Origin of the sequence: Pseudomonas grimontii (genome assembly GCF_007858185.1) — a bacterium.
Classification (GTDB): domain Bacteria; phylum Pseudomonadota; class Gammaproteobacteria; order Pseudomonadales; family Pseudomonadaceae; genus Aquipseudomonas; species Aquipseudomonas grimontii.
Genome location: NZ_VFES01000011.1, coordinates 171,941 through 229,611 on the forward strand (window position 1 = coordinate 171,941; position 57,671 = coordinate 229,611).

48 protein-coding genes, 4 tRNA genes and 1 riboswitch (2 of these 53 running past the window's edge) are annotated in these 57,671 nt (G+C 60.4%); of the genes, 15 read left to right on the plus strand and 37 right to left on the minus strand.

All coding sequences use genetic code 11. The annotated features are described in order from the left end of the window. The 3 genes in view from plsX to FIV39_RS18390 are tightly spaced (at most 13 nt apart) and all read right to left on the minus strand, a layout consistent with a single transcriptional unit that may run on beyond the window. Positions 1-317: the beginning of a phosphate acyltransferase PlsX gene (gene plsX / locus FIV39_RS18380; RefSeq protein WP_090400420.1), read on the minus strand. Its footprint begins 694 nt before the window's first position; 317 of the gene's 1,011 nt are visible here — the first part of the coding sequence; its start codon is at positions 315-317; its stop codon lies off the left edge, out of view. 4 nt (positions 318-321) lie between these two features. Continuing rightward, positions 322-504, minus strand: a complete 183-nt coding sequence (gene rpmF / locus FIV39_RS18385) for a 50S ribosomal protein L32 (protein WP_008152339.1) — start codon at positions 502-504, stop codon at positions 322-324. Positions 505-517: 13 nt separating this feature from the next. Then, positions 518-1,048, minus strand: a complete 531-nt coding sequence (locus tag FIV39_RS18390) for a YceD family protein (protein WP_090400421.1) — start codon at positions 1,046-1,048, stop codon at positions 518-520. Between the two features lie 105 nt (positions 1,049-1,153). On the opposite strand from FIV39_RS18390, the gene FIV39_RS18395 reads away from it, so the two are divergent. Continuing rightward, entirely contained in the window at positions 1,154-1,732 is a 579-nt protein-coding gene (locus FIV39_RS18395) for a Maf family protein (protein ID WP_090400422.1), read from the plus strand. Positions 1,733-1,804: 72 nt separating this feature from the next. On the opposite strand, the gene FIV39_RS18400 is transcribed toward FIV39_RS18395, so the two are convergent. The 3 genes from FIV39_RS18400 to rluC are packed head-to-tail and all read right to left on the minus strand — an operon-like array spanning position 1,805 to position 4,418. Then, a complete protein-coding gene (locus tag FIV39_RS18400; RefSeq protein WP_090400423.1) occupies positions 1,805-2,788 on the minus strand; it encodes a S49 family peptidase in 984 nt (327 codons plus the stop codon). A 21-nt stretch (positions 2,789-2,809) separates the two neighbouring features. Next, positions 2,810-3,472, minus strand: coding sequence for an HAD-IA family hydrolase (locus FIV39_RS18405; RefSeq protein WP_090400424.1), 663 nt, complete (start codon positions 3,470-3,472; stop codon positions 2,810-2,812). Continuing rightward, on the minus strand, positions 3,459-4,418 hold the full coding sequence (gene rluC, locus FIV39_RS18410) for a 23S rRNA pseudouridine(955/2504/2580) synthase RluC (protein ID WP_090400425.1): 960 nt from the start codon (positions 4,416-4,418) through the stop codon (positions 3,459-3,461). The genes FIV39_RS18405 and rluC overlap by 14 nt, the downstream gene beginning before the upstream one ends. Positions 4,419-5,185: 767 nt before the next feature. Here rluC and rne point away from each other — a divergent pair. After that, on the plus strand, positions 5,186-8,398 hold the full coding sequence (rne, locus tag FIV39_RS18415; RefSeq protein ID WP_090400426.1) for a ribonuclease E: 3,213 nt from the start codon (positions 5,186-5,188) through the stop codon (positions 8,396-8,398). Positions 8,399-8,474: 76 nt separating this feature from the next. Here rne and FIV39_RS18420 read toward each other — a convergent pair whose 3' ends face one another. The 3 genes from FIV39_RS18420 to FIV39_RS18430 form a co-directional block, all read right to left on the minus strand. Further along, positions 8,475-9,068, minus strand: coding sequence for a nucleotidyltransferase family protein (locus tag FIV39_RS18420; RefSeq protein WP_090400427.1), 594 nt, complete (start codon positions 9,066-9,068; stop codon positions 8,475-8,477). Beyond that, entirely contained in the window at positions 9,068-10,054 is a 987-nt protein-coding gene (locus FIV39_RS18425) for an XdhC family protein (protein WP_090400428.1), read from the minus strand. The genes FIV39_RS18420 and FIV39_RS18425 overlap by 1 nt, the downstream gene beginning before the upstream one ends. A 171-nt stretch (positions 10,055-10,225) precedes the next feature. Next, positions 10,226-11,557, minus strand: a complete 1,332-nt coding sequence (locus FIV39_RS18430) for a dicarboxylate/amino acid:cation symporter (RefSeq protein ID WP_090400429.1) — start codon at positions 11,555-11,557, stop codon at positions 10,226-10,228. A 339-nt stretch (positions 11,558-11,896) separates the two neighbouring features. Between FIV39_RS18430 and FIV39_RS18435 the strand changes: the two genes are divergently transcribed. Then, complete coding sequence (locus FIV39_RS18435) at positions 11,897-12,895, plus strand: AraC family transcriptional regulator (RefSeq protein WP_090400430.1); 999 nt, start codon at positions 11,897-11,899, stop codon at positions 12,893-12,895. A gap of 138 nt (positions 12,896-13,033) precedes the next feature. Here FIV39_RS18435 and FIV39_RS18440 read toward each other — a convergent pair whose 3' ends face one another. From FIV39_RS18440 to FIV39_RS18450, 3 genes are read right to left on the minus strand one after another with little or no spacing between them, the layout of a single operon-like run. Next, positions 13,034-14,380, minus strand: coding sequence for an ATP-binding protein (locus tag FIV39_RS18440; RefSeq protein WP_090400431.1), 1,347 nt, complete (start codon positions 14,378-14,380; stop codon positions 13,034-13,036). Then, positions 14,377-15,054, minus strand: a complete 678-nt coding sequence (locus tag FIV39_RS18445) for a response regulator (RefSeq protein ID WP_017138377.1) — start codon at positions 15,052-15,054, stop codon at positions 14,377-14,379. Before FIV39_RS18445 ends, FIV39_RS18440 begins: the two co-directional genes overlap by 4 nt. An 18-nt stretch (positions 15,055-15,072) precedes the next feature. Next, the gene (locus FIV39_RS18450; RefSeq protein WP_090400432.1) at positions 15,073-15,381 is read right to left on the minus strand and encodes a hypothetical protein; all 309 of its coding nucleotides are present in this window, start codon (positions 15,379-15,381) and stop codon (positions 15,073-15,075) included. Between the two features lie 136 nt (positions 15,382-15,517). Between FIV39_RS18450 and FIV39_RS18455 the strand changes: the two genes are divergently transcribed. Further along, the gene (locus tag FIV39_RS18455; RefSeq protein ID WP_090400433.1) at positions 15,518-16,282 is read left to right on the plus strand and encodes a 4'-phosphopantetheinyl transferase family protein; all 765 of its coding nucleotides are present in this window, start codon (positions 15,518-15,520) and stop codon (positions 16,280-16,282) included. Positions 16,283-16,357: 75 nt separating this feature from the next. Here the strand turns inward: FIV39_RS18455 and FIV39_RS18460 are convergent, their stop codons facing one another. Continuing rightward, entirely contained in the window at positions 16,358-17,968 is a 1,611-nt protein-coding gene (locus FIV39_RS18460; RefSeq protein WP_090400434.1) for an ATP-binding protein, read from the minus strand. Beyond that, the gene (locus FIV39_RS18465; RefSeq protein ID WP_090400435.1) at positions 17,965-18,690 is read right to left on the minus strand and encodes a response regulator; all 726 of its coding nucleotides are present in this window, start codon (positions 18,688-18,690) and stop codon (positions 17,965-17,967) included. The genes FIV39_RS18460 and FIV39_RS18465 overlap by 4 nt, the downstream gene beginning before the upstream one ends. Positions 18,691-19,426: 736 nt before the next feature. Between FIV39_RS18465 and FIV39_RS18470 the strand changes: the two genes are divergently transcribed. Next, positions 19,427-22,321, plus strand: a complete 2,895-nt coding sequence (locus FIV39_RS18470; RefSeq protein WP_065947763.1) for a ribonucleoside-diphosphate reductase subunit alpha — start codon at positions 19,427-19,429, stop codon at positions 22,319-22,321. Positions 22,322-22,642: 321 nt separating this feature from the next. Here FIV39_RS18470 and flgE read toward each other — a convergent pair whose 3' ends face one another. The 6 genes from flgE to FIV39_RS18500 all read right to left on the minus strand — a co-directional run bounded on the left by flgE (position 22,643) and on the right by FIV39_RS18500 (position 27,638). Further along, complete coding sequence (flgE, locus tag FIV39_RS18475; RefSeq protein WP_090400436.1) at positions 22,643-23,956, minus strand: flagellar hook protein FlgE; 1,314 nt, start codon at positions 23,954-23,956, stop codon at positions 22,643-22,645. 31 nt (positions 23,957-23,987) lie between these two features. Next, positions 23,988-24,713: a flagellar hook assembly protein FlgD gene (gene flgD, locus FIV39_RS18480; protein WP_090400437.1), complete on the minus strand. Its 726-nt coding sequence runs from the start codon at positions 24,711-24,713 to the stop codon at positions 23,988-23,990. A gap of 16 nt (positions 24,714-24,729) precedes the next feature. Beyond that, positions 24,730-25,173, minus strand: a complete 444-nt coding sequence (gene flgC / locus FIV39_RS18485) for a flagellar basal body rod protein FlgC (protein WP_024076985.1) — start codon at positions 25,171-25,173, stop codon at positions 24,730-24,732. Positions 25,174-25,176: 3 nt separating this feature from the next. Further along, positions 25,177-25,584 carry a flagellar basal body rod protein FlgB gene (gene flgB / locus FIV39_RS18490; RefSeq protein WP_003175633.1) on the minus strand — a complete coding sequence of 136 codons (408 nt, stop codon included), beginning with the start codon at positions 25,582-25,584 and terminating at the stop codon, positions 25,177-25,179. A gap of 251 nt (positions 25,585-25,835) precedes the next feature. After that, positions 25,836-26,663, minus strand: a complete 828-nt coding sequence (gene cheR / locus FIV39_RS18495; RefSeq protein ID WP_090400438.1) for a protein-glutamate O-methyltransferase CheR — start codon at positions 26,661-26,663, stop codon at positions 25,836-25,838. Between the two features lie 42 nt (positions 26,664-26,705). Next, complete coding sequence (locus FIV39_RS18500) at positions 26,706-27,638, minus strand: chemotaxis protein CheV (RefSeq protein WP_032886773.1); 933 nt, start codon at positions 27,636-27,638, stop codon at positions 26,706-26,708. A 92-nt stretch (positions 27,639-27,730) separates the two neighbouring features. Here FIV39_RS18500 and flgA point away from each other — a divergent pair, with 92 nt between their 5' ends. The 4 genes from flgA (at position 27,731) to FIV39_RS18520 (ending at position 30,325) form a co-directional block, all read left to right on the plus strand. Next, a complete protein-coding gene (gene flgA / locus FIV39_RS18505; protein WP_090400439.1) occupies positions 27,731-28,495 on the plus strand; it encodes a flagellar basal body P-ring formation chaperone FlgA in 765 nt (254 codons plus the stop codon). A gap of 141 nt (positions 28,496-28,636) precedes the next feature. Beyond that, positions 28,637-28,960 (plus strand): flagellar biosynthesis anti-sigma factor FlgM, encoded by a 324-nt coding sequence (flgM, locus tag FIV39_RS18510; RefSeq protein ID WP_090400440.1) that lies wholly within the window; start codon positions 28,637-28,639, stop codon positions 28,958-28,960. Positions 28,961-29,008: 48 nt separating this feature from the next. After that, complete coding sequence (locus FIV39_RS18515) at positions 29,009-29,479, plus strand: flagella synthesis protein FlgN (RefSeq protein ID WP_027607781.1); 471 nt, start codon at positions 29,009-29,011, stop codon at positions 29,477-29,479. A gap of 96 nt (positions 29,480-29,575) precedes the next feature. Next, positions 29,576-30,325: a flagellar brake protein gene (locus FIV39_RS18520; protein ID WP_090400441.1), complete on the plus strand. Its 750-nt coding sequence runs from the start codon at positions 29,576-29,578 to the stop codon at positions 30,323-30,325. Positions 30,326-30,384: 59 nt separating this feature from the next. On the opposite strand, the gene FIV39_RS18525 is transcribed toward FIV39_RS18520, so the two are convergent. Continuing rightward, entirely contained in the window at positions 30,385-31,767 is a 1,383-nt protein-coding gene (locus tag FIV39_RS18525) for an MFS transporter (RefSeq protein ID WP_090400442.1), read from the minus strand. A gap of 287 nt (positions 31,768-32,054) precedes the next feature. Beyond that, positions 32,055-32,131 (minus strand) — tRNA-Arg (locus FIV39_RS18530). Positions 32,132-32,457: 326 nt separating this feature from the next. Here FIV39_RS18530 and FIV39_RS18540 point away from each other — a divergent pair. The 3 genes from FIV39_RS18540 (at position 32,458) to FIV39_RS18555 (ending at position 33,606) form a co-directional block, all read left to right on the plus strand. Continuing rightward, positions 32,458-32,688 (plus strand): hypothetical protein, encoded by a 231-nt coding sequence (locus tag FIV39_RS18540; RefSeq protein ID WP_090400443.1) that lies wholly within the window; start codon positions 32,458-32,460, stop codon positions 32,686-32,688. 11 nt (positions 32,689-32,699) lie between these two features. Beyond that, positions 32,700-32,879, plus strand: coding sequence for a PA3371 family protein (locus tag FIV39_RS18545; protein ID WP_090400444.1), 180 nt, complete (start codon positions 32,700-32,702; stop codon positions 32,877-32,879). Positions 32,880-33,279: 400 nt separating this feature from the next. Further along, a complete protein-coding gene (locus tag FIV39_RS18555) occupies positions 33,280-33,606 on the plus strand; it encodes an Arc family DNA-binding protein (protein ID WP_003193592.1) in 327 nt (108 codons plus the stop codon). Positions 33,607-33,797: 191 nt separating this feature from the next. Here the strand turns inward: FIV39_RS18555 and mgtE are convergent, their stop codons facing one another. From mgtE to ltaE, 8 genes are all read right to left on the minus strand, one after another. Continuing rightward, positions 33,798-35,240, minus strand: a complete 1,443-nt coding sequence (mgtE, locus tag FIV39_RS18560; protein WP_053140068.1) for a magnesium transporter — start codon at positions 35,238-35,240, stop codon at positions 33,798-33,800. A gap of 339 nt (positions 35,241-35,579) precedes the next feature. Next, positions 35,580-35,656, minus strand: a tRNA-Arg gene (locus tag FIV39_RS18565). Positions 35,657-35,728: 72 nt separating this feature from the next. Continuing rightward, positions 35,729-35,805, minus strand: a tRNA-Arg gene (locus FIV39_RS18570). Between the two features lie 108 nt (positions 35,806-35,913). Continuing rightward, positions 35,914-36,004 (minus strand) — tRNA-Ser (locus FIV39_RS18575). A 62-nt stretch (positions 36,005-36,066) separates the two neighbouring features. After that, complete coding sequence (gene csrA / locus FIV39_RS18580) at positions 36,067-36,255, minus strand: carbon storage regulator CsrA (protein WP_003175645.1); 189 nt, start codon at positions 36,253-36,255, stop codon at positions 36,067-36,069. A 175-nt stretch (positions 36,256-36,430) separates the two neighbouring features. Then, the gene (locus FIV39_RS18585) at positions 36,431-37,672 is read right to left on the minus strand and encodes an aspartate kinase (RefSeq protein WP_090400445.1); all 1,242 of its coding nucleotides are present in this window, start codon (positions 37,670-37,672) and stop codon (positions 36,431-36,433) included. 95 nt (positions 37,673-37,767) lie between these two features. Further along, the gene (alaS, locus tag FIV39_RS18590; protein ID WP_146371578.1) at positions 37,768-40,386 is read right to left on the minus strand and encodes an alanine--tRNA ligase; all 2,619 of its coding nucleotides are present in this window, start codon (positions 40,384-40,386) and stop codon (positions 37,768-37,770) included. Positions 40,387-40,531: 145 nt separating this feature from the next. Then, complete coding sequence (ltaE, locus tag FIV39_RS18595) at positions 40,532-41,536, minus strand: low-specificity L-threonine aldolase (RefSeq protein WP_090409780.1); 1,005 nt, start codon at positions 41,534-41,536, stop codon at positions 40,532-40,534. Positions 41,537-41,727: 191 nt separating this feature from the next. Continuing rightward, positions 41,728-41,897: riboswitch (FMN riboswitch) on the plus strand. A gap of 113 nt (positions 41,898-42,010) precedes the next feature. On the opposite strand from ltaE, the gene FIV39_RS18600 reads away from it, so the two are divergent. Beyond that, complete coding sequence (locus FIV39_RS18600; protein ID WP_090400447.1) at positions 42,011-42,517, plus strand: 6,7-dimethyl-8-ribityllumazine synthase; 507 nt, start codon at positions 42,011-42,013, stop codon at positions 42,515-42,517. A gap of 142 nt (positions 42,518-42,659) precedes the next feature. Further along, positions 42,660-44,153 carry a M91 family zinc metallopeptidase gene (locus FIV39_RS18605; RefSeq protein ID WP_090400448.1) on the plus strand — a complete coding sequence of 498 codons (1,494 nt, stop codon included), beginning with the start codon at positions 42,660-42,662 and terminating at the stop codon, positions 44,151-44,153. On the opposite strand, the gene astE is transcribed toward FIV39_RS18605, so the two are convergent. The 7 genes from astE to FIV39_RS18640 all read right to left on the minus strand — a co-directional run bounded on the left by astE (position 44,150) and on the right by FIV39_RS18640 (position 51,978). Then, positions 44,150-45,154 (minus strand): succinylglutamate desuccinylase, encoded by a 1,005-nt coding sequence (astE, locus tag FIV39_RS18610; protein ID WP_090400449.1) that lies wholly within the window; start codon positions 45,152-45,154, stop codon positions 44,150-44,152. The genes FIV39_RS18605 and astE overlap by 4 nt on opposite strands. Positions 45,155-45,165: 11 nt before the next feature. Continuing rightward, positions 45,166-45,456, minus strand: a complete 291-nt coding sequence (locus FIV39_RS18615; protein ID WP_090400450.1) for a topoisomerase II — start codon at positions 45,454-45,456, stop codon at positions 45,166-45,168. 38 nt (positions 45,457-45,494) lie between these two features. Next, positions 45,495-46,841, minus strand: a complete 1,347-nt coding sequence (gene astB, locus FIV39_RS18620; protein WP_090400451.1) for an N-succinylarginine dihydrolase — start codon at positions 46,839-46,841, stop codon at positions 45,495-45,497. Between the two features lie 156 nt (positions 46,842-46,997). Next, complete coding sequence (gene astD, locus FIV39_RS18625; RefSeq protein WP_167361140.1) at positions 46,998-48,467, minus strand: succinylglutamate-semialdehyde dehydrogenase; 1,470 nt, start codon at positions 48,465-48,467, stop codon at positions 46,998-47,000. Beyond that, on the minus strand, positions 48,464-49,489 hold the full coding sequence (gene astA, locus FIV39_RS18630) for an arginine N-succinyltransferase (RefSeq protein ID WP_027607767.1): 1,026 nt from the start codon (positions 49,487-49,489) through the stop codon (positions 48,464-48,466). The genes astD and astA overlap by 4 nt, the downstream gene beginning before the upstream one ends. A gap of 52 nt (positions 49,490-49,541) precedes the next feature. Then, a complete protein-coding gene (gene aruF, locus FIV39_RS18635) occupies positions 49,542-50,561 on the minus strand; it encodes an arginine/ornithine succinyltransferase subunit alpha (protein WP_090400453.1) in 1,020 nt (339 codons plus the stop codon). A 196-nt stretch (positions 50,562-50,757) separates the two neighbouring features. Further along, positions 50,758-51,978 carry an aspartate aminotransferase family protein gene (locus FIV39_RS18640; protein ID WP_090400454.1) on the minus strand — a complete coding sequence of 407 codons (1,221 nt, stop codon included), beginning with the start codon at positions 51,976-51,978 and terminating at the stop codon, positions 50,758-50,760. A gap of 303 nt (positions 51,979-52,281) precedes the next feature. Here FIV39_RS18640 and FIV39_RS18645 point away from each other — a divergent pair, with 303 nt between their 5' ends. Next, positions 52,282-57,671, plus strand: the 5' portion of a protein-coding gene (locus FIV39_RS18645) for a dermonecrotic toxin domain-containing protein (protein ID WP_090400455.1). The gene runs 535 nt beyond the window's last position; 5,390 of the gene's 5,925 nt are visible here — the first part of the coding sequence; the start codon lies at positions 52,282-52,284; its stop codon lies beyond the right edge, outside the window.

The window sequence follows — 57,671 nt, forward strand, 5'->3', positions numbered from 1 at the left end:
CCGGCACTGACACAGGCTTGCACCTTGCCATCACGCAGCAGCTCCAGGGCCACTCGCATCGAAGAGTCAGGCTTGCCGCGCAGGGCAGTGGCCGGCTTTTCATCCATCGCGATGGTTTCGCTGGCGGGCGTAACAGTCAGGCGCGCGCGATCCACCACCGGATGGCTGGCAATCAGTTCTTCAAGGAGGGAGGGTTGACCGACGAGGGTCAGGTGCAGCGAGGGCGTAGCAGACAGGCTGGCAATGCAGGCCTGAACAATGCTGCGGGGACCGAAGTCCCCGCCCATTGCGTCAATCGCGATGACTTGAGCAGACAAGTGATTACTCGTCAGCGCCCTTGTCGATCACTTTACGGCCACGGTATACGCCTTCTGGCGATACGTGGTGACGCAGGTGAATTTCACCGGTGGTTTTTTCTACAGACAGAGTGCTTGCCGTCAGGGCATCGTGCGAACGACGCATGTCACGGGCAGAGCGGGATTTTTTGTTCTGCTGAACAGCCATAATTGATTAACTCCTAAACGTTTGGGTCACGCTTTAACTGCGCCAATACACTGAACGGGTTGGACCGCGTTACCTCGTCCTCGCTCGGTTCGGACTCGTCATCGAGACCCGCCGGCTGCTGGCATTCTTCCGGATGATGAGCAGGCACAATGGGCAAGGCGAGCAGAAGCTCATCCTCGATCAGTGCATGCAGATCCAAAGGATCTTCGCCCAGTTCCAGCACGTCATAACCTTTCGGCAACGACTGGGTATTCGCACCCTCCTTTACCACAGCATAACTGCACTCGCTGTGAATCGGCAGGGTGACCAGCTCAAGACAACGCTGGCAAACCATTTTGACCTCGGTGTCGATAAAGCTGTGAATTACCACAGATTTACGTTCATCTCGTTCAAAAACGAATTTGGCCTGCACCGTACCGACAGTGTCGGAAAGCGGGTCGCAGAGTCTCTCCAAATCGGCCAGCAGCAACTCACCTTGAAGGGAAGTGCCACGATCAGCCAATTTGCGCGGGTCAACGTGAGGTGGAATCGGGTCATTCAACATAGGCGCAGCATTATAGGGATGCACCCAGCCATGTCAAAGGAAATTCAACCCTGTGCGTCGGCCGGTCGCCCCGCTAGAATCGGCGGCTGCCTTGAGGAGACGTAGATGCTGCCTTTATTACTCGCTTCCAGCTCGGTTTATCGCCGGGAATTGCTCAGCCGCCTGCACCTGCCGTTCATCTGCAGCTCGCCGGATATCGACGAAAGCCACGCTGCAAATGAGTCCGCCGTGGATCTGGTCAAACGCCTGGCCGAACAGAAAGCCCGCGCCCTCGCCGCCAGCCACCCTGGACACCTGATCATCGGCTCAGACCAGGTTGCCGCATTGGAAGGCCGCATCATCGGCAAGCCCCACACTTTCGAAAATGCGCGCGCGCAGTTATTGGCTGCCAGCGGCAAGCGTGTCAGCTTCCTCACCGGCCTGGCCCTGCTTAACAGCCAGACGGGGCACTGCCAGGTCGACTGCATACCCTTTACCGTGCACATGCGCGAGCTGGATGCAGCACGCATCGAGCGCTACCTGCGTATCGAGCAACCGTATGACTGCGCGGGAAGCTTCAAGGCTGAAGGGCTGGGCGTGAGCCTGTTCCAAAGCACCGAAGGGCCGGACGCGACCAGTCTTGTCGGCTTACCACTGATTCGGCTGGTGGACATGCTGCTCTGCGAAGGCGTGCAAATCCCTTAAGAACACTGCAAAACCAAATGTGGGAGGGGGCAAGCTCCCTCCCACATTGTGATCTACGACAGACTTGAAATCTCAGCGCAGCGTCGGGCCCTGGAACCCCATGTACAGCGCCAGCTTCTCCGCCACGCTGGCACCGAGTTTCTTGGAGAAACGATCAAACGGCGATTCCTCAACGGTGAAGTCCACCAGTTCTTTCTCGCCGATCACGTCCCGTGCCACCAGGCTGGCACTGCCCAAACCATCGATCAGCCCCAGCGGCAACGCTTGCTCGCCCGACCACACCAATCCGGAGAACAGCTCCGGATGCTCTTTATCCTTCAGTCGATCCCCACGCCCCTGCTTCACGCTGGCAATGAACTGGCGATGGGTCGTATCGAGCACCCCCTGCCAAAACTGGGTTTCATCGGCCTTTTGCGGCTGGAACGGATCAAGGAACGACTTGTGCTCGCCCGAGGTGTAGGTGCGACGTTCAACACCCAGCTTCTCCATGGTGCCAACAAACCCATAACCGGCCGCCGTCACACCGATGGAGCCCACCAGACTGGCCTTGTCGGCGTAGATCTGGTCAGCGGCACTGGCGATGTAATAGGCGCCCGAGGCACCCAAGTCGGAAATAACCGCGTACAGCTTGATATCCGGATGCAGGCCACGCAGACGGCGAATCTCGTCATATACATAGCCCGATTGCACCGGGCTGCCACCTGGGCTGTTGATGCGCAGGATCACGCCCTTGACCTTGGGGTCTTCAAACGCAGCTCGCAGGCTGCTGACGATATTGTCGGCGCTGGCGGGCTCCTTGTCGGCAATCACACCGCGCACTTCGATCAGGGCGGTGTAGCTGGCACCACGGGTGGCGCTTTTTTCCATGTCCATCAGCGGGCTGAACAACGCCAGCATGAGCAACAGGTAAGTGAAGGTCAGCAACTTGAAGAAAATCCCCCAACGCCGCGCACGGCGCTGCTCCTGGACGCCAGCCAGAAGCGTCTTCTCCAGCAGTTTCCAGCTCTTGTCGTCACCGCTTTCAGCCTTTTCAGGCGCTTTCCACTCATCACTCATGCCATCAACCCCAGCAAAGACTTATTGGGCCCGGCCGAGCCAGGCCTGCAATTCAGAAAAATGATCAATCGTGACCCTCGGCTCGTATTGCTGCAACGCCTCGGCGGACTGGGCGCCATAGCTGACGGCCACGCTGTCCATGCCGGCGTTGCGCGCCATCATCAGGTCGAAGGAGGCATCACCCACCATCAACGCCTCGCGCGGCGACACGCCGCAATGGGCGAGGATCTGCTCCAGCATCAGAGGGTGAGGTTTGCTGGCGGTTTCATCCGCGGCACGGGTGATGTCGAAATAATCTTCCCAGCCATGGGCGCTGAGCACCCGGTCCAGCCCGCGGCGGGCCTTGCCGGTGGCGACGGCCAGGTGATAGCCGTCGGCGCGAAACGCCTCCAGCGACTGCGCCACACCCTCGAACAACGGCGAAGGTGTGGCCTCCAGCGCAATGTAGTGATCAGCGTAATGGTCGCGGAACGTCACCAGTTCAGCGTCGCTGATCTGGGGATACAAGGTACGGATCGCCTCGGGCAAGCCCAGGCCGATAATGCCTTTGACCGCCAGGTCCGTGCACAGCTCAAAGCCCGAGCGGGTCGAAGCCCTGTGCATCGACTCGACAATCCGACCAATGGAATTACACAGGGTGCCGTCCCAATCGAAAATCAGCAGCTTGTAGTCAAGGTGCGACACTCAAACGCTCCACGGTCTTGGCCCACATCTCATCGACCGGCGCCTGCAGCTTCAGCTCACCGCCGTCAGGCAGCGGCACAGTAAGCATGTAGGCGTGCAGGAACAGGCGCTTACCGCCCAGATCGCGGATTTCCTTGGAGAAACCCTCGTCGCCGTACTTGGTATCGCCGGCGATGCAGTGGCCGGCATGCAGGGTGTGCACACGAATCTGGTGGGTACGACCAGTCACCGGCTTGGCCTCGACCATGGTGGCGAAATCGCCGAAGCGGCGCAGCACCTTGAACAGGGTCAGGGCTTCCTTGCCCTCCTCGTCCACTTCGACCATGCGCTCGCCGGAGCGCAGGTTGCTCTTCTGCAAGGGCGCGCGGACGCTCTTGATCGAACTGGCCCAGTTGCCACGCACCAGCGCCATGTAGCGCTTGTCCACGCCATCGCCGCGCAGGGCGGTGTGCAGGTGGCGCAACATGCTGCGCTTCTTGGCGATCATCAACAGGCCGGAGGTGTCGCGGTCCAGGCGGTGGACCAGCTCCAGCTCCTTGCAATCCGAACGCAACTGACGGAAGGCTTCGATCACGCCGAAATTCAGGCCGCTGCCACCGTGAACCGCAATACCGCACGGCTTGTTGATCACGATCAGCTTGTTGTCCTCGAAGACAATCGACGCCTCAAGGCGTTGCAACAGGCCCTGGGCCAATGGCACGGGCTCATCACGCTCAGGTACGCGCACTGGAGGCACACGGACAATATCGCCCGCCTGCAACTTGTACTCAGGCTTGATGCGCCCCTTGTTCACGCGCACTTCGCCTTTGCGCAAGATGCGGTAGATCAAGGTCTTGGGCACCCCCTTGAGCCTGGCCAGGAGAAAATTATCGATGCGTTGGCCGGCATATTCCGGCGAGACCTCGAGCAGCTGGACGCTGGGGGTCTGGGGGGCGGTAGTCGTCATGGCGGCGATGATAACAATTTTTTATGGAATTGAAGCACTTAATCATTGCTGCTATAGTCGCGAACGCCGCCAAAAGCGGCCGGGACAGAGGACTAGCGGCAAACTGCCGGCCCTGACCATCGCAATTCATCAGGACGCGAGGCCGTCCTACGGGGCTTTCGCCACCCTGGAAGGCTCGAGATTGTAACAAGCGCAGGTGACATGAGGCCTGAAGCGAGTGCAGAAAGCAGAGTGAATACTCGCGTTCTGCGCCGATATTTACGGCCAGTTCACAAAGTGCAGTCAGTCTTGAGCCGGACCACGGCGAATGCTTCGGAAACAACGCCTGTTAAGAGCTGAGTGTGAGCGCAGTCGCCCACATTCAGTCTTGTTTAGCCATGAGCGTGGACTCCCCATTGGAGAACACGGTAAATGCCAACCCGCTGCGGATTCTGCGCGCGGCAGCACCCGAATTATCAGGGATACGTGTAGGGTGGAGATGCACAACCGTCGGACCGTGTAGCACTAGGCTTATATTTAGACGCTTCATCTCGTCCACAGTCGCCGGTTGATTCCTCCTCCTGACCTTAGCTTTTGTTGAAGTGGTGCCTTTGTCACCACCGCTAACAAGCAGGACGCGTCCGTCGCGATACCGGCCCAATTGGCCGATTTTGCTGGACACTGGAGTGGCCAACCACTCTTGACGCACCTGACACCGACCGTGAGAAGTCGTGTGTGCCGAACGCCGTTTCCGGCAGCCCGGAAACCGACGGTACAACATGAAAAGAATGCTGATTAACGCAACTCAACCCGAAGAGTTGCGTGTTGCACTGGTAGATGGCCAGCGCCTCTACGACCTGGACATCGAATCCGGTGCACGCGAGCAAAAGAAGGCCAACATCTATAAAGGCCGTATTACTCGCATCGAACCAAGCCTTGAGGCTGCCTTTGTCGATTTCGGCTCCGAGCGCCACGGCTTCCTGCCCCTCAAAGAAATCTCCCGCGAATACTTCAAGAAAGCCCCCGAAGGCCGCGTGAACATCAAGGACGTCCTGAGCGAAGGCCAGGAAGTCATCGTTCAGGTCGAAAAAGAAGAACGTGGCAACAAGGGCGCAGCCCTGACCACCTTCATCAGCCTGGCCGGCCGTTACCTCGTGCTGATGCCGAACAACCCACGTGCCGGCGGCATTTCCCGTCGCATTGAAGGCGAAGAGCGCAACGAACTGCGTGAAGCGCTGAACGGCCTGATCGCCCCCGCCGACATGGGCCTGATCGTTCGTACTGCCGGCCTGGGCCGCAGCAGCGAAGAAATGCAGTGGGACCTCGACTACCTGCTGCAACTGTGGACCGCCATCAAAGAAGCGTCCCTGGATCGTTCCGCGCCGTTCCTGATCTACCAGGAAAGCAACGTGATCATCCGCGCCATCCGCGACTACCTGCGCCAGGACATCGGCGAAGTGCTGATCGACAGCGTTGAAGCCCAGGACGAAGCCCTGACTTTCATTCGCCAGGTGATGCCGCAGTACGCCAGCAAGATCAAGCTGTACGAAGACAGCGTTCCGCTGTTCAACCGTTTCCAGATCGAAAGCCAGATCGAGACCGCTTTCCAGCGTGTAGTCGAACTGCCTTCCGGCGGCTCCATCGTGATCGACCCGACCGAAGCCCTGGTGTCCATCGACATCAACTCGGCGCGCGCCACGAAGGGTAGCGACATCGAAGAAACCGCCCTGCAGACCAACCTGGAAGCGGCTGAAGAAATCGCCCGCCAGCTGCGCCTGCGTGACATCGGCGGCCTGATCGTGATCGACTTCATCGACATGACCCCAGCCAAGAACCAGCGCGCCGTGGAAGAGAAAGTCCGCGAATGCCTGGAAGCTGACCGTGCCCGCGTACAGGTCGGCCGCATCTCGCGCTTCGGCCTGCTGGAAATGTCCCGTCAGCGCCTGCGTCCCTCCCTGGGCGAGAGCAGCGGCATCGTCTGCCCGCGCTGCAACGGCACCGGCATCATCCGTGACGTTGAATCGCTGTCCCTGGCGATCCTGCGCCTGATCGAAGAAGAGGCCCTGAAAGACCGCACCGCCGAAGTCCGCGCGCAAGTGCCGATCCCGGTCGCAGCCTTCCTGCTCAACGAAAAACGCAACTCGATCACCAAGATCGAACTGCGCACCCGTGCCCGTATCGTGATCCTGCCGAACGATCACCTCGAGACGCCGCACTTCGAAGTGCAGCGCCTGCGTGATGACAGCCCGGAAGCCCACAGCGGCCAGTCCAGCTACGAAATCGCTGCTGCCGCCGCCGAAGTGGAAGAAGTCCAGCCAGCCGCCGCGACCCGCACCCTGGTTCGCCAGGAAGCTGCCGTGAAGACCGCACCAGCGCGTGCCAACGCACCGGTGCCGGTTGAAGCTGCCGCTCCGGTTGCCGCCCCGGCCGCCCTGCCTGAGCCGAGCCTGTTCAAGGGCCTGGTGAAGTCGCTGGTCAGCCTGTTCGCCACCAAGGAAGAGCCTGCGGCACCGGTTGTGGTTGAAAAACCTGCGACCGAACGCCCGGCGCGCAACGAAGAGCGTCGTAACGGTCGCCAGCAGAGCCGTAACCGCAACGGTCGCCGTGACGAAGAGCGCAAGCCGCGTGAGGAACGTGCGCCTCGCGAAGAGCGCGCACCACGTGAAGAGCGTGCACCTCGCGAAGCGCGTGAAGAAACTCCGGCCGTAGCCCGTGAAGAACGTGCACCGCGTGAAGAGCGCGCACCACGTACCCCACGCGCTCCGCGTGAAGATCGCAAGCCGCGTGGCGAGCGTGAAGAACGTGTGCGTGAACTGCGCGAGCCACTGGACGCCGCCCCTGCTGTTGCAGGTGCTGCAGCGGTTGCAGCCACTACCGCTGAAGAGCGCCCAGCTCGCCAGCCGCGTGAAGAGCGTGCACCACGTGAAGAGCGCCAGCCGCGCCCACCGCGTGAAGAGCGTCAGCCACGTGCCGAGCAAGCCGCTGCCACCAGCGAAGAAGAAGTGCTGACCGGCGAAGAGCAACTGCAGGAAGACGGCCAGGACAACGCCGAAGGCGATCGTCCACGCCGCCGCTCCCGTGGCCAGCGTCGCCGCAGCAACCGTCGTGAGCGTCAGCGTGATGCCAACGGCAATGTGATCGAGGGCTCGGAAGAGACCGGCGAGAACGCAGAAAGCGCCACCAACGTACCGACCGGTGCCGAACTGGCTGTCGGCCTGGCCGTTACCGCAGCGGTTGCCAGCTCGGTGATCAGCGCACCTGCTGAAGCCCAGGCTCACGAACAGGCTGAACGCGCGACTGCCGCTGTCGAAGAAACCGCTGCTGTAGAAACGCCAGTTGCTGAAACCCCAGCGGTTGAAGCGCCGGTCGTTGAAGCAACTACCCCTATCGAAGCCCCAGCGGTTCCGGAAGTGGAAGTGGAAGTGGCACCGGTTCGTGACGCCCAGCCAGAAACCGAAGTGGTTGCGGTTGAACCCGCTCCGGTTGTTGAGCCTCAACCCGTGGTTGAAGCGGCCGTTGAAGCCCCGGTGGTCGAAGAAGCTGCCCCGGTAGTGCGTGAAGTTCGCGAAGAACAGACCGCCTTCCAGTGGGCTGCCGAACCTGCCGCCCCGGTTGAAGCTCCTGCGCCTGCACCGGTGGTAGAAGAAGCACCTGCGCCGGTTGCCGAAGTCGTGGTTGCCGAGCCTGCGCCAGCCGTCGAAGCTGCACCCGTGGCTGTTGAAGCACCGGTTGTTGCCGAAGCCGAAGCACCAGTGGTAGAAGCCGCACCGGCCAGCGCCCTGACCGAAAACGGCCGTGCGCCGAACGACCCACGTGAAGTGCGTCGTCGTCGCAAGGAAGCTGAGGCCGCCGCCGCCGCTGCTGCTGCCGCTCCAGCCGTAGTCGAAGCTGTCGAGGCACCAGCCCCGGCTGCTGAAACCGTGGTTGAGCACACTGCTGCTGAAGACGTGGTAGAGCACAAGGCCCTGGAAGCAGAACACGAGCCTAAACCCCTCGCCTGATTCCATCAGCCACTAAAAAGCCCCGCCTGAGTGATCAGGCGGGGCTTTTTTATACCGATCTCGAAAACAGCGAAGATCAAATTGAGTCCGCGCTAAAACTTAACTGTTTCGGCAGATCTACATCCCACAGAACACCCGCATCTTCTACCTGCACTTCCCGCACCGTGGCGCATGTGAACAATGACTTGCCTCCACGGTCACCGGTCAGCGCCATCAAGCGTGGACCAAAAGCACGACCAAAGGCCACCGGATGCCCATATTCACCCGCCTGCACCGGCACGCTGATGCCCCCGTCCTCCAGCGCTTCAACCACCCGCTCAATGCTGGATGTTTGGATAAACGGCATATCCCCCAAGACCACCAGCCAGCCATCCGCCGACGCACTGGCCGCTACGGCTGCGGCGATACTTTCCCCCATGCCGGCCGACTGCAGCAGCAAGACCTGGCAGCCGTGTGCCTCGGCCAACCGAATGACCTCCGTGCGATCCGGCGAGGTCACCAGCCAGCGTTCCGCCAGGCTATCCGGCAAACTCACCAACACCTGCTCGATCACCGGACGCATCACGCCATCACGGCCCACGCAATCGGCGAGCAACTTATCCTGGTCAGCCCCCGCCTCGGCTCTGAACCGGCTACCCCGCCCTGCTGCCAAGACAATCGCCGCCGGCATTACTCGGCGACCACTGGCAGGGGCTTTTTCTGCATCGGCGCCACGCCGTTCTTGATCGCGACAATCTCCGCCATCAACGACAAGGCAATCTCCGACGGCGTATGACTCCCGATATGCAGGCCAATCGGCCCATGTAAACGCGCAATTGCGTCCGTCGACAAACCCAGCGCCGCCAGATTCTCGCGACGCTTCTGGCTATTGACCCGCGACCCCAGCGCGCCGATGTAGAAGGCGCTGGAGTTCAGCGCCGTCAGCAACGCCATATCGTCAAGGCGCGGATCATGGGTCAGGCAGACAATGGCCGTGCGCTCGTCGGTCTGGATATTCAGCACCGCCTCATCAGGCATACCCGGCACGAAGCGGCCGTGCTGTTCTTCCCAGCCGTAGACAAACTCGCTGCGCGGATCGCATATCAACACTTCGAAATCCAGCAAGCGCGCCATTTCCGCCACGTAGCGCGACAGCTGCCCGGCGCCGATCAACAACAGGCGCCAGCGCGGGCCGTAGATAGCCCGCAGGCGTTCGCCATCGAAAGTGACTACATCGGTCTTGTTCGCACTGCTCAACGTGACTTCGCCGGAGACCAGGTCCAGCTCCCGCGCGACAATTTCATGCGCCTCGCAACGCTCCAGCAACTGCGCCACCCAGGTCCAGTCGTCTACCCGCTCCTCGGTCAAGCGCAGCGTGCCGCCGCACGGCAAGCCGAAACGCGCCGCCTCATCGCGAGTCACGCCGTAGGTCACCAACTGCACCGGCGGCCCATCATGCATCAGGCGGCCATCCTGCAAGCGGGCGATCAAGTCGTCCTCGATGCAGCCGCCGGACACAGAACCAATCACCACGCCATCCCCCCGCAACGCCAACATGGCACCCGGTGGACGCGGCGCACTGCCCCACGTCTGGACAACGCTATACAACACCACCTGCTGCCCCGCACGGCGCCATTCGAGCACGCTGCGCAGGACATTCAAATCAACACTGTCCATAAATCCTCCTGCACGTCTGCGCTTGGAACGTACTGCGTGACGCGAATTTCATCGAGTCACTGACTGTAAGTCAAAATATTCGAAAAAAGTAATCCCACAGAAACGCAAACGCCCCGAACCAGTCGGGGCGTTTGCGGATAGCTGTCAGCGTGGGGTCACGCCATCAGCGGCTTACTTGATCACGGGTGCCGGGCCTTCGGCCACGCCCAGATCATCTTCTTCACGGGTGTCGGAGATACCGCGACCACCGGATGCCAGCTCGCTGGCCAACTGGTCGGTGTCCAGTTCCTTGACCCACTTGGCCACAACGAGGGTGGCAACGGCGTTACCCACCAGGTTGGTCAGCGCACGGGCTTCGGACATGAAACGGTCGATACCCAGGATCAGCGCCAGGCCGGCAACCGGCAGGTGGCCTACGGCCGACAGGGTCGCAGCCAGTACGATGAAGCCACTGCCGGTCACGCCGGCAGCGCCTTTGGAGGACAGCAGCAGCACCAGCAGCAGGGTGATCTGGTGGGTGATATCCATGTGGGTGTCAGTCGCCTGGGCGATGAACACGGCAGCCATGGTCAGGTAGATCGAGGTACCGTCGAGGTTGAAGGAGTAGCCGGTCGGGATCACCAGGCCTACTACGGATTTCTTCGCGCCCAGACGCTCCATCTTGATCAGCATGCGTGGCAGTGCGGATTCGGAGGAGGACGTACCCAGAACGATCAGCAGCTCTTCACGGATGTAGCGGATCAGTTTCAGCACGCTGAAACCGTGAGCGCGGCAGATGGCGCCGAGCACCACGACCACGAACAGGACGCAGGTGATGTAGAAACAGATCATCAGCTGGCCCAGTTGCACCAGCGAGCCCACACCGTAGGCACCGATGGTGAACGCCATGGCACCCAGGGCGCCGATTGGCGCGAGCTTCATGATCATGTTGATGATGTTGAACATCACGTGGGCGAAGCGGTCGATGAAGTCCAGCACCGGCTTGCCGTAGGCACCCAGGCGATGCAGGGCGAAACCGAAGATCACCGAGAACATCAGCACTTGCAGGATGTCGCCGTTGGCGAAGGCGCCGACGATGGTGTTCGGAATGACGTTGAGGATAAAGCCGACAATGCTCTGGTCTTTACCGGCAGTGACGTAGGCTGCCACTTTGGAGGCGTCCAGGGTCGCTACGTCGATGTGCATGCCGGCACCCGGTTGCACAACGTTGACCACGACCAGGCCGATCAGCAGGGCGATGGTAGACACAATTTCGAAGTACAGCAGCGCGTAGCCGCCGGTTTTGCCGACCGATTTCATGCTTTGCATGCCGGCGATGCCGCTGACAACGGTGCAGAAGATGATCGGGGCGATGACCATTTTGATCAGCTTGATGAAGCCGTCACCCAGTGGCTTGAGCGCCACACCGGTCTGCGGGTAGAAGTGACCGAGCAAAATACCGATAACGATTGCAACGATCACCTGGAAATACAGGGATTTGTAGATTGGCTGACGAGTCGTCATTGCAAAATTCCTCAATCGTCCCGTGTGGCAAATATCCGCCATTGCCCACGGCACTTGAATTGCGAACCCTCCTGCACTGGAGGGATTTGTTGTTTGCGAAGCCTGTAGGACCAGGCCTGCGCTGTAATCCTTATCGCAAACGCCGTGCCACTTTGCTGAAAACCCCTGAAGGCCTTAAGACATCAGGGCTGCGGATTTTAAAGCACCCTCCAAAGTGCCGAGCCCACTGGCGGATTTCCGCCGCACTGCCCAATCCCGTCCTACAATTTGGCGGATATCCGCCTTGTCGCCCTGCCAGGTGATGACTACCATCCGCCATTCCATGGACGAGGGCCCCGCATGCGTGAACGTACCATCGCCAGTCATTACGCCCGGGCGGCCCTCGGCGGTGCGCGTCGAGCCGGATACGACTATTCGGGCTTGTTGCAACAGCTGGGCATCACCCCGGAACTGTTGACCGAACCCCGCGCACGCATTGCACCCGAGCAATTTACCCGGCTGCTGCAAATGCTCTGGCTGGCTCTGGACGATGAGTACCTGGGGTTCGCCGACGGCCCGAGCAAACGCGGCACCTTCGCCATGATGTGCCATGCGCTGATCCACTGCCGCACCCTGGAGAAGGCTCTGGAACGCGGCTTATTATTTTATAGCCTATTCCCACAAGGTCCGCGCTGGCAGCTGACACGGGAAGGCGAAATGGCCCGCTTGAGCCTGGATGATTCTCAACTGTGGGACCCGGATCACTTCCTCAGCGAATGCCTGCTGGTGATCTGGCACCGCCTGGGCAGTTGGCTGATCGGCCAGCGCATTCGTTTGCACCAGGCCACGTTCAGTTACCCGATGCCGGCCCACGCCGCTGAATATGACCTGCTGTTTCCCTGTGCCCAGGTGTTCGGTGCGCCGAACAGCAGCCTGGTGTTTCCCGCCCGCTACCTGAGCCTGCCGCTGTTGCAGGACGAGCGCACCCTCAAGCATTTCCTTGAGCGTTCCCCCGCCGACCTGCTGTCACGCCCGGATGAAGGCGACAGTTTGAGCAGCCAGTTGCGACGCTTGTTAAGCCGCGACCGCACACCTTGGCCAGACCTGGAAGCCGTCGCCCAGCACTTGCACGTCAGCCCGCAAACCCTGCGCCGACATTTGCGCGAAGAAGGCACCAGCTTTCAGGCACTCAAGGATGAGTTGCGGCGGGACATCGCCATCTACCACCTGGGGCGGGCGGATTTGTCCTTGCTGGAGATCGCCGAGCAATTGGGGTTCTCCGAACCGTCGGCGTTTCATCGGGCGTTCAAGAAGTGGACGGGGCTGACACCCGGGGCCTATCGGGCGCAGCAGAGTTAGCGCTGCGTCGTTTGTGAGGGCCTCATCGGGGGCAAGCCCCCTCCCACCTTTGACGGTGTTTACAAAGTTTGATGTGCGAATAAATTCAAGATGTGGGAGGGGGCTTGCCCCCGATAGGGCCAGCCCAGCCACTAAAGATCACACAGCCGGAAAGTGAATCTTGAACGCCGCGCCACCCAGCGGCGAATCCCCCAGGGTCAGTCGCGCGCCGTAGCTTTGAATGATGTCCTTGACCACCGCCAACCCGATCCCCTGCCCCGGATGCTGTCGGTCCAAGCGCTCGCCCCGTTGCAGAATCCGTGCACGCTGGTCCGGCGGCACTCCGGGGCCGTCATCTTCGATGCACAACTCGATACCTTCAGGATTTTCCACCAGGCTGATGCGCACTTCACTCAGGCACAGCCGATAGGCGTTTTCCAGCAGGTTACCGAGCAATTCAAGCAGGGCGCCCTTCTCGATCGGTACATCGCATTCGTCCGGCAATTCAAAGACCACCGTGACGCCCTTGTCGCGGTAGACCTTGCCCAGCGTATCGCAGAGGCTTTGCACTACCGGCTCGAGGCGCACCTGATGGCGCACCAGGCCGCTTTTGCGCAGGCTGGCACGCTGCAATTGGTAGCTGATCTGCTGGCTCATGCGCTCGATCTGGGATTGCAGCACCCAGGCCTGATCACGATCTTCCGGGCGTTGCGCCATGTCTTCGCTCACGCTTTGCAACACAGCGAGCGGCGTTTTCAGGCTGTGGGCCAGGTCATCGAGGGAGTCGCGGTAACGCGCCCGTTGTTCGCGCTCGCTGTGCAGCAGGCGGTTAAGGGAGCCGGTGAGACGCAGCAATTCGCGAGGGTGTTGTTCGGAGAGGCTTTCGCGGGTGCCGCCTTCGATCTGGTCAAGCTCCTGGCTCAATCGCCGCAGGGCTTGCAGGCCCCAGGTCAGGCCCAGCCACAGCAAGGTCAACAGCACCAGCAGTGCCGCGCCGAAGCCCAGGTAGAGGTTTTCGCGCAGGCCTTCAAGGGTCAATTGGTATTCGCGCACCGGTTGCAGGGCCACGATACTGAACGCCGCGCTCTTGCCGCCGAGCAGCTTGACCTCGACGTCGTAGACAAAGAACTCCTGGCCGTCGGCCTCGCGAATCCGCGCAAACTCGTTGCCGCGCCCGTCATAGCGCGGCCTGTAGTTGATGTTTTCGTCCCGGGTGGCCCGCGAACGCCACACCAGGTGGCCTTCGCGGTCGTAGATATAGCCGAGCAACCGGCTATCGGTGAGGTTGAAACGTTCATCCGGCAACTGCGCCGGCATCAGCAGGCGATTGTTTTCCACCCGCGCGGCGGAGATCAGCGTGGTGACATCCGATGCCAGGCGCTGCTCGATGGAATCCTGCAATGCCAGGCTGAACGCGCCTTGCATGGCGGGCAACAGGCCCAGCATGAACAGCACGGCCAGGGTGGCGGCCGCCAGCATCAAGCGCACACGTAACGAGCGAATCAACGGCAGCGCTCATTGAACAGGTAGCCCAGGCCACGCACGGTATCGATCGGCTTGAACCCGGCCGGGCCTTCCAGCTTGCGGCGCAGGCGGCCGACCAGTACTTCAATCACATTCGGATCGCGCTCATCGTCGTCGGGGTAAAGTTGTTCCATCAAGCGGTCCTTGGCGACGACCTGCTGGTGATGGCGCATCAAGTATTCGAGGATGCGATATTCATAGGCGGTCAATGCCAGGGGCTGTTCGTCGAGGGACGCTTGCTTGCGGTTGAGGTCCAGCAGCAAGGGTCCGGCGACGATAGTCGACTGGGTAAACCCGCTGGAGCGGCGCAGCAAGGCGTTCATGCGCGCCTCCAGCTCTTCGAACTGGAAGGGCTTGACCACGTAGTCGTCGGCGCCGGCGGCCAGGCCTTCGACCTTGTCCTGCCAGTTGCCGCGCGCGGTGAGGATCAGGATCGGAAACGTCTTGGCCTGGCTGCGCAATTGGCGGATCAGGTCCAGGCCGCCCATGCCGGGCAGGCCCAGGTCGATGATCGCCAGGTCATGGTTGAATTGACCGGTCTGGTACAGGGCCTCTTCGGCGTTGGCCACGGCTTCGACCACGTGGCCACTGTCGGTCAGGCGGGTAAACAGGTGATGACGCAGCAGCGCCTCATCTTCCACCACCAGCAATTTCATAAGGCTCTCCAAAGCAAATCAACTGTCCGACAGAGGCACATCATAGCGGCCCCGCAGGTCTTGCGGTCGCAGTTTAGTGCCGTTGAACTGGCCGGTCAGGTATTCGTAGCCGACGCGATAGCTCGGCTGCGGGGTGGCCTGGCCCAGAGACTGGCCCCAAGGCGTGGGCTGACTGCCAACATCTTCGATACTGACACGCTGCATCAGGATGCTGGATTTCTTGGTTTTCTCACGGCCGAATGCAGCAAAGGCACCATCGGAGGCCTGAACCCCAGCGGTGGCACTGAGCATGGTTAACGCTAACATCAGCTTCTTGATCGCAGTCATGGTGTTACCTCATTACGCGTTTGGCTGTGAGGCCAGACTACGCAGGCGCCCCTGAACTCCCCCTGAACAGGCTCTGAACCTCACCTGAACCACGGCGGGCTATCCTCTTGCGCATCAACTCGGCAAAATACCGCCCATGACGCCCCTACCCGCTTGCTGCACCCCACTCGACGCCCATTGGCCGCTGCCCGAACCCTTGCCGGGCACGGTGTTTCTCAGCACCCGCTTTGACCCCGCATTACTGGCACCCGGCGATTTCCAGCACTGTGAGGTGCCACCACCGGCGAGCATCCAGCGTTCAGTGGCCAAGCGTCAGGCCGAGTTTCTCGCCGGTCGCCTGTGCGCGCGCGCGGCCCTGCAACAGCTCGATCACATCAACTGCATCCCACCGATCGGCGAAGACCGCGCACCGGTGTGGCCCGCCCACATCAGCGGTTCCATCACCCACAGCACCGGACATGCCGCCGCGATTGTCGGGCACAAGGCGCGATGGCGCGGGTTGGGGATGGACCTGGAGAATGTACTGAGCGTGGAACGGGCGGAGCGCCTGGCTGGGGAGATTCTGACCGCGCAAGAGCTGCAGCGTATGGCTGACCTGCCGCGAGAGCAGATCGCCTTGCTGGTGACGCTGACGTTTTCGATCAAGGAGAGTTTGTTCAAGGCGCTCTACCCGATCGTGCAGAAGCGCTTCTATTTTGAGCATGCCGAGGTGGTGGAGTGGTCAGAGGCCGGGCATGTGCGCTTGCGCTTGCTCACAGACCTCTGCGGCGAGTGGTGCCACGGCAAGGAGTTATCGGCGCAATACTCAGTGAGTGATGGCCAACTGTTGAGCCTGGTAGCCGTAGCAGCTGTCGAGCCTTGGCGAGGCTGCGTCGGACGCGACTCGACGTTAGATCGGTAGCGCGGCCGACGCAGCCTCGCTTGCGCTCGGCAGCTGCTACGGATTTGCTCGGTGTGGGGTATCACGGGAGAAACGTCAGGGTTTGTCCTGATCCCTCGGCCAACTCAGGCTGAAGCACGCCCCGCCTAGGTTGTTGCTTTTGCTGATCAACGCCCGCCCGCCGTGCCAGTAAATAATCCGCCGCACAATCGACAACCCCAGGCCATGTCCGCCCGAGGCACGGGTGCGGCTGTCATCCAGGCGCAGGAACGGCGTGAAGATACGCTCCCAGGCACTTTCCGGTACACCGGGCCCGTCGTCCTCCACATCGATGCGACAGCGCACCTGGCCCACCTGATAACTGATCAACACCTGGCCCTGGGCGTGACGCATGGCGTTGCTCACCAGGTTTTGCAGAGCGCGGTGCAAGTAGCGCGGCTCGGCATCGACCCAAGCGTCGTCCCAATGGGCCGACGACAGGCAAATACCCCTGGCCACGGTCACCTGCGGGCGCAGTGGCGATAATTCGCCGATCACCTGATCGAGCAGCGCATCGAGGTCGACCCGTTGGAAAATCAACGCCGGCGCTCCCTGCTCCAGCCTTGCATAGGTGAGCATTTCATCCACCAGGCCATCGAGGTCCTGAATATCACTGTCCATGCCTTCCAGGTACTTGCGCCGCGCTTCAGGCGTGGCGGCGTCGCCGATCATCTCCAGGCCGAAGCGCAGGCGCGCCACCGGTGTGCGCAATTCATGGGACACCGCGCGCACCAGTTCACGCTGGATCGCCAACAGTTGCTGCAGGTGCTCGGCCATGCCATTAAAGGCCGCCGCCAGGCGCCCCACCGAGTCGGCCCCCCGGGCCGGCACACGCACCTCGAGATTGCCTTTGGCGATGCGCGTGGCGGCGGCCTCCAGGCCTCGGAGCCTGCGTTCAAGCTGACGCACCAATAGATAGACGATCAGGCCGATCAGGGTCAGGCCGATCAAGGCGATCAGGACCAACCATTGCGCCGGGTACGGGCTCATCTGATACAGCGGGCCGAGTTCCAGCACCCAGGGCGTGCCGACCATGCCGGCAAACACGCGGATCGAATCACCGCCCTTGCCCAGGGCCATGACCGTATCGCCCTCCGATACGCGGCGGCGTTGGTCGTCGTCCATATCGGCCTGATCGAGGGTCATCAGGTGCATTTCGAAACCAAAGCCCTTGGCCTCCTTTATATCCGCCAGCCGTTGCGGCTGCTCGGCGACGGGGAAGCGCACCAGTTCGTCGGCCAGCAGGTAAATAGTCGCGCGGGCCAGTTGCTCGCTGATCTGCTGCACCTCGCCCGTCAGCACCCACTGCTCCTTATCGCTGACCAGGCGCAGCACCCGGGCAGCGTGGGGGCCGGTCTGTTCCACCAGCACCAGGCCACGTTGCAGGCGGGCGCGCTGGCTGAGGTCCAACTGGGCATCGGTGAGGCTGCGCAGTTCCAGGGGGATGCCGAGCAAACGCTCCCACACGGCCAGGGCGCGCTGGCGCTCGATGGCGCTCATGGGCTGCAGGTTGTCGCCCATCAAGGCAAAGGTGCCGTGGGCCAGGCGCTCACGGTATTGGCCGCTGCGCACCTCATTGAGCAGGTGCAGGGCCAGCACGCCGAGCAGCGCCACCAGAATCAGCGCCGCGCACATGCCGCCATAGATACGCAGGAAGATCGAGTTCACTGCGACATATCGACGGCGGCTTCAGGGACGAACAAGTAGCCTTTGCTGCGGATGGTCTTGATTAGCCGTGGGTGGATCGGGTCATCGCCGATTTTCGGGCGAATCCGTGAGATGCGTACATCAATGGAACGGTCCTGGCCGTCATAGCCGATGCCGCGCAGAGCGATAAAGATCTCTTCGCGGGACAGGATCCGCCCGGCATTCGCCACCAGCAGCCACAGCAGGTCGAACTCGGCACTGGTCAGTTCGATACCGTCGTCGTGCAGCCAGGCTTCGCGCAGGGCGTTGTCCACCAGCAGTGGGCCGAATTGCAGGCGGCGCTGGCTTTCCACGCTGGCGGGCTCCGCCGGCTCACTGCGTCGCAACAGGGCCTGGATACGCGCCAGCAACAGGCGCGGGCGCACGGGTTTGCACACATAGTCGTCGGCGCCCATGTCCAGGCCCAGCACCTGATCCATATCGTCGGTGCGGGCGGTGAGCATCAGGATCACCCCGTCGTAGCGTTCGCGCACCTTGCGGCAAATGCTCAGGCCGTCTTCGCCGGGCAGCATCAGGTCGAGAATCACCAGGTCCGGTTGCTCGGCGATGATCCGCGCCGCAGCCAGGGCGCCATCACCTTCCACAGAAACCCGCAGGCCGTTGCTTTCCAGGTAATCGCGGGTCAACTCGGCGAGCCGCTCGTCGTCCTCGACGATCAGGATTTGCCAGGCTTCTTGCTCCACGGGTGATCCTCGTTGTTATAAAGGGATTCGTTGGCCGAGCAGGCCACACCTTATTTGTAATGTTTTGAGGGCATAACAAAGGCCGATTGTAGCCATGGTCAAGCCCTCTCGCACAAGCCGGGAAATCGATTCGGTGATCCTGCTTTTCTGTGATAGGGTTCGCGCCCTCAAAAATCCAACCGGCTGTTTTCAACTTGGAATACTCGGTGACAAACGGCCGAATCCAGCAGTGCTGCGGCCTACATGGGTGTTCCACGTTTCATACACATTTTACTCACAGCGTTATCCACAGGTAGTGCGTTGCTAAGCCCCCCAAAACGCATTATCTTGTAGCTCGGCGCTAAAAAAACCCTACATGTAGGGTTTTAGGCGAAAAGACCCAACACAAATCAGACAAGAAACTCAAGCCCTTTCTTGCTCCTGTTTGGTCTAACCCAAGCATTTTTTGAAAGCCCAAACCGCTCAAGCGGATGGCAGCCGTTTTCCAGCTCCAACAGCGGAAAACGGTACGGGTGTTGCAGTGCTTGAACCTGGCAACTGTCACCCACCAGGAATACGGCCAAGGGCAATTGAGCCCCGAACCGAAGACTTCGGCATGGAAGCGGCGCTATGAGCTCCCTTCCTCCTGTCCCGAAGTTGTTATGCCAGGCCCAGGCCTGTTGTAAGTGCTTCAGGACGGAACGGTGGGCACCGTGATGGTGCCCAAATAAATATAGAAATGTGGAGACAACCCCCCATGCAAACCGACACAACTCGCGAGAACCCGCAAGGCTCCGTGCCGCAGGCCGCTGATTCGAATATGGATCTGTCCGCCACTGCACCTGGCCAATTGCGCGTGATCAAGCGTAACGGGACTGTCGTTCCTTACACCGATGACAAAATCACCGTCGCCATCACCAAAGCGTTTCTTGCAGTTGAAGGCGGCACCGCTGCTGCCTCGTCGCGCATCCACGACACCGTTGCCCGCCTGACCGAACAAGTCACCGCGACCTTCAAGCGTCGCATGCCGTCGGGCGGCACCATCCACATCGAAGAAATCCAGGACCAGGTCGAATTGGCCCTGATGCGTGCCGGCGAGCAGAAAGTGGCCCGCGACTACGTGATCTACCGCGATTCGCGCGCCAAGGAACGTGCCGTCCGCACCCCGGCCGAAGAAGCCGCCGTGCAAGCGCACCCGTCGATCCGCATCACCCTGGCCGACGGCAGCTTTGCGCCGCTGGACCTGGGCCGCCTGAACACCATCATCACCGAGGCCTGCGAAGGCCTGGAAGAAGTCGACGGTGACCTGATCCAGCGCGAAACCCTGAAAAACCTGTACGACGGCGTGGCCCTGACCGACGTCAACACCGCCCTGGTGATGACCGCCCGTACCCTGGTTGAACGCGAGCCGAACTACTCGTTCGTGACCGCGCGCCTGCTGATGGACACCCTGCGTGCCGAAGGCCTGGGCTTCCTGGGCGTGGCCGACAGCGCCACCCACCACGAAATGGCCGACCTGTACGCCAAGGCGCTGCCTGCCTATATCGCCAAAGGTATCGAATTCGAATTGCTGAACCCGATCCTGGCCACCTTCGACCTGGAAAAACTCGGCAAGGCGATCAACCACGAGCGCGACCAGCAGTTCACTTACCTGGGCCTGCAAACCCTGTACGACCGTTACTTCATCCACAAGGACGGTATCCGCTTCGAACTGCCGCAGGTGTTCTTCATGCGCGTGGCCATGGGCCTGGCGATCGAAGAGAAGCACAAAGAAGACCGTGCGATCGAGTTCTACAACCTGCTGTCGTCGTTCGACTACATGTCGTCCACACCGACGCTGTTCAACGCCGGCACCCTGCGTCCACAGCTGTCGAGCTGCTACCTGACCACCGTGCCGGATGACCTGTCGGGCATCTACCACGCGATCCACGACAACGCCATGCTGTCCAAATTCGCCGGCGGCCTGGGCAATGACTGGACGCCAGTGCGTGCACTGGGTTCGTACATCAAGGGCACCAACGGCAAGTCCCAGGGCGTTGTACCGTTCCTGAAAGTCGTGAACGACACCGCCGTAGCGGTCAACCAGGGCGGCAAGCGCAAAGGCGCTGTGTGTGCCTACCTGGAAACCTGGCACATGGACATTGAAGAGTTCATCGAGCTGCGCAAGAACACCGGTGATGACCGTCGTCGTACCCACGACATGAACACCGCCAACTGGATCCCTGACCTGTTCATGAAGCGTGTCTTCGATGACGGCAAGTGGACCCTGTTCTCGCCATCCGAAGTGCCGGACCTGCACGACCTGACCGGCAAGGCCTTCGAAGAGCGCTACGAGTACTACGAAGCCCTCACCGAGTACCCAGGCAAGGTCAAGCTGTTCAAGACCATCCAGGCCAAAGACCTGTGGCGCAAGATGCTGTCCATGCTGTTCGAAACCGGCCACCCTTGGTTGACCTTCAAGGACCCCTGCAACCTGCGCAGCCCGCAGCAGCACGTGGGCGTGGTCCACAGCTCGAACCTGTGCACCGAGATCACCTTGAACACCAACAAGGACGAGATCGCCGTTTGCAACCTGGGCTCGATCAACCTGCCGAACCACATCGTCAACGGCAAGCTGGACACCGCCAAGCTGGAACGCACCGTCAACACCGCCGTACGCATGCTCGATAACGTTATCGACATCAACTACTACTCGGTACCACAGGCGCAGAACTCCAACTTCAAGCACCGTCCGGTCGGCCTCGGCATCATGGGCTTCCAGGACGCGCTGTACCTGCAGCACATTCCTTACGGTTCGGACGCTGCGGTCGAGTTCGCCGACAAGTCCATGGAAGCGGTCAGCTACTACGCGATCCAGGCTTCCTGCGACCTGGCCGACGAGCGCGGCGCCTACGAGACGTTCCAGGGCTCGCTGTGGTCCAAGGGCATCCTGCCGCTGGATTCGCAACAGATCCTGATCGAGCAGCGTGGCCAGAAGTACATCGACGTTGACCTGAACGAATCCCTGGACTGGGCGCCGGTACGTGCCCGTGTGCAGAAAGGCATTCGTAACTCCAACATCATGGCCATCGCACCGACCGCGACCATCGCCAACATCACTGGCGTATCGCAGTCGATCGAACCGACCTACCAGAACCTGTATGTGAAATCGAACCTGTCGGGCGAATTCACCGTGATCAACCCGTACCTGGTACGCGACCTGAAAGCCCGCGGCCTGTGGGACTCGGTCATGATCAACGACCTGAAGTACTACGACGGTTCGGTACAGCAGATCGAGCGCATCCCGCAAGAACTCAAAGAGCTCTACGCGACCGCCTTCGAAGTGGACACCAAGTGGATCGTCGACGCCGCCAGCCGTCGCCAGAAGTGGATCGATCAGGCTCAGTCGCTGAACCTGTACATCGCCGGCGCATCGGGCAAGAAGCTCGACGTGACCTACCGCATGGCCTGGTACCGTGGCCTGAAAACCACCTACTACCTCCGTGCCCTGGCCGCGACCAGCACCGAGAAGTCGACCATCAACACCGGTAAGCTGAATGCTGTTTCCAGCGGCAACCACGGTGATGATTCGGTGCTCGCCGCGCCTGCCGGCCCGGCACCCGTGCCAAAGGCCTGCGCGATTGACGAGCCGGATTGCGAAGCTTGCCAATAAGCTGAGCGACTCCCGGGCTTGAACGCCTGGGATTGAAAAAGCCCGATAGACCCCGACTGCATAGGGTTTATCGGGCTTTTTCGTTGCTGCGCCGGGGCGTTTGCCGCTCCAGCCTCTAGGTAACCACTGACACTTCTGAACGCCACATCCCCTACCGCCTGATGATTGGCGAGCCAACAGCCCCTGAGCTGATCAGTGACAAAGCCAAAAGACAGCGTTCCTCCCATGCCTTTCAATGCATGAACCAAAGCACCGCAGAAGGTTTTCAATACCTACAAAAAAGCCCCTCTTACGAGGGGCTTCTTGTGGAGCGTTACCGCATCAGGTCATCTGAATGATGGTCTGCATGATGGTGCTCTGGGTGGAGATGGTCTTGGCGTTCGCCTGGTAGTTGCTCTGGGCCTTGATCAGGTCCACCAGCTCATTGGTCAGGTTGACGTTGGAGTTCTCCAGGGAGTTGGCCACGATCGAACCCAGGGTACCGGATTGCGGGGTGTCGTAACCCGGCTGGCCCGAGGCGAAGGTCTCTCTCCATGCGGTGCCGCCCGACGGCTGCAAGCCTTGCTCGTTGTTGAAGCTGGCCAGGGAGATCTGGCCGATGGCCTTGCTCTGCTGGTTGCTGAACGTGGCGAACAGTACGCCGCTGCCGTCGATTTTCAGGCCGGTGATCTGGCCGGTAGCGTAGCCATCGGTGATCGGAGGGTTACGGTAGCTGGCCGAGTTGTACTGGGTGATGTTGGCCATGTTGATGGCGATCCCCGTTGGGTTCGCCGTCGCACCGTTTGCCTTCCAAACACCAGCGGTCACTGTACCGGGGACCCAGCCGGTAATGGTCAGGGTGTTATTGGCCACACCGCCCGTCGTGACACTGGTGAGCGTGCCCGAACCGTCAAAGGCCAGCGTCGACGGTACCGGTGGGGTGGCCGGGGTGCCGCCCGTCGGCGGCGAACCGTCTGGGTTACGGCCATCAATCAGGGTGTAGGCGTTCCACTTGTTGCCATCTGTTTTCACCAAGTATTGCACCATCGGGTGTGCGTTGCCTTGGGCATCGTACAAGGTGGTGCTGTACTGGGTGGTGAAGGTACTGGTGTCCGCCGGGTCGAATGGCTTGAGCGTCTGGTTGATCACCGGTTCCGAGGAGTTCAGGTTACTGGTGGAGTCCACCTTGGTAGACGCCTTCGGCGGCAGGTTCGACAGGTTCAATTGCAGGTCGGTCAGACCGCCCTTGATGATTTTGCCATCATCGTCCGCCGCGTAGCCTTGCAGGCGCGAGGTACCGGTATTGTTGGTGATGTAGCCGTCTTTATCGGCACGGAAAGCACCGCTGCGGGTGTACTCCAGCGAGCCGTCGCTACCTTTCTGCACGAAGAAGCCGCCGCCCTGGATCGCCATGTCCAGGATGCCGCCACTGCCGTTGACGTCACCCTGGGTGAACTGTTGGGACACAGCCGCCAGGTTCACACCGTTGCCGATGCTGTTCTGGCCGGTGCCCAGTTTGGACGCGGCGTAGATGTCGGCGAATTCCGCACGGGACGACTTGAAGCCAGTGGTCGCAACGTTGGCGATGTTGTTGCCGGTTACGTCCAGTTGTTTGTTGGCCGCATAGAGGCCGCTAAGGCCGATGTTAAAAGACATGTTTCTCTCCCTCTGCCGTATTTAGCCGGCTCTATGTACCGATAGTCTGAATTTGCGACAGCTTGACGCTGCCCATGCCACCTGCAAGGTTCAGCAGCATTTCGCCGCCGGTCTTGCTCAACGTCACGCTGGTCACCGTTGCCGGCAACGAAGTCGCCATGGCTACCGATTCGCCTTTGTCGTTCTTGGTCGTCGCCGCGAAGGTGTAGGTGCCGGCTGGGGCAACCTCACCGTTGTCGTTCTTGCCATCCCAGATAAAGTCGGACGAACCCGCGCTTTGAGCACCCATATCGATGGTGCGCACCACGTTGCCGTCTTTATCGGAGATCTTGATCGAGACGTTGCCCGTCGCCGCAGTCACCGCTACCGAACCGGTCATGCTCTTGCTCGTGTCCACCAAGGCCTTGTTGGTCTGGGTGATGATCGAGCGTCCTACCAGCGAAGAAGCCTGCAGCGCCTGCGAGGAGCTGAAGTTGCTGGAGATCGCATTGACCGAATCGTTCAGGGTATTGATGCCTTCCAGGCTGCTGAACTGCGCCAGCTGGGCCACGAATGCACCGTTGTCCTGAGGCGACAGCGGGTTCTGGTTTTTCAGCTGGGTCACCAGCAGTTGCAGGAACGCGTCCTTGCCCAGTGACTGGCTGCCCGTCGCGGTCTTGGTAGCGTCGGTGACGGTGGTATTGTCTGTGGCGGTCTTGACCTTGGAATTGAAAAGGTCCTGGACCGCCGAATTGGTCGTGGTATCAACGATGGCCATTATTTGGCGCCCCTTATCACTGACCCAGGGTCAGGACCTTCTGCATCATGGTTTTGGCGGTGTTCATCATTTCCGCGTTGGTCTGGAACGAGCGGCTGGCGGAGATCATGTCTGCCATTTCCTCGACCACGTTGACGTTCGGGTAATAGACATAACCCTTTTCGTTCGCGGCAGGATGGTTCGGCTCGTAACGGGCCTCGAGGTTGCTCTGGTCTTCGACCACGCCGAGCACCTGCACGCCCTGACCGGCTGCGTCCTGGTTCTGGAACAGCGAATCGCTGCCGCCGCTCTGGCCGCCCTGGAACATGGTGGCGAACACCGGGTGACGGGCGCGATAGGTCTGGTCGATGCTCGAAGACACAGTCTCGGCGTTGGCGATGTTACTGGCGACGGTGTTCAAGCGCGTGGTCTGCGCGCTCATGCCACTGCCGGCAATATTGAAAACACTGGACAGGGACATGGCTTACTCTCCACGCAGGGCTGACATCAGCCCTTTGAATTTACTGTTGAGCAGGGTAAAGCTGGCCTGAAAGTTCACCGAGTTCTCGGCGTAGGCCGATTGCTCCAGCTGGGCGTCGACAGTGTTCTGGTCGATCGACGGCTGCATCGGCGTGCGATACAGCAGCGACTCGTCACCACTGCTCAGGCCTTGCGCTTCGATATGACGACTGTTGGTCATGTTCAAGGCGAAGGTGCCGTTCTTGGTCTTGTCCTGCTGTGCGGCGAGCACGGCGGAGAAGTCCAGGTCCCGAGCCTTGTAGTTCGGGGTATCGGCGTTGGCAATGTTGTTGGCCAGGACTTCGGCACGCTGAGCGCGGAAGCCCAGGGCTTGTTCGTGGATACCGAGCGCTTTATCGAAGCTGATGCTCATGGCGGAAACCTTTAGGCTGACCTGCTGTTCGTTAACAGGGTTATAGCAAGGCGCATGCCAATATCTGATAACCCCGTAAATCAAGGGGTTGCGAGGAGCTTGCCGGCGGCAATGCCAGAAAAGCGGCAACGGGTTTCCGCGTGGCGCCAGTAAAGCGGCAATGGGGAGTTGCCGCTTTCATCAACTTTGCCGCAGAAACAAATGTGGGAGGGGGCTTGCCCCCTCCCACATTCTTGACCGCGTCCGCTTTATTACTTGGCCTGGTAGATGATCCCCGGACTGCACTGCACCATCTGGAAATGATCCGGCAGGCCATTGAGCGCCTCGGATGCACCGAGGAACAGGTAGCCGCCACGCTTGAGGGTGCCGTGGATGCGCAACAGGATGTCCTTCTTCACTTCGGCCGAGAAGTAGATCAGCACATTGCGGCAGAACACCATGTCGAACTTGCCCAGGCTGGCGTAGCTGTCGAGCAGGTTGAACGAGCGAAACTCCACGCGACTCTTGATCGGCGCCTTGACCGCCCAACGCCCTGCCCCTTTCGGGTCGAAGTAACGTTGCAGGCGTTCCTGGGACAAACCACGGCCCAGGGCGAGGCTGTCGTACTCGCCGGTCTTGCAGTTGGTGAGCATGGTGCCGGACAGGTCGGTGGCGACGATCTGCGCCCCGGCTTTAAGCTGGCCCATGTTGGTCCGCTCGAACTCATCGATGGACATCGAAATCGAGTACGGTTCCTGACCCGAGGAGCAGGCGGCCGACCAGATACGCAAGCGCTGGCCCGGGCTGGCCTTGATGGCCTCCGGCAGCACTTTGCTCTTGAGCACTTCAAAGGGGTAGGTATCGCGAAACCACAGGGTTTCGTTGGTGGTCATGGCATCGACCACCATCTCCTTGAGGCCACTGCGCGGCTGCCCCTGGATCCGTTGAACCAACTCGCCCAGGGACTTGATGCCCTGCTGCTCCATCAGTTTGTTAAGACGGCTGGATACCAGGTATTGCTTGTTTTCACCGAGCAATATGCCACAGGCTTTTTCCAGGAAGACCCGGAACTGTTCAAAATCCAAATTACCCGTAGACACTGATACCGCCTCTAAAATCGTATGACCGCCAGGGGAAAAACCCTAGCTGTGATCTGCTGCCTTGATCCGGTCGACTACCCGGGATGCCAGGTCATCAGGGCGGAATTTGGCAAGGAAGTCATCGGCACCGACCTTCTTGACCATCGCCTGATTGAATACGCCCGACAACGAAGTATGCAGGATGATATGCAATTTTTGCATGCGTGGATCGCTGCGTATCTCAGCAGTGAGGGTATAGCCGTCCATTTCCGGCATCTCGATGTCGGAGATCATCATCAAGAATTCTTCTTCCGGCTTCTTGCCTTCATCCACCAGCTTGCGCAGGTAATCCAGGGCTTGGCGACCATCATTGAGCGCCACAACCTCCACGCCGACGGTTTGCAGGCAGCGTGTCACCTGTTTACGCGCCACCGAGGAGTCATCCACCGTGAGCACTCGCAGCGAGACCGCCTTGTGCGCCGTTTCGGCGTCTACCACACCCACGGAAATCGATTCCGAGGTGGGCGCGACTTCGGCGAGGATCTTCTCCACGTCGATGATTTCCACCAACTGGTTATCGACCCGCGTCACCGCCGTGAGGTAGTGATCGCGCCCGGTGCCCTTGGGCGGCGGATGGATCTCTTCCCAGTTCATGTTGACGATACGTTCCACCGAGCGCACCAGGAAACCCTGGGTCTTGGTGTTGTACTCGGTAATGATCACGAACGGATTCTCGCGATCCTGCAGGCCAGCCGAACCGGTGGCCAGGGCCAGGTCAAGAATCGGGATGGTCGCGCCACGGATATTGGCGACGCCGCACACCACCGGGCTGGACTTGGGCATGATCGTCAGCTTCGGGCATTGCAACACTTCCCGCACTTTGAACACGTTAATGCCATACAGCTGCTTGCCATCCAGGCGAAAAAGCAGCAACTCCAGGCGATTCTGCCCTACCAGCTGTGTGCGCTGGTTTACTGAATCCATTACTCCTGCCATGCCATGACTCCTACGCTAAAACCTTTGGCTATACCTACAAGGGCGACGCGCCCCCAACACTAAACGGCACGAGCTTTGCTATTTGTTGAATTATGGACATTAAAACGACAGTTTCCCGACGCCTTCACCTGACACGGTTTTGCAGATTGCTCTGCGTACCGCTGGCACTGCTCGCCTTCAGCCTGGGCGCCACGGCCCGTGCCGAGAACGTCACCTTGCCTGATCTACTTATCGGCGTCACTCAGGGCTTTCTTGAGTTCACTGTAGAAGATTATCTGGCGACCACACAGACGCCGGGGCGTTATGAAATCCAGGTCAACCAGTTGGACCCACGCCTGCGCATGCCGATGTGCGACAAGGAATTGACAGCCACCCTGGAAAGCCCCGCCCAACCGATCGGGCGCGTGACGGTCAAGGTACGCTGCGAAGGCGCCTCGCCCTGGACCGTGTTCGTGCCGGCCCAGGTCAAATTGTTCCGTGAAGTGGTGGTGGTTGCTCGCCCGCTGAAACGCACGGGCATCATCGGTTTTGAGGACGTTGTACTGCGTGAACGCGATATCAGCCAGATCAACCAGGGCTACCTGACATCCCTGGACCAGGCGATCGGACAGAAATTGACCCGACCAGTGGTCACCGATCAGGTCATTACCCTGGTGCATCTGGAACAGGCCGAGGTCATTCGCAAGGGCGATCAGGTGGTGATCTCCGCCAGCAGCGGCGGTTTAAACGTGAAAATGCCGGGCGAAGCATTGTCCAACGGCGGCATGAGCGAACAGATTCGGGTCAAGAACCTCAACTCCAACCGCGTGATCAAGGCGCGGGTGACAGCCCCAGGGCAAGTCGAGGTCGCGTTATAGATTACTGGTACAGGACGCTGGGTTTTCCTACACTGTGCACGAGAAGCGCCGTGCGGAGATTTATTGTCATTCGCGCCTAAAGTTTGTCAGGGTATGGCCGAAAACATGGCAAGCGTCCAAATACCCAGAGGTTTTTTTATCATGGTCATCGATTTCAGCCGTTTGAATAACACCCCGACGACGTCAGGCACTACGCGCACCACCGGCACCAAGGACAGCGTAGAAGCCAAGGCCCCGGCGCTGCCCGCCAAGGCAGAACAGGCCAATGCCAGCCAAAGCGGGGAATCCGTACACCTGAGCAATGAGGCTCAACAGTTGCAGAAGGTCACTGACTCGCTGCGCGATCAACCGGTAGTCAATAAAGCCCGCGTGGCCGAATTGAAGCAGGCGATCGCCGATGGCAGCTATAAAGTCGACAGCAACCGTGTAGCCAGCAAGCTGCTTAACTTCGAAGCCGAGCGCTAGGCAAAGGCCTGCGCAGGGCTTTTGGACGCTTAAAACCCAAGGCCAGCCATGCATCACGACGAACATTTGCTTCAACTGATCATTGATGATCTAGCGCCGACGCAACAGTTGCTCGAGCTGCTCAAAGAAGAATCCCTGGCCCTCTATGGCCGGGACATGCCGCTGCTGGAAGAAATTCTGGCGCGCAAACAGTCGTTGATCGTCCTGCTGGAACAGCACGGCAAAAAACGCAGCCAGATCCTCATCAGCCTCGGCCTGCCGGCAGACCACGACGGCCTGGCGCAGTTGGCCAGTCACTCCTCGGTCGGCGATCAACTCTTGGCCCAGAGCAAAGAGCTCAACCAATTGCTCGCCCAGTGCCAGGAAGCCAACCTGCTTAATGGTCAGTCGATCCAGCTTCAGCAAGCTACGACCGCCAACCAGTTGCGTATACTCCACGGCGGAGAGCCTCCGGCACTCTATAACGCCCAGGGCTCCACCTCGCGCCTGGTCAAGCCAAGCACCCGCAGCCAAGCCTGACACCGGTTTACAGCGCGCCCTATCCAAGGCCCGTCACATGCTGGCAAAATGCCGGCTCTTGCGTGTAGTCGTATTTTGTCTGGAGATGGAAGAACCGTGTTCAACGCCCTTAATGCGGAAGATGCTCCGCAGCCACCCAAGGTCCTCACCACGCCTCTGGAAATCGCCGGCACCTTGCGGATGCTGCAAGACAGCCATGACCCGCTGATCATCACCTTCCACGAACGCAGCCAGCGCTTCCAAAGCTATCTGGTGGACGTCAACCGCGACAGCAACATGCTGGCGCTGGACGAAATGATCCCCCGTGACGGCGAGCGTTACCTCGAAAACGGCGAACCCTTTCGCATCGAAGGCTTCCATGATGGCGTACGCGTCGCCTGGGAAAGCAACGGCACCCTGAGCATCAGCGAAAAAGGCGGCCACCGTATCTACACCGGCAGCCTGCCGGACGAGGTGGTCTACCATCAGCGTCGCAACGCCTTCCGCGCCGCACTGAAGCTGGCGCAACTGGTGAATATCGAGCTGGGCGGCGAGAAACTACAGGCGCCGGTCAACGGCAAACTGCTGGATATTTCCGCCACCGGTTGCAAATTGCGTTTTGAAGGCGATATTTCCGAGCGCCTGCAACTGGGCCAGGTCTACGACCGCTTTGTCGCAGCCCTGTCGTTTGGCAGCATGACCACCGCTGTTGAACTGCGATACCTGCACTTCGAAGAAAGGATCAACACGACCTTTGCCGGTGTGCGCTTCCACAACATGAGTGGTTTGGTGCAACGTCAGGTCGAGCGCTTTGTGTACCAACTGCAGCGTGAAGCCCGACGGTTCGACAAAGACGACGATTTTTAATCCTTAACGATCGCAGCAAAAAAACGGGCAGACCCTTTGGGATCTGCCCGTTTTTGCTTTCAGGGCCGCGCCCTGCTCAAGTCGTGGGGATGTTCCTCCGGCCCCAGGGGCTCGGGTGGCCCTTCGAAGGCGGGCTCATCCACCGGTGGCGCGGGATCGACCTGCGGCTCGGGATCGGGGGCAGTTTGCATCTGCTCCTGCACCACCTGCTCATCGACCCGCGGGTCCAGCGCAGCCACCAGCGGCGAACTCGACATACTGTCGGGCATTGCCACATGATGCAGAGGGGCATCTTCCACCTGGTGCAGGTTGGTCACCGCCTTAGGCCGGATTCGCCACACCAGGATCAGCGCGCACAGGCTGAAAAATGCGTACAGCATCTGGCTGCCAAACAGCTTCATCACCACACCCGCCAGCAACGGCCCGACACTGGCGCCGATACCGTAGGTCACCAACAGCATGGCCGTCAGCGATACCCGACGATCCCCTTCCACATGGTCGTTGGAAAACGCCACGGCCAATGGGTACAGGCAAAACTGTACGAGGGAACACAGGAAGCCCGCGACAAACAGCACTTCCAACGGCACCTGGGTCATGATTGCCAGCGGCAGTGCAGCCACCGCCAGGCACAAGGCGAAACAGCGGATCAGCAGCGCGCGATCATAACGATCCGATAACCAGCCTAACGGCCACTGCACCAGCAACCCGGCAAAAATGCAGCTACCCATGAACAGACCCACCTGTTCGGTGCTCAACCCTTGCTGGGAGGCATAAAGCGGCGCCAGACCGTAGAACGAACCGACGATCAAGCCAGCCCCCAACACCGTACTCAGCGACTGCGGCACGCGCTTGATAAAGAAGCGCGGCTCCATCGGCGCAGGATGCAGGGCTGCCGGGTGAATGCGTCGAGTCATGGCCACCGGCACCAGGCACAGGGCGAAGCACAGCGCCACCAGCATCAGCAGCTCAAGACCAAGCTGGGGATGCATCACCAGTATCAATTGGCCCAATACCAGCCCCAGGTAGGAGGCGATCATATAACCACTGAACACTACGCCACGCTGCTTGGCATCTGCCTGCTCATTGAGCCAGCTTTCGATGACCATGTACTGGCACATCATCCCCAGGCCCACGATCATCCGCAGCACAATCCAGGCCGGCAACCAATCGATCAGGCCATGGCCCAGCACCGCTGCGCCGACAATCCCGGCACAGGTGGCGTAAGCACGGATATGCCCGACCCGGGCAATCAGGCGATGCCCGATCTTGCCACCCAGCACCAGGCCAAAGTAGTTGGCTGCCATCAGCGCACCCACCCACAGGCTGTCGACATGGTCGGCCGCCAGGCGCAAGGCCAGGTATGTACTGAGCAGGCCGGAGCCAATCAGCATCATCAAGGAGGCGAAATAAAGGGCTCGAAAAGATTTCCAGATCTGGCGCATCGGCGTTCCGAGCGGCTCCTTGCGGTGAGAGACAGGGCTATCGGCATGATAGTCCCGGGTGACCGGGTCCGGACAGGCAACATGCGCTGTTTCCGGGGATTATTTTGCTTACAGCTCAGACGCTGTCGGATGGCGCGCAAGGTACATAGTTGCGACAAATACATCACAGCACCTGCTGTGAACCTTGATCGGCGGCAAGGTTCGACCCATGTGCAAAAAGATCGAGCGCCCACAAAAAAGCCCCGCCAGGAGGTTCTGTTCGGGGCTTTCTTCACGGGCTTGGAATCTGGTGTCCCAGGGCCGGTTCGAACGGCCAACCTTCCCCTTAGGAGGGGGATGCTCTATCCAATTGAGCTACTGGGACAAATGACCGCCATCAGGCCAAGGGCACTGCGACGGACGGCGTGCATGTTAACGGCCGAGTTGGGTTTTGTCATGTCGTCCGTGGGCTTTTTGAGTGTAGGCCGAGCCTTGCCGGAGCGATGGCGGTTTCGCCCCGCAAATACGGACACCTGGCCTTATCGTGCAAAATGCACTAACCCAAAATGCCAGCATTGCAAATTGCAACCTTTCGGCCCTGCAAAACAAACTCAAGCCATTGATTTTATTGAATTAATATATTGGCACGACACCTGCAATAGTTCTCCTACAAAACCCACCCAGCCAAGGCGTTAAACGGAGAACATGACCATGAACAGTGCCATTCTGTTAGCTCTCAACACCGTAGCCCTGGCTGCACTGGTGATGTTCCACTTTCAATCGACTGGCAGCAATGACCCCGCCCAGCTCAGCCAACAGGCAGTTCCCCACCACTTGCAACAACGCCCGCAGCTGGCCGTGATGACCCCCAATGCACAAGCGCCAGTACGCCTGACTCAAGGCACCCAGACCGCACCTGCGTCTGAACACTGGGTTTTCTAAGGACACTCATCATGAGCAAACTTGCCTGGCTGTTTCTGTGCCTGACCATCGCCACCAGCCTTCTGGGCCTGAGTACCAGCTCTCACGATGGTCAAACCAGCGCATTTGTCGCCGCCGGCGTTTTTGCGAGCCTGCTTCTGCTGACGCTCGTCGTAGGTCGCCGAATCAAATTCGACCCGGTTTTACGCTGACCTCCCTCGCCTCTGCTCTGCCCTTCCCCCCTACCTTATGTCGCCTCGTCCTAGTAAATCGGCAAATTGCCACTAGTCTTAAAACCAAGGGCAAAAGGCCACTTTGCTATAGGATGTGCGGCCTCAAACCCTGTGGTGGCCTGGACTTACGGGAAGTTCCCTTGCGGAACCACTCGTGGAAAAGTTTTCCAACCAGTCCGCAAAAATGCAAATGAGTGCTGGCATAAAGCCTCTAGGCAGTTCAATATTTGTCACAGAATTGACGCCAAGGAACTGGCAAATCTGAGGCATGATGCGGCCTCTTTGCAATTCGGGTTGAACTTTGGTCGTGAGTCTTGTCTTAACACTCATCTTGCGGCCAATTCCAATAACCGCTCCCCTGAACTAACCGGTTAAATATATGCGCCCATTGAAACAGGCAATTTATTCCAGCCGTACGGCTGACAAGTTCGTCGTACGTCTGCCAGACGGAATGCGGGAACGCATTGCCGAGGTGGCTCGCAATCATCACCGCAGCATGAACTCCGAAATCATCGCGCGCCTGGAACAGAGCCTTATTCAGGAAGGTGCGTTGGGTGAAGAGCTGAGCATGCGCCTGGACAGCCCCGAGCTGTCGCTGCACGAACGCGAACTGCTGCAGCGTTTTCGTCAGCTCTCCCACCGCCAGCAAAATGCCCTCGTCTCGCTTATCGCGCACGACGTCGAGGCGGCCGCAGAAGCCAATTGATCTGACACTGAAAGCCGAAGCCAGCCATGTGCTGGCTTTTTTTTGCCTGGGATTTATACAGGGCTCTAGATTTTTATCACGTAGCAGCTGGCGAGCCCTGGCGTGGCTGCGTTTGCAGCCTGCCTGACACACCGCTGACGCAGCCTCGCCAGGGCTCGACAGCTACGCAGAGAGAGCCCGCTCGAGGCAGATCAGAGCAAGAAGATCGTCGCCAACCCCAGGAAGATGAAGAAGCCGCCACTGTCGGTCATGGCCGTGATCATCACGCTGGCACCCATGGCCGGGTCGCGCCCAAGCCGTGCCAGGGTCATGGGGATCAGCACCCCCATCAGTGCAGCCAATAGCAGGTTGAGGGTCATGGCAGCGGTCATCACCACGCCCAAGGACCAACTGCCATACAGCAAGTAGGCCACCACACCAATCACGCCACCCCACACCAAACCATTGATCAGACCCACCGCCAGCTCCTTGCGCAGCAGGCGCGAAGAGTTAGCGGTACTCACCTGATCCAACGCCATGGCGCGCACGATCATGGTGATGGTCTGGTTACCGGAGTTGCCACCAATGCCTGCCACGATCGGCATCAACGCCGCCAGGGCCACCAACTTCTCGATGGAGCCCTCGAACAGCCCGATCACACGGGAGGCGATAAACGCGGTAATCAGGTTAACGGCCAGCCAGGCCCAGCGGTTATGCAGGGAGCGCCAGACTGACGCAAAAATATCTTCCTCTTCACGCAAACCTGCCATGTTGAGGACTTCGGTTTCACTCTCTTCACGAATCAAGTCGACGATTTCGTCGATGGTCAGACGGCCGATCAGCTTGCCGTTCTTGTCGACCACCGGGGCGGAGATCAAGTCGTAACGCTCAAAGGCCTGCGCTGCGTCGTAGGCATCTTCATCCGGGTGAAAGCTCACGGTATCGCTGGCCATCAGGTCAGCAACTTTTTTCTCCGGATCGTTTACCAGCAGGCGCTTGATCGGCAGCACGCCCTTGAGAATGCCCTCATAGTCGACCACGAACAGTTTGTCGGTATGACCCGGCAGCTCTTTCAGCCGACGCAGGTAACGCAATACCACTTCCAGGCTGACGTCTTCGCGGATGGTGACCATCTCGAAGTCCATCAGTGCGCCGACCTGATCCTCGTCATAGGACAACGCGGAGCGCACGCGCTCACGCTGCTGGCCATCGAGGGCCTCCATCAGCTCATGCACAACATCACGGGGCAGCTCAGGCGCGAGGTCGGCCAGTTCGTCAGCGTCCATCTCCCTGGCGGCAGCCAGCAGCTCGTGATCGTCCATGTCGGCGATCAGGGTTTCACGGACCGAGTCGGATACTTCGAGCAGGATGTCGCCGTCGCGGTCGGCCTTGACCAACTGCCAGAGGGTCAGTCGATCATCGAGCGGCAAGGCTTCGAGAATGTAGGCAACGTCGGCGGAGTGCAGGTCATCGAGTTTGCGCTGCAACTCGACGAGGTTCTGCCGGTGAACCAGGTTTTCTACCAGGTCATTATTCGGACCGTCCTGGCGGTGCGTGAAATCTTCGACCACGCGCTGGCGCTGCAGCAGCTCGATGACTTGAGCCAGGCGATCCTGCAGGCTTTCTTGTGTTTTCTTTACTTCTACTTCGGTCATAGGCGAACTCCACTCCCAGCAGCGGGGCACGCCGGAAGGATCAATCAGTCAATTCATGATTGGTAAAACGGGGTACTGAGTAACTACTGGGTAAGTCCATGGAGGTATTCCACAAGCCCCGGCGGGGCTGACGGGCGCAATGATACACCTTGCGTCCGTTTTTAACGTCAAAAAACTGGAAAGAACAAGCGCTTGCGAGCCAAAGTTGAGTATTGGCTGCACCTATCAACTGCGACGCCGCCGCGCGAATGGAAAACACATCAGAGAAGAGAAAAAGATAAAAACCCACACAAACCCCAGACGGCAAAAAGCCCGCACTAGGCGGGCTTTTTGTTTGTATGGTGCACTCGACAGGATTCGAACCTGTGACCGCTCGGTTCGTAGCCGAGTACTCTATCCAGCTGAGCTACGAGTGCAGATTGTGTTTTTAGACCAGATCACAACTGGTTGAAGCTGAGCTACCTGCATTACTGCAACTAACTCTTAAATGGTGCACTCGACAGGATTCGAACCTGTGACCGCTCGGTTCGTAGCCGAGTACTCTATCCAGCTGAGCTACGAGTGCATTTGTTGCCGCGCATTATAGGCCGTTCAATCTCTATGTAAAGCTATTTTTTCGTTTGCTTTCAACAACTTAACGAAAAAACCAGATTGCAACGTACTAAGCAAATAATGGCGGAGAACGGGGGATTCGAACCCCCGACACCCTTTTGAGGTGTACTCCCTTAGCAGGGGAGCGCCTTCGGCCACTCGGCCAGCTCTCCGCAACACGGGGCGTATATTAACCACGTTCATCCCCGTTTGCAAACATAAAAAACGATAAAAATTAAAGGCTTGGTTCTTCGTCCTTCTCTTTCTTGATCCGCAGGTAGATTTCCTCGCGGTGGACCGCTACCTCTTTCGGAGCATTCACCCCAATACGTACTTGATTGCCTTTGACGCCGAGCACGGTCACGGTGATTTCGCCATCACCGATAATCAGGCTTTCTGCGCACCGACGAGTCAGAATCAGCATACCTTTCTCCTCACGCATTTCATTTCAGGAACAACAGTCTGCAAAAAAAAGGCGTTCGACCTACGACTCGATAGCCATAGCCCTAACGGCCTAAGTATTGTCGAGCGCACGCAAAAGACCATGCGCCCTACAAAAAATTGAAAGGCGCGGTTTACCGCGCCTTCCTGGCATTGCGTCACTCGCCCTGTCGGGCCGGAGCGTCCAGCTCAAAAGCGGTATGCAGCGCACGTACAGCCAGCTCCAGGTACTTCTCTTCGATCACCACCGAGACTTTGATTTCGGAGGTAGAGATCATCTGGATATTGATGCTTTCCTTGGCGAGGGCCCCGAACATACGGCTGGCAACGCCGGCATGGGAACGCATGCCCACACCTACGATCGACACTTTGGCAATCTTGGTATCGCCGACCACTTCACGGGCGCCAATTTCGCTCGCGGTGTTCTCCAGGATTTTCAATGCCGCATCGTACTCGTTGCGGTGCACGGTGAAGGTGAAATCGGTGGTGTTATCGTGCGAGACGTTCTGCACGATCATATCGACTTCAACATTTGCATCGCTGATAGGGCCCAGAATCTTGAAGGCCACGCCCGGGGTGTCTGGCACGCCACGGATCGTCAGCTTGGCTTCATCGCGGTTGAAAGCGATGCCGGAAATGATCGGCTGTTCCATGGATTCCTCTTCATCAATAGTAATGAGGGTGCCCGGACCCTCTTTGAAGCTGTGCAATACGCGCAGCGGAACGTTGTACTTGCCGGCGAACTCCACCGCGCGGATCTGCAACACCTTGGAACCGAGGCTGGCCATTTCCAGCATCTCTTCAAAGGTGATCTTGTCCAGGCGCTGGGCCACGGACACAACACGCGGGTCGGTGGTGTAGACGCCGTCCACATCGGTATAGATCTGGCATTCATCAGCCTTAAGGGCCGCCGCCAGGGCCACACCGGTGGTGTCAGAACCGCCACGCCCGAGGGTGGTGATGTTGCCGTGCTCGTCCACGCCCTGGAAGCCCGCTACAACTACCACGCGGCCTGCTTTCAGATCAGTGCGAATTTTCTGATCGTCAATCTGCAGGATGCGCGCCTTGGTGTGCGCGCTGTCGGTGAGGATGCGCACCTGGCTGCCAGTGTAGGACACGGCAGGCACGCCACGCTTGTTCAGGGCCATGGCCAGCAAGGCGATGGTCACCTGCTCGCCGGTGGACACGATCACATCCAGCTCACGCGGCAGCGGCTGTTGGTCGCCACTGATGGCCTTGGCCAGTTCGATCAGGCGATTGGTCTCGCCGCTCATGGCCGACAGCACTACGACCAAGTCGTCACCGGCATCGCGGAATTTCTTAACCTTGTCGGCCACCTGCTCGATTCTTTCGACAGAGCCGACCGAGGTGCCTCCAAATTTCTGTACGATCAAAGCCATTTCCAAGCCGCCTCAGCCCGTAAAGGGGCGCCTAAATATCCAATCAACCAGCACAGAACAGCCCGTGACTAGACCACGGGCGGGTTAACAGTGCCTTAAATACCTGCCTCGACAAATGGCACGGTCAGGGCCAGGGCCGCGTCCAGGGCGCTGGCGTCCACACCACCGCCTTGCGCCATGTCCGGACGACCGCCGCCCTTCCCGCCCACTGCCGCAGCGGCTTGCTTCATCAAATCACCGGCCTTGAGTTGGCCAGTCAGGTCCTTGGTTACACCGGCAACCAGCACGACCTTATCCTCATGGACACTGCCGAGCAGGATCACTGCGCGGCCGAGCTTGTTCTTCAACTGATCGACCAGGGCCAACAGCGCCTTGCCGTCCTGACCATCCAGGCGTGCCGCCAGGACTTTCACGTCCTTGACGTCCACCGCAGAAGCCGACAGATCGTCGCCCGCCGCGCTGGCTGCCTTGGCCTGCAACTGCTCCAGCTGTTTTTCCAGCGCACGGTTGCGCTCCAGCACGGCGGACAGCTTGTCGATCAGGTTGTCGCGGCTGCCCTTGACCAGGCTGGCCGCTTCCTTGAGTTGTTCTTCAGCCGCATTCAGGTAGGCCAGGGCCGCAGCACCGGTCACCGCTTCAATACGACGTACGCCCGACGCCACGCCACCTTCGCTGATGATTTTCAGCAGGCCGATGTCGCCGGTACGGTTGGCGTGGATACCGCCACACAGTTCTACCGAGAAATCGCCACCCATGCTCAGTACGCGCACGTTGTCGCCGTACTTCTCGCCGAACAGCGCCATGGCGCCCTTGGCCTTGGCAGTCTCGATATCGGTTTCTTCGGTTTCTACCGGGGTGTTCTTGCGCACTTGCGCGTTGACGATGTCTTCCAGGGCCTTGATCTGCTCAGGCTTGATCGCTTCGAAGTGGCTGAAGTCGAAACGCAGGCGCTGGCTGTCGACCAACGACCCCTTCTGCTGGACGTGCTCGCCCAACACCTGGCGCAGTGCAGCGTGCAGCAAGTGCGTGGCCGAGTGGTTCAGCGCGGTTGCGTGGCGTACGTCGGCATCGACCTGGGTGTCTACCGGCGCACCCACGGTCAAGTTGCCCAGCACCAGCACGCCGTGATGCAGGAACGCACCGCCGGTCTTGGTGGTGTCGCGCACTTCAAAACGACCCGACGTTGAGCTGAGGAAACCACAGTCACCGATCTGGCCGCCGGACTCGGCGTAGAACGGCGTCTGGTCCAGGACCACAACGGCCTCGTCGCCTTCATTCAGAACGTCGACCGACTTGCCATCTTTATAGAGGGCCACGATCTTGGCCGAGCCAACGGTCGCCTTGTAACCGGTGAACTCGGTGGGCACGTCAACCTTGACCAGGGTGTTGTAGTCCAGGCCAAACGAACTGGCGGAACGGGCGCGCACGCGCTGGGCTTCCATCTCACGCTCAAACCCGGCTTCATCGATGGTCAGCTCGCGCTCACGGGCGATGTCGGCGGTCAGGTCCATCGGGAAGCCATAGGTGTCGTACAGCTTGAACACCACATCGCCCGGCACCACGGTGCCTTTGAGCTCAGCCAGGTCCTGCTCCAGAATCTTCAGGCCGTGTTCCAGGGTCTTGGAGAACTGTTCTTCTTCGGCCTTGAGCACGCGCTCGATGTTGCCCTGCTGCTGCTTGAGTTCCGGGAAGGCATCGCCCATCTCGGCAACCAGCGCGGCGACGATCTTGTAGAAGAAGCTACCGGTGGCGCCCAACTTGTTACCGTGACGGCAGGCGCGACGGATGATGCGACGCAGCACGTAGCCACGGCCTTCGTTGGACGGCAGTACACCGTCGGCGATCAGGAAACCGCAGGAACGGATGTGGTCCGACACCACCTTGAGGGACGACTGGCTTTCATTGGCGCAGCCAATGGCCGCGGCCGACGCGCTCAACAGGTTGGTGAACAGGTCGATCTCGTAGTTGGAGTGAACGTGCTGCATCACCGCACTGATCCGCTCCAGGCCCATGCCGGTGTCTACCGACGGTGCCGGCAGCGGATGCAACACGCCATCGGCGGTGCGGTTGAACTGCATGAACACGTTGTTCCAGATCTCGATGTAACGGTCGCCGTCTTCTTCCGGCGAGCCCGGTGGGCCGCCCCAGATGTCGGCGCCGTGATCGTAGAAAATCTCGGTGCATGGGCCGCACGGGCCGGTATCGCCCATGGTCCAGAAGTTATCGGAAGCGTAAGGCGCACCCTTGTTGTCGCCGATGCGAATCATGCGCTCGACGGGCACCCCGATTTCCTTGGTCCAGATGTCATACGCTTCGTCGTCCGTCGCGTAGACAGTCACCCAGAGTTTTTCCTTGGGCAGCTTCAACACGCCGGTCAGGAAGGTCCAGGCGAAGGTAATCGCGTCTTTCTTGAAATAGTCACCAAAGCTGAAGTTGCCCAGCATTTCGAAGAACGTGTGGTGGCGGGCGGTGTAACCGACGTTTTCCAGGTCACTGTTCTTGCCGCCGGCACGTACGCACTTCTGGCTGCTGGTGGCGCGGGTGTAGGCGCGCTTTTCCTGGCCCAGGAAGCAGTCCTTGAACTGGTTCATCCCCGCGTTAGTGAACAGCAGGGTGGGGTCATTGCCTGGGATCAAGGAGCTGGAGGAGACACGGGTGTGACCTTGCTCTTCGAAGAAGCGAAGGAAGGCTTCACGGATTTCTGCGCTTTTCATAGGTTCTTCCACGGAGGCTGCGGCCAAAGGCCAGTGCGCAACATCATCAGACGGAGCGACGGCAAAAGGCCGCATTATATCGGCCCTTTGCCGGTGGTACAGCGTGTTTATGCGATAGAGAGGTTCAATTAGACGGTCAGCACGCTCATTTGCGCGAAAATTCGACGAATGCCTTGAGCACTTGCTCGATCTGCGCCCGGCTCACATCCAGATGCGTCACCATGCGCAGGCGCGGCGCGGCACTCAACTTGATCCCACGTTCGGCGGCAAACGCCTTCAAGGCCTCTGCCCGGTCGCCGATCTGCACGTAGACCATGTTGGTCTGCACCGGCTCCACCGCGTAACCGGCGTTGCGCAATTCATCGCCCAGCCATTGCGCATTGGCATGGTCGTCGGCCAGGCGCTGCACCTGGTGGTCCAGGGCGTACAGCCCCGCCGCCGCCAGGGAACCGGCCTGGCGCATGCCACCACCGACCATCTTGCGCAAACGACGCGCCTTGGCGATCAACGCCGTGGAGCCGCACAGCACCGAGCCGATCGGCGCACCGAGGCCCTTGGACAGGCACACCGACACCGAGTCGAAATGCTGGGCGATCGCCCGCGCATCGACCCCGAGCTTGACCGCCGCGTTGTAGATTCGCGCGCCATCCAGATGCAGGGCCAGGCCATGTTCGCGGGTAAACGCCCGCGCCTTCGCCAGGTAGTCCAGCGGCAGCACCTTGCCCTGCATGGTGTTTTCCAGGGCCAGCAGGCGGGTGCGGGCGAAGTGGAAGTCGTCCGGCTTGATGGCGTCGAGCACGTGGTTCAGATCGAGGGAGCCATCCGCCTGCACTTCCAGCGGTTGCGGCTGGATCGAACCCAGCACCGCCGCACCACCGCCTTCGTATTTGTAGGTGTGCGCCTGCTGGCCGACGATGTATTCCTCACCACGCTCACAGTGGGCCATCAGCGCCAGCAGGTTGCTCATGGTGCCGGTGGGCACGAACAGCGCGGCCGCAAAGCCCAGGCGCTTGGCCAGCTCGGCCTCCAGGCGGTTGACGCTGGGGTCTTCGCCGTAGACGTCATCACCGCTGACGGCGGTGGCCATGGCGTCGAGCATGCCAGGGGTGGGTTGGGTCACGGTGTCGCTGCGCAGGTCGATCACAGACATGAAACAAGCCTCGAATGGGTTCATTAAGCTTCTTATGAGGATGATTACTGCGGGCAAAGCCACGGAATATCAAGCCCCACGCGTTCTCAATCGAATACCAACCAAACAAACCGATATAGCTTATCGATACGGCGCTCGTGCAGTTTATGAAAAACCATGTTAAAAACTCTCCGCCACCAGGGTTCTGGTGGCAACGTTCTCAGGGCGGGGTGCAATTCCCCACCGGCGGTAATTGCACGCAATGTGCATAGCCCGCGAGCGCTTGGCGCCTCGAACTGCTCACGCAGGACGGCGACAAGGTCAGCAGACCCGGTGTGATCCCGGGGCCGACGGTCATAGTCCGGATGAAGAGAGAACGGGATTGGCACCTAAGGGCCGCACGCTGAGCGCATGCCTGCATGACTCGGCGGTTCGTACCCTTAAATCCCATTCGATTCATAACGCCCTGTTTTTTTCTTAAACAGGAGTCAGAACATGCAACCCACCGCAATCGACAGCAAAAGCAAAAACCATCACGGCGAGCGCGTCGCGTTTATCCAGGCCTGCTGGCACAAGGATATTGTCGACCAATCGCGCAAAGGCTTCCTCGCCGAAATGCTCGCCCAGGGCTACCAGGAATCGGACATCGATTTCTTCGAAGTCGGCGGCGCCTTTGAAATGCCCCTGCACGCCAAGCTGCTGGCCAAGACCGGCCGTTACGCCGGTATCGTTGCCGCCGCGCTGGTGGTGGACGGCGGGATTTATCGTCACGAATTCGTCGCCCAATCGGTGGTCAGCGGCCTGATGCAGGTGCAGCTGGAAACCGAAGTGCCGGTGTTCTCGGTGTCCCTGACGCCGCATCACTTCCATGCCGGCAGCGAGCACCACGCGTTCTTCCACGATCACTTCGTGCACAAGGGCCAGGAAGCTGCGCGTACGTGCGCCGACACCCTGCACAAGGTGCGGGCGATCCGTCGCAGCGAGCAAAAACTCGCCGTCTGACCCGCTCACGCATAAAAATGCCCTGACAAGCTCGCTTGCCGGGGCATTTTTTTATGGCACGTGTATATCTACCGCCTGGACCACGCCCACCTCTTATTAAGTAAGGACCTCAATCCTTGCCTGAAACCAGAGGTCACGCGACATGAATTCAACGCCCACCCTTCATCCCCCCAGAAACGCCGACGGCACCTACGTCATTGACGCGAACATCCTGACTGGCAACCCCCGCTACGATCAAATGGGCGAGCGCCCCGGCGGGTCGGACCTTATCGAAGTACATAGAATCCTTGAAGACGAGAATGTGCGGATCGAGCGCAAGCTGTTCAAGGTCGAAGGCGTCGATCAGCTGTGCATCACCACCTTCGACCAGCCTGACACGGTGAACATCTTCGCCACGTCCCCGCCTGCGGGTGCGTTATCGACGCTGACCGTGCAGATCAACCAGCCGCGCTACGAAATCACCCTGAACTGGCGCACCCAGACCTTGGTGCTCAATACCCAGGGTGGCAATGACCGTATCCACCTTGACGATGACGTGATCGTGCCGGTGTTTGTCCTCAGCGGCGCCGGGGATGATCGCGTGCTCAGCGCCGCCAAGAACGCCAGCCTGGATACCGGGCCGGGAAATGACTTCATCTCGGCCATCAACGGCCGCTGCCACATCGAGGCAGGCGAAGGCGACGATGAAGTCCACGGGTACCAGGATATCCACATGACGGTGTACGGAGGTCCCGGCAATGACGACATCAGCGGTGGCCGCGGTTCAAGCTATATCGATGGGGGCACAGGGAATGATCATATTGTGGGCGGCGCAGGGCACAACATTCTCATCGGTGCGGGCGGCAACGACCGGATCAAGGCCGGGCCCGGCAGCAATGTGATTTACACCGGCGATGGCCTCAACGATGTGACCGGCCTCAAGGCCAACGACATCACTTACTTCAACGTGAAAAGCAACCTCACGGTGGATTGCGCCCTGTTTATGCACCCGGGCATTCCCGAAGACTTGCCTGCCGGCGTACTGGCTTCCCATGCAATCCATCTCGAACCCAAGGCCGTGGCTCACAGTGGAATTGCCATCCAAGGCGGCGCGCAATTCGTGGAGCGGGTCAACGACGACTTGCGCTTTCTGCTCAGCTCCCCCACCGGTCAACGGCTGCTGGTTGAGTTGGAGCAGGCCGCCCAGGTCAGCGGGCAACCGGTCACAATCCATGAGTTTTACCCCGAACCCAACGGGTTGTTCGTGCCAGACCAGAACACCGCCGATTTGTCCTACATCCAAAACGGTAAGCGGGGAAGTCCGTCCTACGGTGGCAAAATCTGGTACAACACCACCGATATCGTCCCGGGAACGCCCAGTGTGATCAACCTGTTCCATGAACTTTGCCATGCCTACAATTCCATCAGCGGCACCAAGCTGGAGGGTATGAGCCCGGATGGCATTGACGGTAACAAGCCGCGAAACCCGATACCCAACTCGGAACTGCAAGCGGTCGGCCTGCCGACGACGGCCCCGCCCTTCGACTTTGACGCAGACCCCACCACCCCAAGCACCAACACCAACCCGCACGCGTTCAGTGAAAACGGGCTACGCCAGGAGCTAGGGCTGCCCCTGCGCAAGCAGTACGCGCTCTAGGCCAGCCCCTGCTCGGTGGTCGGCACGATCAGGATGCCTGCCCGCAAACCATTCTTCACCTTCGGGTTAGGGAAGATGATGCGCGCGCCCTCCTCCTCGATCACCCAGCGGGTCTTGGCGACATCTTCGGCCAGCAGGTAACCCTTGGCCAACGGTGAAAAGTTCTCCACGTCCGGCGGCAGGTGCATCAGGAACCCGTCACTGTGCTTGATGACTTCACGGGAGACGGCGAACAGTTGCAGGCCATCGAGGCTCTCGGTGGCCGGCTCAGTGCCTTCGATGATCTGCTTCAGGCGCGTTTCCAGGCGGGACACGTCCACCCCCTGGTTCTGCCCGAACGGCCGCGCCTTGCCCAACTCCAGGGTGAAGGCCTCGGCGTCCAGTTGCTCGTAGGTAAATGCCGAGAAGGTGATCGAGGCCTTGTTCTGCAGCAGCACCGCTTGCATGCCGGCAGCGTTCAGGCGCGCCAGCTCGTGGCGCGAGTGCTGGCGCCCCTCCTTCCAGGGGTACAGCGCAAACTGCTCGATCTTCGAGCCGCGAATGGCGGTGTGCAGGTCGTAATGCAGGCGCGAACGGCCAGGCTGGCTGAAGAAGCTGCGGGCCAACTGTTCAAGCTCGGCGGCGCGCATGGCTTCGGGGCCGATGTTTTTTTCGTGACGGCCGTTGAACAGCCGGTTGATGTCCAGTTCAAGGTAACGCTCGCCGCGGCGCATGGCCTCGGGGTTGCCGAACAGGAACAGAATACGGGTGCGGGGCTTGACCTCCCCACGGGCGATGCCATGCAACAGGCGGTCGAGCAATTCGATCGGCGCGGTTTCGTTGCCATGGATGCCGGACGACAGCAGCAGGTCGCGGCCATTGTCCGTTGCTTGCGGCGGGCGCACTTCGAGTGCGCCCTCGCTGAGCCAGCGCATCTGCACGCCGTCGACAGTCAGTTGAATTTTTTGCGCCGGTTCGCGACCGGCGAGGGTCAGTTCAAGCAGTTTGCCAAGGGCGAGCATACGCAGCTTCCTTAGTGGTTGCAGCCTGGGCCGTGGACGTGATCGTCGTCATCACCGTCAACGTCGGCCGGTTCCATTTCCAGCTGCAGGCTCATCAGGTTGGTGGCCAGTGGGCGCATCAGCAGGTTGGCGTATTCGGAGTCGCCTTCTTCCACGTCCACGCCGATCAGCAGTTGGCCACGGCCGTCGTGCTGGATCCAGATTTCCTTGCCCTGCCAGACCACGGCGACGCGGGTGCAGGAGGTTTCCAGCTGGGTGCCGTCGGTGTCTTCAAGGATCAGTTGCAGGGTGTCGGTGGTCATAAATAATTCTCAGCCATAGGGTGTAAAAAGAGGTGGCGTTAATTGATCTGGAAAGGATAAACCGAGCCCAGTTTAAGGATTTGCGTCAGTTCATCCAGTGCCGTCCGGCACTCAAGCAGCAATTGCGGGTCAGCCAGGTCGGTTTCGCGCAGGCTGTCGCGGTAGTGCTTGTCGACCCATTGGGTCAGTGTGTCGTACAACGGCGCGGTCATGATAACCCCTGGGTTCACCGCTGCCAGCTCCGTTTCGTTCAGGGCCACACGCAAGCGCAGGCACGCCGGGCCACCGCCGTTCTGCATGCTTTGCTTGAGGTCGAAGACTTTCACTTCGCGGATCAGCCCAGCGGACGCTGTCAGGCCTTGCAGGTAATGCCATACGCGCTCGTTGGCGCGGCATTCTTCCGGCACGATCAGCAGCATCGAGCCGTCGGCGCGGGTCAGCAACTGGCTGTTAAACAGGTAGGAGCGCACCGCGTCCTCGACGCTGACCTGGGCACGCGGCACGCACACCGACTGGAAGTTGCCGCCCAGCGTGCCCAACTTGCCCTGCAACTCGGCCAGCATCTGTTCGGTATTGAGGAACGCATCCTCGTGATAGAACAGCACCTCGCCGTTGCCCACCGCGATCACGTCGTTGTGGAACACGCCGGCATCGATCACCACCGGGTTCTGCTGGGCGTAGACCACGCCTTCATCCTTCAGGCCATGCAGGCGTGCGACGGCCTGGGAGGCTTCCAGGGTCTGGCGCGCCGGGTACTTCTGGGGGGCCGGGTAACGAGGATCGAACGCGCTGCGCCCGAACACGAAAAACTCCACGCCCGCTTCGCCATACTCACGGCAGAAACGCGTGTGGTTGGCCGCGCCTTCGTCGCCGAACTGCGCCACCGCCGGCAACGCGGCGTGGTGGGCAAAATGTTTCTGGTCGGCAAACATCGCCCCCAGCACGCGGCTGGTGGTCGGGTGTTCGATGCTGCGGTGGTATTTGCAATTGAGGTTGGCGGCGGTGAAATGCACGCGGCCATCGGCGGTGTCGGCGCTTGGGCTGACGGTGGCGGCGTTGGCTACCCACATGCTCGATGCCGAGCAACTGGCGACCAACAACGGCATGGCTTGTTTAGCCGCCTGCTGGATGACCTGGGCGTCGGTGCCACTGAAACCGAGGTTGCGCAACGCCGCTACGTCCGGGCGCTCCTGGGGGGCGAGCACGCCTTGCACAAAGCCCATGTCCATCAGGGCCTTCATTTTCTGCAGGCCCTGCAACGCCGCTTCCTTGGGGTTGGAATGCTGCTGGCTGTTGCTCTGGGATGCGACGTTGCCAAAGGACAAACCGCCGTAGTTATGGGTCGGCCCCACTAGACCGTCAAAATTGACTTCATAGGATTTCATCGGCGAGGCTCCACGAACATCTGTTTTTATAGGCTTCAAATTACTTGAATACACCACTGAACCCCTGTGGGAGAGGGCTTGCCCTCGATAGCAGTGGATCAGTCACCTGATTCATCAACTGACACACCGCCATCGGGAGCAAGCCCCCTCCCACATTTAGATCAGCGTAATGCCGGGGGTTAGCGTGGCCGGGACCACCAGGCTTGGCGTTTCAAGCGACGCCACCGGGTACGCACAATAATCCGCCGCGTAATACGCACTGGCGCGATGGTTGCCCGAAGCCCCTACCCCACCAAATGGCGCGGTGCTCGCGGCGCCGGTCAGCTGTTTGTTCCAGTTGACGATGCCGGCACGGCTTTCCAGCCAGAATTGCTGGTAACGCGCTTCGGAATCGGACAACAAGCCCGCAGCCAGGCCGTACTGGGTGTTGTTGGCTTCGGCAATCGCCGCCGCGAAATCAGCGTAGCGGATCACCTGCAACAGCGGGCCGAACAGTTCTTCGTCTTCGCGCTCGGTCACGCCGGTCACGTCGATAATGCCAGGGGTCAGCAAGGCGGCCTGGTCCTGTGGCTGGGTCATCTCCAACAACGCCACGGCGCCATTGGCCAACATCAGCTCCTGGGCGTCCATCAAGGCTTTCGCCGCTGCCAGGGAAATCACCGAGCCCATGAACGGTGGCGGTTGCTGGTCGAACGCGCCGACTTCAATCGTCGTACTCACCGCCACCAGCCGCGCCAGCAACGCATCGCCCCAGGCGCCTTCCGGCACCAGCAAGCGACGGGCACAGGTGCAACGCTGGCCCGCAGAGATAAACGCCGATTGGATGATGGTGTAGACCGCCGCATCCACGTCGGCCACTTCGTCCACCACCAGTGGGTTGTTGCCGCCCATCTCCAGGGCCAGGATCTTGTCCGGGCGCCCGGAGAACTGCTGGTGCAGATGATTGCCGGTGCGGCTGGAACCGGTGAAGAACAAGCCGTCGATACCAGGGTTGGCGGCCAACGCAATGCCGGTTTCCCGCGCGCCTTGCAGCAGGTTCAACACGCCCGCCGGCAAACCGGCGTCGATCCAGCACTGCACGGTCAGCTCGGCGACTTTCGGGGTCAGCTCGCTGGGTTTGAACAGTACGGTGTTACCCGCCAGCAACGCCGGGACGATATGCCCGTTGGGCAGGTGCCCCGGGAAGTTGTAGGGACCAAACACCGCCACCACGCCGTGGGGCTTGTGGCGCAATACGGCGGTGGCGTCGCCCAGGGGGCCGCTCTTCTCGCCGGTACGCTCGCGGTAGCTTTGCACCGAGATCGCGATCTTGTTGGCCATGCTGGCGACTTCGGTGGCCGACTCCCACAGCGGCTTGCCGGTCTCTTCGCCGATGCAGCGCGCAATGTCATCGGCGCGGCTTTTCAGGCTCGCGGCGAAGGCTTCCAGCACGCTGATGCGCTCTTCCAGCGGGCGCCGGGCCCAGGCCGGGAACGCCTGGCGCGCGGCCTGCACGGCCGACTCGACCTGCTCGACCGTGGCGCCATTGCCGGCCCACAGCACCTGCTGGGTCACCGGGTTACGCGATTCAAACAGTTCACCCTGGCCAGCCAGCCAGCTACCTGCGATATACAGCGAATTCATTATTTCGACTCCCGAGCAGCAGACAACGGTACGGCACGCACTTGATCACCCACCACCAGTTGCAGGCGCTTGGCGGTTTGCGGATCGACCACCAGCGTGCCTGCCGCCAGGCGCGCCGGTGCGGCGGTGATGCGGCAATCTTCGCGTTTGCGGTTATGGATCAGGAACGGCGTGGCGTCGTCCCCCGGCGTGCCGATGGCCAACACCAGCGACTGGCTGTCGCGCACCGCACGGATCTTGGCGGTCTCGCACTCCACCGCCGGGCCGGCGTCGAAAATATCGACGTAGCCCTGGTAGCTGAAACCTTCGCTCTTGAGCATGCTCAGCGCCGGCTCGGTGTCCGGGTGGACCTTGCCGATCACGTTGCGCGCGTCTTCGGAGAGGAAGCAGCTGTACAACGGAAACTTGGGCATCAACTCAGCGATAAATGCCTTGTTGCCCACGCCAGTGAGGTAATCCGCCTGGCTGAATTCCATCTTGAAGAAGTGCCGGCCCAGGCTTTCCCAGAACGGCGAACGCCCGGCGTCGTTGGACACGCCACGCATCTCGGCGATGATCTTGTTGCCAAACAGCTGTGGGAACTCGGCTATAAACAGCAGGCGCGCCTTGGCCAGCATGCGGCCGTTGAGTCCGTTGCGGTAATCGGCATGCAGGAACAACGAGCACAGCTCGGAATTGCCGGTGAGGTCGTTGGCCAGAAACAGCGTCGGAATCTCACGGTAGATATTCAGTTCCTGGGAGGCGCTGACCGTCAGGCCGACCCGGAAGTTGTACCAGGGCTCGCGCAGGCCGACGGCTCCGGCGATGGCGGAAATCCCCACGACGCGACCTTCGTCGTTTTCCAGCACGAACAGGTAGTCGGCATCCCCGCGCCCGGCGTCGCCGCGAAAGGTTTTTTCCGCCCAGCCAACCCGATGCGTCAGGCGCTCTTCGTTGGCCGGCAAGGTGGTGAGGCCGGTGCCGGTACTGCGCGCCAGATCAATCAGGGCCGGTAAATCGCTGCTGCGTACGGGACGAACGATCATGCTATCTCCTCAGACGGGCCGCTGTTTGGCAGCCACCCGCGAAACTCTGTGTTTAAACCGCAACCAGTCGTACGCTGGCACCTTCGCCAACGCCCAGCGCTTCGGCCGTTGCCAGGTCCAGGGTCACCGGCTTGCCGGGCGCGTAGTCCAGCTCCAGCATCACCGCGCGGTAATCCTGCAACTGCGCGTTGCTCACCAGGTACTGGCGGCCGACACCCTTGACCATCTCGCCGATCTTCACCGGCACCACGCGGCTCTGGGCGATCGAGCGAATGCCCGAAACCCGTGCGTGCAGCGTTGGGCCGCCGTCGAAGATGTCGATGTAGTGGTCAGTCTCGAAACCTTCGCGCATCAGGATGTCGAAGGTGATCTGCGCACGCGGGTGCACTTGGCCCATGGCTTCCTGGGCTTCGTCCGGCAGCAGCGGCACGTAGATCGGGTAATGCGGCATCAGCTCGGCGAGGAACGTACGGCTTTTCAGCCCGCACAGGCGCTCGGCGGCGGCGTAGTTGAGGTCGAAGAAATTGCGCCCGATGGCGTCCCAGAACGGCGAATCACCGTTCTCGTCGCTGTAGCCGACAATCTCGGTCACCACCGAATCGGCAAAACGCTCGGGGTGGCTGGCGACGAACAACAGGCGGCCACGGGAATTGAGTTCCGACCACGGCGAACCGACCAGCTCAGGCACCACGTAGAAACTGGTAAGCAGGCTGTTGCCGGTGAGGTCGTGGCACTGGGAAAGCACGTGGATCTTGTTATGGATCTTCAGCTCGCGGGAGGCGTGCACGAAGGTCTCGTTACGAAAACTGTAGAAAGGCTCCGAGTAACCGGCCGAGGCGACGATGGCCGAGCAACCGACAAGCTTGCCGGTCTCGGTGTCTTCGAGCACGAAGAAATAGCTTTCTTCACCGTTGAAACTCACCTCGGCCGCGAAGGACGCTTCGCTGGCGGCGATCTTATCGCTCAGGCGTTCAACATCATCCGGCAAGGAGGTGACACCAATCGGGCTGTCCGCAGCCAGACGCTGTACCTCGCCCAGATCAGCCATTTGCGCGGGGCGCATCACCAGCATGGTGTCACTCCTTAACTCGAAAACTCATAGGGGAAAATTACCGGACATCGCTGGAACAACCATATTCCAATGTGGGAGGGGGCTTGCCCCCGATAGCGGTGCATCAGTCACCGGATGTATCAACTGACAGACTGCTATCGGGGGCAAGCCCCCTCCCACATTTTTGACCCAGTCCGGCCGGCAGAAGGTGTAGTTATCAGGCTTGGGTCAGCGTTTTTACCGCACGTTCGAAGCGATCCAGGCCTTCGTTGATGTCCGCGTCTTCCACCACCAGGCTCGGCGCAAAACGCACCACGTCCGGGCCGGCTTGCAGGATCATCAGGTTTTCTTTCTCGGCCGCGTTGAACACGTCCTTGGCCTTGCCTTTGAACGCATCGCTCAATACGCAACCGATCAGCAGGCCCATGCCGCGCACTTCGGTGAAGATGCCGTACTGCTTGCCGATCTGCTCCAGGCGCGCCTTGAACAGCTCGTGCTTGGCGTTGACGCCGGCCAGCACTTCTGGCGTGTTGACCACGTCGATGACCGCTTCGGCCACCGCACACGCCAGCGGGTTACCGCCGTAGGTGGTGCCGTGGGTACCGACCACCAGGTGCTTGGCCAGGTCTTCACGGGTGAGCATCGCCGCGATCGGGAAACCGCCGCCCAGGCTCTTGGCGCTGGTGAGGATGTCGGGCACCACGCCGTAGTGCTGGTAGGCAAACAGGTGGCCGCTGCGGCCCATGCCGGTCTGTACTTCGTCGAACACCAGCAGGGCATTGTTGGCGTCGCACAGTTCGCGGGCGCCTTGCAGGTAAGCCAGTTCGGCCGGCAATACGCCGCCTTCGCCCTGGATCGGTTCCAGCACCACGGCGCAGGTCTTGTCCGACACGGCGGCTTTCAGCGCTTGCAGGTCGTTGTAGGGGACGTGGGTGATGCCGGTGATTTTAGGCCCGAAACCATCGGAGTACTTCGACTGGCCACCGACGTTAACGGTGAACAGGGTACGGCCGTGGAAGCTGTTCAGCGCGGCAATGATCTCGTACTTCTCGCTGCCGAAACGGTCGAACGCCACGCGACGGGCCAGCTTGAACGCGGCCTCGTTGGCTTCGGCGCCGGAGTTGCAGAAGAACACACGCTCGGCAAACGTGGCGTCGATCAGCTTATGGGCCAGGCGCAGGGCCGGCTCATTGGTGAACACGTTGGAGACATGCCACAGCTTGTTGGCCTGTTCGGTCAGCGCACCGACCAACGCCGGGTGGGCGTGGCCCAACACGTTGACCGCGATGCCGCCGGCAAAGTCGATCAGCTCGCGACCCGCCTGGTCCCAGACGCGCGAACCTGCGCCACGCACGGGGATGAATGCGGCAGGTGCGTAGTTGGGAACCATGACCTGGTCGAAATCGGCACGTTGCACCGGGGCTTGCTCAACGGACATCGGAGTCTCCTGAAGAGGAACGCCTGCCTGGAACTGGCGGGCGATGCAGGGATTGTAAGGACAGTTTTCAGAGCGGCCTTGCCGCCAAGCGACAACTTCTTATAGCGCCAACCCGCGTTTTTGGCGGGTTTACGCCAATGCGACAAATAGCGTCGCAATGGCGCAGTTTAAACCGTGCGCACGCGCCGTGGGCAGGCTCATCGTTGGTCGCGTGCAAATTCCCCACACCCCTAACTGTGTACCGCCTGCCTCGGCGCCCAAACTGTTTTGCTGCGCGTCCCTAATCCGTCAAGGACCGACCCCATGGCCACTCAGCCAGAAACCACCGTTTTGCCCTACCAAATCCTGAAAAACGCCCTGCCACAATGGCTCGGCAACGCCGCCGCCGACAAACGCACGGCCCTGGCCAACCACGCCCCGGTCTTTGCCGACTGGTACAAAAACACCAGCGAGGCGCAGCACAACCAACTCAAGTACCTCAACAGCCAGGCCTGGACTGCCCAGAACCAGGTAGACAGCGCCATGGCCGAACTTAAAAGCCCCGAGGAATTTGGTGCCGAACGCCTGCAGCAGGCGCTTGCCGAGCGGTACGGGGTCGACGCGAATGTGAGGACCACCTACCTGCAGCTGTATATCCCGCTGACAGTCGCCGGTTTCACGGTCAAGCCCGGCGCGGCGCGGACCTGGTCCGTGTCCTTGCTGGACGCGGCCCTGCACAACTTCGAGCCCTCCGAAGCCCAGGCCGGTGCCTATGAGGCCAGCTCCGGCTTCACCACACAGCCTACGGCGGCCGGGCATTTCGCGCCGCTACCGGCCATCCAGGCAAAAATCAGCATCCCGCAGTTCGCCACACTGTGTCGCCAACTGGACATCGGTGGGCAATACCAACGCTATCTCAACGAATACCTGGGCCGGGACAACCCAGTGGCCAGGGCCAGCCTGCGTTACAAAGTCATCGACAGCCAACTCACCGCACTCAAGCTTGCGCTGTACATGGCCCGGATAAAAAACGACCTGCCCCAGACCGGCTATGACGCCGTGTACAACCTGATCACTGACGTGTCTGCCAACGGCTGCCAGCCCATGCAATGCCATGAGCTGGTGGTCATGTCGACGCGCCTTACCGGCATCGTCGTATTTTGCGAAAACCTGGCGACCAGTCGCGTGGTGCTGCCGGTGATCGTGTACATCCCCGACGATCCGCAGCACCCGGTCAAGCAGTACGCCAGCAGCCAGGCGTTCGTGAGCGCCCTGGTGGAAAAACTGCGCGACCCCGAGTACCAGCGTTTTTTCATCCGCTTCGTCGACCACCAAGACCTGGGCGCGTTTTTCGCAGGTCTCAACCAGCGCCTCACCCGGGTAACCTGGCACCCGCACACCCCGGGCGACCCCTTGCCCTCATGGCGCGAAACCGCCGTCGAAAAACCCAACCTGCAGTTTCGCCCACTCAAAATCAGCGGCGAGCTGTTTGACCACCTTCACCAGATGAAACTCAGCAAGTTGATCAACGACGCACGCAGCCGGGCCGTGTCCACCGCCAGCGTTGATCAGAAGGCTCGTTGGGAGCGCTGGGCCGTCATCCAGAAAATCGGCAGTACCCTGCTGCAAATTGTCGCCCTCATTGCCATGCCCTTCATCCCGCCATTAGGCGCGCTGATGCTCGGTTACACCGCTTACCAAATGCTCGACGACGCGTTCGAAGGCATTATCGACTGGACCGAGGGCCTGCCCCGCCAAGCGCTCGGGCATGCCATGAGTTTTCTGGAGCAACTGGTCCAGCTAGGCATGTTTGCCGTTGGCGCACCGATTGCCGAAGGGCTGTTGCGGGCGGCGCTGCCGGCCGAGTTATTGCAGTTTATCGACCGCCTCAAACCGGTGACGCGCCCCAGCGGCAAAGCCCGCCTCTGGCAGCCGGACACCGCCGCCTACCGCCATGACCTGACACTGCCGGCGGACGCCAAGCCCAACAAACTGGGCCTGCATCGTCACCGTGGCCAGTCTGTTCTGCGTCTGGGCGATGACCCATATGTGCTGCATACCGACAGCGCGAGCGGTCGCCACGCCCTTCGCCACCCCAACCGAACCGACGCCTATCGCCCCCAGGTCCTGACCAACGGCCAGGGTGCCTGGGTGACGGAACTGGAGCGTCCGCTCAGCTGGGACAGCACCACCCTGATGCGCCGCCTCGGCTACACAACCGACGGCATCAGCGATGCGCGATTGCAGCAGGCTCGCCGCATCAGCGACACCCACGATAACGCCCTGCGTAAAATGCACGTCACCCAGCAGACACCCCCGCCGTTGCTGGCCGACACCCTCAAGCGCATCAAGATCGACCAGCACCTGCAAGACTTCATCCTGCAAATGGGCAGCGACGATCCCGCGCTGTATCAACAGGCCGATCCGCAGCTGCAACTGCAACTGCTGACCAATTACGGGCTGTGGCCAGAGACCAAGACCCTGCGGTTCCTGGATGCAAAGGGCAACACCGCCTGGGAGCTCAAGCGGCCTGACGATGCGGGTGTCGTGCAGATCCACGAAGCGCAATTGAAAAATGGCAACCTGCTGAGCGCCCTCATCGAAAGCCTGGATGAACCCGAGCGCAAAACCTTGCTGAAGGAACCTTTCGGTACCCCGCCTGAGTCTTCGCAAACCCGCGCGAACGTGTTGAGGAAACGACTGGCACGGATAGCCGAGGACAAACGATTTTCACTCTTCGACGCGCACTATCGTGGGCTGGAGCGTGCCCGCGACGCCCGTGTGCAAAAACTGATTGATGCGGCCCCCAATCCCGGCCTGCCCACCAGCGTCGCCGAGGAGATCCTGGCCGACGCCAGTGGCGAGGAGCTGCGGGCGATTGATCAGGCAAGGGTGCCCGCGCGCCTCGTCGAGCTGGCCGAATGGGCGCAACACGAAGTACGAACCACGCGCGCCTATGAAGGCCTGTACCTGGACACCGTCGAAAGCCCGGACACCCACCAGCTTGCCCTGAACTCACTGGAAAACCTGCCGGGCTGGCTGGGCAACGTGCGCCTTGAGGTCAGGCAATACAGAATCGATGGCGCGTTACTGGACGCCATCGGGGCTGAAGACGCAGCGATCAAAAGAACGATCATCGCCACCGCACAGGGCGATTACGTCCCGCAAGACCACAGCAGTACATTGTTCGGCCGGACCGATTTCTACACGGCTATTCTCCAGGCGATTCCCGATGCCTCGCGCGATTCGCTGAACATCCATATCGGCCAAGGCCCGCGCCTCCAACAGGCGATTGCCGAGCACGCCATGGACCGTCGGGCGCTGCGCCGTTTGCTCGACGCCAACCCGTCATTCAAGCCGACCTACGACCCCAGCGCCATGCGCTTGCGCGGCGGCATGGAAGGCTACCGTGCCGCCGATGATCCACAACCGGGCCCCAGCGGTGAGCCTTCCCTGCAACAGCGTGCCCACGACCTGTTGCCGTCGCTGTCCGCCGAGCAAATCCGCGACCTGGTGCAAACCCTCGAGCGCCGGCCGGGCGGCGCGCAAGCCACGCTGGTTTCGTTGAAAAACGAATACATGAAAATGGACATGGACCTGGCTGTCTGGGAAGCCAACCCGCCTCGATTCCACCCTGAAACAGAAGCGCCATTGAGTCGCCAGGCGTATGAATATGCCGCGCGCAACCGGGCCCACTGGGCTCGGGAAATCCGCCGGGCGTGGCGCCAGGAAACCGAGGTGGACAATCACTTCGACCCCCCCACCTCCAACGGGCAAATGCTCAGGCTGCTCACCCCCATCAGCGGCGAACTGCCCAGGCTCAGCGCGCGCTTCGAGCACATTTCGCTGCTGGAGCTGACCGGCGATTACTTGCCGCTGAACGTCAACGCCTTTGTCCAGCAGTTCCCAAGGCTGCGCCAACTGATCATCAGAAAAGTCGCGCTTCAGGAGTTCCCTGGCGCCGTCGCTTCGATGCCTCACTTCAACGAGCTGATCCTGAGCGATTGCAACCTGGCCCTGACCACAGAAGACCAGATGACACTGAGCCGCATGACCCGCTTGATTACCCTGGATCTTTATAACAACCCGCTGCAGCAAGCGCCCAATGTCGAGCACATGCAGAACCTGCAATACCTGGACCTGAGCAACACCGGCATTCGTGAGCTGCCCCGCGGATTACTCAGCCGTACGCACCTGGACCTGGTGCTGCTGCCCAACAATCAGATCCGCGAACTGCCCGACGAGCTGTTCAATTTACCCGCAAGCGCCAGTGATACGTTCGACCTCTCCGGCAACCCCATTTCACCCCTCTCGCTGGCGCGGGTAAAAACCTACTTTCAAAACACCGGCAAATATTGGGACATCGATGCCGACCCCGCAGACGCGGAGCAGGTCAGGCGGCTTTACCCCAGCTTGAACACCGACGAAGTCAATCGCTTCATCTTCGCCCTGCCTGGCGACCTGCAAGCCGGCAAGGTCGCGCTCAACCGCCTCGAAACCGACTACCAGGGAATGCGCGCAACTTTGCTCGCGTGGGCCAATGACGTCAACGTGAGCGCGGCGGAACGCGTGGCTCGCGACCTCTTGCGCGAGGATATGGAAGCAGGTTGGCGCCAGGAGCTGCCTTTGGCCGAGCATGAAAATGGCACCCCAGCGAGCTATGAGTTGACACTCTCAAGGCCGATCAGCGGCGCCTTGCCCACCCTGCCCACGCCGTTCAAGCATGTCTCTTCCCTGACCCTGCGAGGGGGCGGCGGCCCGTTGCAACCTGCGGCGTTCCTGCAAGCGTTTCCGGCCCTCAAACGCTTGGCCATCGAGCGCTTCACCCTCACCGAGTTCCCACTCGACATCGCGAAGCTGCAACAATTGAACAGGCTGCGCCTCAACCACAATGCGTTGCGATTGAGCCCCAGCAGCGCCAACACGCTGGCCGGGATGTCACGCCTTGAACACCTGGACCTGAGCGAAAACCCGCTGGGGTTCGCACCCGACACCAGCCGCTTGGCCCAGCTTTCCCATTTGTCATTGCGCAACACGGGACTGACCGAGATTCCCTCCGACCTGCTGTCCACCACGGCACCCGAGCGGCAGGTGGACCTCAGCCACAATGCGATCCAGGAGATTCCCGACGCCGCCTTTGCCTTGCCGGCCCGCCGCATCGCGGGCGTCGACCTGCGCGCCAACCCGCTTTCGCGCCAGGCATTGCGCCAGATAAAAAACCATTACCCCAGCGTCCAGCAGCATTGGATGGCCAGCCCTCCACCTGCCGAGCTGCAAAGGCTCAAGGCGCTTTATCCGAACCTCGCGGACGCCGAGATCGGGCGCGTCTACTTCCAATTGCCAGGGGACCTTGATGCGGCTGCCAGCGAAATCATCCAATTGGGTATCGAGTACGAACAGCTGCGTGCCGACCTTCAGGAATGGGCGCTCAACATCCCCCTGCGCGACCCACTGCTGGATGTTGTACTGGATGCCGGCACGCGCGCCGAAGAGCAGTTGCGGCGCATGCAGTTCAAGACGTTGCTTGAACACTGCTGGCGCCGGGAAATCGAGGTCGACGAATCCGGCACGCCGCCCTACCACACGTACAAACTGGTGTTCCACGCTCAACTATTGGGGGATATGCCTCGACTGAGGGCGCGTTTCGATCACGTGACCCTGATCGAACTGATCGGCGAAGGCAGCAACCTGAACGCCGATGGACTGCTCAGGCG

Excerpts from the sequence above, each read along its gene's own strand:
- rpmF (WP_008152339.1), bottom strand. The coding sequence starts at position 504 with ATGGCTGTTCAGCAGAACAAAAAATCCCGCTCTGCCCGTGACATGCGT.
- FIV39_RS18390 (WP_090400421.1), bottom strand. The coding sequence starts at position 1,048 with ATGTTGAATGACCCGATTCCACCTCACGTTGACCCGCGCAAATTGGCT.
- FIV39_RS18395 (WP_090400422.1), top strand. The coding sequence starts at position 1,154 with ATGCTGCCTTTATTACTCGCTTCCAGCTCGGTTTATCGCCGGGAATTG.
- FIV39_RS18400 (WP_090400423.1), bottom strand. The coding sequence starts at position 2,788 with ATGAGTGATGAGTGGAAAGCGCCTGAAAAGGCTGAAAGCGGTGACGAC.
- rluC (WP_090400425.1), bottom strand. The coding sequence starts at position 4,418 with ATGACGACTACCGCCCCCCAGACCCCCAGCGTCCAGCTGCTCGAGGTC.
- rne (WP_090400426.1), top strand. The coding sequence starts at position 5,186 with ATGCTGATTAACGCAACTCAACCCGAAGAGTTGCGTGTTGCACTGGTA.
- FIV39_RS18420 (WP_090400427.1), bottom strand. The coding sequence starts at position 9,068 with ATGCCGGCGGCGATTGTCTTGGCAGCAGGGCGGGGTAGCCGGTTCAGA.
- FIV39_RS18425 (WP_090400428.1), bottom strand. The coding sequence starts at position 10,054 with ATGGACAGTGTTGATTTGAATGTCCTGCGCAGCGTGCTCGAATGGCGC.
- FIV39_RS18430 (WP_090400429.1), bottom strand. The coding sequence starts at position 11,557 with ATGACGACTCGTCAGCCAATCTACAAATCCCTGTATTTCCAGGTGATC.
- FIV39_RS18435 (WP_090400430.1), top strand. The coding sequence starts at position 11,897 with ATGCGTGAACGTACCATCGCCAGTCATTACGCCCGGGCGGCCCTCGGC.
- FIV39_RS18445 (WP_017138377.1), bottom strand. The coding sequence starts at position 15,054 with ATGAAATTGCTGGTGGTGGAAGATGAGGCGCTGCTGCGTCATCACCTG.
- FIV39_RS18450 (WP_090400432.1), bottom strand. The coding sequence starts at position 15,381 with ATGACTGCGATCAAGAAGCTGATGTTAGCGTTAACCATGCTCAGTGCC.
- FIV39_RS18455 (WP_090400433.1), top strand. The coding sequence starts at position 15,518 with ATGACGCCCCTACCCGCTTGCTGCACCCCACTCGACGCCCATTGGCCG.
- FIV39_RS18470 (WP_065947763.1), top strand. The coding sequence starts at position 19,427 with ATGCAAACCGACACAACTCGCGAGAACCCGCAAGGCTCCGTGCCGCAG.
- flgE (WP_090400436.1), bottom strand. The coding sequence starts at position 23,956 with ATGTCTTTTAACATCGGCCTTAGCGGCCTCTATGCGGCCAACAAACAA.
- flgD (WP_090400437.1), bottom strand. The coding sequence starts at position 24,713 with ATGGCCATCGTTGATACCACGACCAATTCGGCGGTCCAGGACCTTTTC.
- flgC (WP_024076985.1), bottom strand. The coding sequence starts at position 25,173 with ATGTCCCTGTCCAGTGTTTTCAATATTGCCGGCAGTGGCATGAGCGCG.
- flgB (WP_003175633.1), bottom strand. The coding sequence starts at position 25,584 with ATGAGCATCAGCTTCGATAAAGCGCTCGGTATCCACGAACAAGCCCTG.
- FIV39_RS18500 (WP_032886773.1), bottom strand. The coding sequence starts at position 27,638 with ATGGCAGGAGTAATGGATTCAGTAAACCAGCGCACACAGCTGGTAGGG.
- flgA (WP_090400439.1), top strand. The coding sequence starts at position 27,731 with ATGGACATTAAAACGACAGTTTCCCGACGCCTTCACCTGACACGGTTT.
- flgM (WP_090400440.1), top strand. The coding sequence starts at position 28,637 with ATGGTCATCGATTTCAGCCGTTTGAATAACACCCCGACGACGTCAGGC.
- FIV39_RS18515 (WP_027607781.1), top strand. The coding sequence starts at position 29,009 with ATGCATCACGACGAACATTTGCTTCAACTGATCATTGATGATCTAGCG.
- FIV39_RS18525 (WP_090400442.1), bottom strand. The coding sequence starts at position 31,767 with ATGCGCCAGATCTGGAAATCTTTTCGAGCCCTTTATTTCGCCTCCTTG.
- FIV39_RS18540 (WP_090400443.1), top strand. The coding sequence starts at position 32,458 with ATGAACAGTGCCATTCTGTTAGCTCTCAACACCGTAGCCCTGGCTGCA.
- FIV39_RS18545 (WP_090400444.1), top strand. The coding sequence starts at position 32,700 with ATGAGCAAACTTGCCTGGCTGTTTCTGTGCCTGACCATCGCCACCAGC.
- FIV39_RS18555 (WP_003193592.1), top strand. The coding sequence starts at position 33,280 with ATGCGCCCATTGAAACAGGCAATTTATTCCAGCCGTACGGCTGACAAG.
- mgtE (WP_053140068.1), bottom strand. The coding sequence starts at position 35,240 with ATGACCGAAGTAGAAGTAAAGAAAACACAAGAAAGCCTGCAGGATCGC.
- csrA (WP_003175645.1), bottom strand. The coding sequence starts at position 36,255 with ATGCTGATTCTGACTCGTCGGTGCGCAGAAAGCCTGATTATCGGTGAT.
- FIV39_RS18585 (WP_090400445.1), bottom strand. The coding sequence starts at position 37,672 with ATGGCTTTGATCGTACAGAAATTTGGAGGCACCTCGGTCGGCTCTGTC.
- alaS (WP_146371578.1), bottom strand. The coding sequence starts at position 40,386 with ATGAAAAGCGCAGAAATCCGTGAAGCCTTCCTTCGCTTCTTCGAAGAG.
- ltaE (WP_090409780.1), bottom strand. The coding sequence starts at position 41,536 with ATGTCTGTGATCGACCTGCGCAGCGACACCGTGACCCAACCCACCCCT.
- FIV39_RS18600 (WP_090400447.1), top strand. The coding sequence starts at position 42,011 with ATGCAACCCACCGCAATCGACAGCAAAAGCAAAAACCATCACGGCGAG.
- FIV39_RS18605 (WP_090400448.1), top strand. The coding sequence starts at position 42,660 with ATGAATTCAACGCCCACCCTTCATCCCCCCAGAAACGCCGACGGCACC.
- astE (WP_090400449.1), bottom strand. The coding sequence starts at position 45,154 with ATGCTCGCCCTTGGCAAACTGCTTGAACTGACCCTCGCCGGTCGCGAA.
- FIV39_RS18615 (WP_090400450.1), bottom strand. The coding sequence starts at position 45,456 with ATGACCACCGACACCCTGCAACTGATCCTTGAAGACACCGACGGCACC.
- astB (WP_090400451.1), bottom strand. The coding sequence starts at position 46,841 with ATGAAATCCTATGAAGTCAATTTTGACGGTCTAGTGGGGCCGACCCAT.
- astA (WP_027607767.1), bottom strand. The coding sequence starts at position 49,489 with ATGATCGTTCGTCCCGTACGCAGCAGCGATTTACCGGCCCTGATTGAT.
- aruF (WP_090400453.1), bottom strand. The coding sequence starts at position 50,561 with ATGCTGGTGATGCGCCCCGCGCAAATGGCTGATCTGGGCGAGGTACAG.
- FIV39_RS18640 (WP_090400454.1), bottom strand. The coding sequence starts at position 51,978 with ATGTCCGTTGAGCAAGCCCCGGTGCAACGTGCCGATTTCGACCAGGTC.